At 50.8% G+C, this 57671-nt stretch carries 48 protein-coding genes and 1 pseudogene (2 of these 49 running past the window's edge); 31 read left to right on the forward strand and 18 right to left on the reverse strand.

The genetic code is table 11. The features are described 5' to 3' along the window. Positions 1-364, reverse strand: partial view of a transcription-repair coupling factor gene (mfd, locus tag ACY2RQ_RS13260; RefSeq protein WP_490113467.1) — the beginning only. The gene continues 3098 nt to the left of window position 1, outside the view; the window shows 364 of its 3462 coding nt (coding positions 1-364); it begins with the start codon at positions 362-364; the stop codon falls past the left edge of the window. Positions 365-656: 292 nt separating this feature from the next. On the opposite strand from mfd, the gene ACY2RQ_RS13265 reads away from it, so the two are divergent. Next, positions 657-1898, forward strand: a complete 1242-nt coding sequence (locus ACY2RQ_RS13265) for a hypothetical protein (protein ID WP_490113468.1) — start codon at positions 657-659, stop codon at positions 1896-1898. 245 nt (positions 1899-2143) lie between these two features. Continuing rightward, complete coding sequence (locus tag ACY2RQ_RS13270) at positions 2144-3529, forward strand: glyceraldehyde-3-phosphate dehydrogenase (RefSeq protein WP_490113514.1); 1386 nt, start codon at positions 2144-2146, stop codon at positions 3527-3529. A 25-nt stretch (positions 3530-3554) separates the two neighbouring features. On the opposite strand, the gene ACY2RQ_RS13275 is transcribed toward ACY2RQ_RS13270, so the two are convergent. Next, positions 3555-5465, reverse strand: a complete 1911-nt coding sequence (locus tag ACY2RQ_RS13275; RefSeq protein ID WP_490113469.1) for a hypothetical protein — start codon at positions 5463-5465, stop codon at positions 3555-3557. A gap of 298 nt (positions 5466-5763) precedes the next feature. Between ACY2RQ_RS13275 and ACY2RQ_RS13280 the strand changes: the two genes are divergently transcribed. From ACY2RQ_RS13280 to sthA, 11 genes are all read left to right on the forward strand, one after another. Next, positions 5764-7095 (forward strand): Na(+)-translocating NADH-quinone reductase subunit A, encoded by a 1332-nt coding sequence (locus ACY2RQ_RS13280; protein ID WP_490113470.1) that lies wholly within the window; start codon positions 5764-5766, stop codon positions 7093-7095. Between the two features lie 5 nt (positions 7096-7100). After that, entirely contained in the window at positions 7101-8294 is a 1194-nt protein-coding gene (locus ACY2RQ_RS13285) for an NADH:ubiquinone reductase (Na(+)-transporting) subunit B (protein ID WP_490113471.1), read from the forward strand. Then, positions 8287-9078, forward strand: a complete 792-nt coding sequence (locus tag ACY2RQ_RS13290) for a Na(+)-translocating NADH-quinone reductase subunit C (RefSeq protein WP_490113472.1) — start codon at positions 8287-8289, stop codon at positions 9076-9078. The genes ACY2RQ_RS13285 and ACY2RQ_RS13290 overlap by 8 nt, the downstream gene beginning before the upstream one ends. A 3-nt stretch (positions 9079-9081) precedes the next feature. Continuing rightward, positions 9082-9750, forward strand: coding sequence for an NADH:ubiquinone reductase (Na(+)-transporting) subunit D (locus ACY2RQ_RS13295; protein ID WP_490113473.1), 669 nt, complete (start codon positions 9082-9084; stop codon positions 9748-9750). After that, complete coding sequence (gene nqrE, locus ACY2RQ_RS13300) at positions 9750-10349, forward strand: NADH:ubiquinone reductase (Na(+)-transporting) subunit E (RefSeq protein WP_490113474.1); 600 nt, start codon at positions 9750-9752, stop codon at positions 10347-10349. Before ACY2RQ_RS13295 ends, nqrE begins: the two co-directional genes overlap by 1 nt. 12 nt (positions 10350-10361) lie before the next feature. Continuing rightward, a complete protein-coding gene (gene nqrF / locus ACY2RQ_RS13305; protein WP_490113475.1) occupies positions 10362-11594 on the forward strand; it encodes an NADH:ubiquinone reductase (Na(+)-transporting) subunit F in 1233 nt (410 codons plus the stop codon). 200 nt (positions 11595-11794) lie between these two features. Next, a complete protein-coding gene (locus tag ACY2RQ_RS13310; RefSeq protein ID WP_490113476.1) occupies positions 11795-12673 on the forward strand; it encodes a hypothetical protein in 879 nt (292 codons plus the stop codon). A gap of 78 nt (positions 12674-12751) precedes the next feature. After that, on the forward strand, positions 12752-13381 hold the full coding sequence (locus ACY2RQ_RS13315) for a hypothetical protein (protein ID WP_490113477.1): 630 nt from the start codon (positions 12752-12754) through the stop codon (positions 13379-13381). A 91-nt stretch (positions 13382-13472) separates the two neighbouring features. Next, positions 13473-14591 carry an FAD:protein FMN transferase gene (locus ACY2RQ_RS13320; RefSeq protein WP_490113478.1) on the forward strand — a complete coding sequence of 373 codons (1119 nt, stop codon included), beginning with the start codon at positions 13473-13475 and terminating at the stop codon, positions 14589-14591. Between the two features lie 9 nt (positions 14592-14600). Then, complete coding sequence (gene nqrM / locus ACY2RQ_RS13325) at positions 14601-14828, forward strand: (Na+)-NQR maturation NqrM (protein WP_490113479.1); 228 nt, start codon at positions 14601-14603, stop codon at positions 14826-14828. A gap of 94 nt (positions 14829-14922) precedes the next feature. Beyond that, positions 14923-16317 (forward strand): Si-specific NAD(P)(+) transhydrogenase, encoded by a 1395-nt coding sequence (sthA, locus tag ACY2RQ_RS13330; protein ID WP_490113480.1) that lies wholly within the window; start codon positions 14923-14925, stop codon positions 16315-16317. 291 nt (positions 16318-16608) lie between these two features. On the opposite strand, the gene ACY2RQ_RS13335 is transcribed toward sthA, so the two are convergent. After that, complete coding sequence (locus ACY2RQ_RS13335; protein WP_490113481.1) at positions 16609-20019, reverse strand: pentapeptide repeat-containing protein; 3411 nt, start codon at positions 20017-20019, stop codon at positions 16609-16611. 334 nt (positions 20020-20353) lie between these two features. On the opposite strand from ACY2RQ_RS13335, the pseudogene ACY2RQ_RS13340 reads away from it, so the two are divergent. Beyond that, positions 20354-20620, forward strand: a pseudogene (locus tag ACY2RQ_RS13340) (Si-specific NAD(P)(+) transhydrogenase); the annotation flags it as partial. A gap of 36 nt (positions 20621-20656) precedes the next feature. On the opposite strand, the gene ACY2RQ_RS13345 reads toward ACY2RQ_RS13340, so the two are convergent. Next, on the reverse strand, positions 20657-21514 hold the full coding sequence (locus tag ACY2RQ_RS13345; RefSeq protein WP_490113482.1) for a hypothetical protein: 858 nt from the start codon (positions 21512-21514) through the stop codon (positions 20657-20659). A gap of 127 nt (positions 21515-21641) precedes the next feature. Here ACY2RQ_RS13345 and ACY2RQ_RS13350 point away from each other — a divergent pair, with 127 nt between their 5' ends. Continuing rightward, positions 21642-22985: a sodium-dependent transporter gene (locus tag ACY2RQ_RS13350; RefSeq protein ID WP_490113483.1), complete on the forward strand. Its 1344-nt coding sequence runs from the start codon at positions 21642-21644 to the stop codon at positions 22983-22985. Here ACY2RQ_RS13350 and ACY2RQ_RS13355 read toward each other — a convergent pair. The 3 genes from ACY2RQ_RS13355 to ACY2RQ_RS13365 form a co-directional block, all read right to left on the reverse strand. Then, the gene (locus ACY2RQ_RS13355; protein WP_490113484.1) at positions 22931-24316 is read right to left on the reverse strand and encodes an MATE family efflux transporter; all 1386 of its coding nucleotides are present in this window, start codon (positions 24314-24316) and stop codon (positions 22931-22933) included. The two genes, ACY2RQ_RS13350 and ACY2RQ_RS13355, sit on opposite strands and share 55 nt — an antisense overlap. A 196-nt stretch (positions 24317-24512) precedes the next feature. Beyond that, positions 24513-28205, reverse strand: coding sequence for a methionine synthase (gene metH / locus ACY2RQ_RS13360; protein WP_490113485.1), 3693 nt, complete (start codon positions 28203-28205; stop codon positions 24513-24515). Between the two features lie 206 nt (positions 28206-28411). After that, positions 28412-29620, reverse strand: a complete 1209-nt coding sequence (locus tag ACY2RQ_RS13365; RefSeq protein WP_490113486.1) for a multidrug effflux MFS transporter — start codon at positions 29618-29620, stop codon at positions 28412-28414. 266 nt (positions 29621-29886) lie between these two features. Here ACY2RQ_RS13365 and nfuA point away from each other — a divergent pair, with 266 nt between their 5' ends. Continuing rightward, on the forward strand, positions 29887-30486 hold the full coding sequence (gene nfuA / locus ACY2RQ_RS13370; protein WP_490113487.1) for a Fe-S biogenesis protein NfuA: 600 nt from the start codon (positions 29887-29889) through the stop codon (positions 30484-30486). Positions 30487-30827: 341 nt separating this feature from the next. Continuing rightward, a complete protein-coding gene (locus ACY2RQ_RS13375) occupies positions 30828-31466 on the forward strand; it encodes a peroxiredoxin family protein (protein ID WP_490113488.1) in 639 nt (212 codons plus the stop codon). Between the two features lie 158 nt (positions 31467-31624). On the opposite strand, the gene greB is transcribed toward ACY2RQ_RS13375, so the two are convergent. Beyond that, positions 31625-32134, reverse strand: a complete 510-nt coding sequence (gene greB / locus ACY2RQ_RS13380; RefSeq protein ID WP_490113489.1) for a transcription elongation factor GreB — start codon at positions 32132-32134, stop codon at positions 31625-31627. Between the two features lie 107 nt (positions 32135-32241). Here greB and ACY2RQ_RS13385 point away from each other — a divergent pair, with 107 nt between their 5' ends. Next, positions 32242-32559, forward strand: a complete 318-nt coding sequence (locus ACY2RQ_RS13385) for a hypothetical protein (protein ID WP_490113490.1) — start codon at positions 32242-32244, stop codon at positions 32557-32559. A 71-nt stretch (positions 32560-32630) separates the two neighbouring features. Here the strand turns inward: ACY2RQ_RS13385 and ACY2RQ_RS13390 are convergent, their stop codons facing one another. After that, complete coding sequence (locus tag ACY2RQ_RS13390; RefSeq protein ID WP_490113491.1) at positions 32631-33704, reverse strand: 3-deoxy-7-phosphoheptulonate synthase; 1074 nt, start codon at positions 33702-33704, stop codon at positions 32631-32633. A 205-nt stretch (positions 33705-33909) separates the two neighbouring features. Next, entirely contained in the window at positions 33910-34686 is a 777-nt protein-coding gene (locus tag ACY2RQ_RS13395; RefSeq protein WP_490113492.1) for a sulfite exporter TauE/SafE family protein, read from the reverse strand. A 171-nt stretch (positions 34687-34857) separates the two neighbouring features. On the opposite strand from ACY2RQ_RS13395, the gene cysB reads away from it, so the two are divergent. Continuing rightward, positions 34858-35832: an HTH-type transcriptional regulator CysB gene (gene cysB, locus ACY2RQ_RS13400; RefSeq protein WP_490113493.1), complete on the forward strand. Its 975-nt coding sequence runs from the start codon at positions 34858-34860 to the stop codon at positions 35830-35832. A gap of 103 nt (positions 35833-35935) precedes the next feature. Here the strand turns inward: cysB and ACY2RQ_RS13405 are convergent, their stop codons facing one another. Further along, positions 35936-36196, reverse strand: coding sequence for a hypothetical protein (locus tag ACY2RQ_RS13405; protein ID WP_490113494.1), 261 nt, complete (start codon positions 36194-36196; stop codon positions 35936-35938). A gap of 232 nt (positions 36197-36428) precedes the next feature. Between ACY2RQ_RS13405 and thrH the strand changes: the two genes are divergently transcribed. After that, the gene (gene thrH / locus ACY2RQ_RS13410; protein WP_490113495.1) at positions 36429-37046 is read left to right on the forward strand and encodes a bifunctional phosphoserine phosphatase/homoserine phosphotransferase ThrH; all 618 of its coding nucleotides are present in this window, start codon (positions 36429-36431) and stop codon (positions 37044-37046) included. A 75-nt stretch (positions 37047-37121) separates the two neighbouring features. On the opposite strand, the gene ACY2RQ_RS13415 is transcribed toward thrH, so the two are convergent. Beyond that, the gene (locus tag ACY2RQ_RS13415) at positions 37122-38048 is read right to left on the reverse strand and encodes a YiiX/YebB-like N1pC/P60 family cysteine hydrolase (protein ID WP_490113496.1); all 927 of its coding nucleotides are present in this window, start codon (positions 38046-38048) and stop codon (positions 37122-37124) included. Positions 38049-38220: 172 nt separating this feature from the next. Between ACY2RQ_RS13415 and ACY2RQ_RS13420 the strand changes: the two genes are divergently transcribed. Next, positions 38221-38814: a DUF1285 domain-containing protein gene (locus tag ACY2RQ_RS13420; RefSeq protein WP_490113497.1), complete on the forward strand. Its 594-nt coding sequence runs from the start codon at positions 38221-38223 to the stop codon at positions 38812-38814. Between the two features lie 99 nt (positions 38815-38913). On the opposite strand, the gene ACY2RQ_RS13425 is transcribed toward ACY2RQ_RS13420, so the two are convergent. Continuing rightward, a complete protein-coding gene (locus tag ACY2RQ_RS13425) occupies positions 38914-40566 on the reverse strand; it encodes an electron transfer flavoprotein-ubiquinone oxidoreductase (RefSeq protein ID WP_490113498.1) in 1653 nt (550 codons plus the stop codon). Between the two features lie 359 nt (positions 40567-40925). Between ACY2RQ_RS13425 and ACY2RQ_RS13430 the strand changes: the two genes are divergently transcribed. The 4 genes from ACY2RQ_RS13430 (at position 40926) to ACY2RQ_RS13445 (ending at position 45065) form a co-directional block, all read left to right on the forward strand. Further along, complete coding sequence (locus ACY2RQ_RS13430; protein ID WP_490113499.1) at positions 40926-41675, forward strand: electron transfer flavoprotein subunit beta/FixA family protein; 750 nt, start codon at positions 40926-40928, stop codon at positions 41673-41675. Then, a complete protein-coding gene (locus ACY2RQ_RS13435; RefSeq protein WP_490113500.1) occupies positions 41675-42604 on the forward strand; it encodes an electron transfer flavoprotein subunit alpha/FixB family protein in 930 nt (309 codons plus the stop codon). The genes ACY2RQ_RS13430 and ACY2RQ_RS13435 overlap by 1 nt, the downstream gene beginning before the upstream one ends. Before the next feature lie 280 nt (positions 42605-42884). Beyond that, positions 42885-43721: a metal-dependent hydrolase gene (locus ACY2RQ_RS13440; protein WP_490113501.1), complete on the forward strand. Its 837-nt coding sequence runs from the start codon at positions 42885-42887 to the stop codon at positions 43719-43721. 84 nt (positions 43722-43805) lie between these two features. Beyond that, positions 43806-45065 carry a sulfotransferase family protein gene (locus ACY2RQ_RS13445; protein ID WP_490113502.1) on the forward strand — a complete coding sequence of 420 codons (1260 nt, stop codon included), beginning with the start codon at positions 43806-43808 and terminating at the stop codon, positions 45063-45065. A 26-nt stretch (positions 45066-45091) separates the two neighbouring features. Here the strand turns inward: ACY2RQ_RS13445 and ACY2RQ_RS13450 are convergent, their stop codons facing one another. The 3 genes from ACY2RQ_RS13450 to ACY2RQ_RS13460 all read right to left on the reverse strand — a co-directional run bounded on the left by ACY2RQ_RS13450 (position 45092) and on the right by ACY2RQ_RS13460 (position 50307). Continuing rightward, positions 45092-45970, reverse strand: coding sequence for a hypothetical protein (locus tag ACY2RQ_RS13450; RefSeq protein ID WP_490113503.1), 879 nt, complete (start codon positions 45968-45970; stop codon positions 45092-45094). A 149-nt stretch (positions 45971-46119) separates the two neighbouring features. Next, on the reverse strand, positions 46120-49206 hold the full coding sequence (locus tag ACY2RQ_RS13455; protein WP_490113504.1) for a MexW/MexI family multidrug efflux RND transporter permease subunit: 3087 nt from the start codon (positions 49204-49206) through the stop codon (positions 46120-46122). A gap of 6 nt (positions 49207-49212) precedes the next feature. Next, positions 49213-50307, reverse strand: a complete 1095-nt coding sequence (locus ACY2RQ_RS13460) for an efflux RND transporter periplasmic adaptor subunit (protein ID WP_490113505.1) — start codon at positions 50305-50307, stop codon at positions 49213-49215. 261 nt (positions 50308-50568) lie between these two features. Between ACY2RQ_RS13460 and ACY2RQ_RS13465 the strand changes: the two genes are divergently transcribed. Next, positions 50569-51363 (forward strand): MOSC domain-containing protein, encoded by a 795-nt coding sequence (locus tag ACY2RQ_RS13465; RefSeq protein WP_490113506.1) that lies wholly within the window; start codon positions 50569-50571, stop codon positions 51361-51363. A 115-nt stretch (positions 51364-51478) separates the two neighbouring features. Next, entirely contained in the window at positions 51479-52939 is a 1461-nt protein-coding gene (locus ACY2RQ_RS13470; protein ID WP_490113507.1) for an aminoacyl-histidine dipeptidase, read from the forward strand. 34 nt (positions 52940-52973) lie between these two features. On the opposite strand, the gene ACY2RQ_RS13475 is transcribed toward ACY2RQ_RS13470, so the two are convergent. After that, the gene (locus ACY2RQ_RS13475) at positions 52974-53339 is read right to left on the reverse strand and encodes an avidin/streptavidin family protein (RefSeq protein WP_490113508.1); all 366 of its coding nucleotides are present in this window, start codon (positions 53337-53339) and stop codon (positions 52974-52976) included. A gap of 263 nt (positions 53340-53602) precedes the next feature. Here ACY2RQ_RS13475 and ACY2RQ_RS13480 point away from each other — a divergent pair, with 263 nt between their 5' ends. Continuing rightward, the gene (locus tag ACY2RQ_RS13480; protein WP_490113509.1) at positions 53603-53761 is read left to right on the forward strand and encodes a hypothetical protein; all 159 of its coding nucleotides are present in this window, start codon (positions 53603-53605) and stop codon (positions 53759-53761) included. A 164-nt stretch (positions 53762-53925) separates the two neighbouring features. Further along, positions 53926-54318 (forward strand): hypothetical protein, encoded by a 393-nt coding sequence (locus ACY2RQ_RS13485; RefSeq protein WP_490113510.1) that lies wholly within the window; start codon positions 53926-53928, stop codon positions 54316-54318. 226 nt (positions 54319-54544) lie between these two features. On the opposite strand, the gene ACY2RQ_RS13490 is transcribed toward ACY2RQ_RS13485, so the two are convergent. Further along, positions 54545-54700 (reverse strand): hypothetical protein, encoded by a 156-nt coding sequence (locus ACY2RQ_RS13490; protein WP_490113511.1) that lies wholly within the window; start codon positions 54698-54700, stop codon positions 54545-54547. 351 nt (positions 54701-55051) lie between these two features. On the opposite strand from ACY2RQ_RS13490, the gene ACY2RQ_RS13495 reads away from it, so the two are divergent. Continuing rightward, entirely contained in the window at positions 55052-56182 is a 1131-nt protein-coding gene (locus ACY2RQ_RS13495; protein ID WP_490113512.1) for an efflux RND transporter periplasmic adaptor subunit, read from the forward strand. A 9-nt stretch (positions 56183-56191) separates the two neighbouring features. Beyond that, a protein-coding gene (locus ACY2RQ_RS13500) for an efflux RND transporter permease subunit (RefSeq protein ID WP_490113513.1) crosses the window boundary here: on the forward strand, positions 56192-57671 show its beginning. Its footprint extends 1589 nt past the window's final position; only the first 1480 of its 3069 coding nucleotides appear in the window; it begins with the start codon at positions 56192-56194; its stop codon lies off the right edge, out of view.

Raw genomic sequence — 57671 nt, forward strand, 5'->3', positions numbered from 1 at the left:
TGACTCTGTGCAGAAGAGTTGTGACCGGAACGATTATCACGCCCCGGGTGACTGATGGCAGGCGGTTCAGGGTATTAAGACGTCTGGAGATAATATCCCGGTGGGGGGAGAAATTGTCATAGGGGAGGGTTTCCCAGTCGGGAAAGTGAAGCAGTTCCAGGGTGTTGCGATCACCTCCCAGAAAAAAGCCAAGTTCCCGCTGCAGTCGTTCCGCACTCTCGGTGTCGGCGGTGATAATCAGAGAGAGGCCCGGGTAACGACGGGCAGCGTTGGCGATTGCACAGGCTCCGGCCGCGCCGATAGCCTGACCCCAGTGCCGTCGGTCACCCGGACGTTCCGGCAGCGGAAAATCATTCAGGGTCATGAACTTCCTGTTGTCTGATAAGTAAAAGCTGCAATTTTAAGGGGCTGTCGGGGAATACACCACCCCTGACCGTAGGCAGATTGTGAAAGCAGGTTATAAAAGACTGTTGCTGAAGGAGGGTTATACTTGTCCTCTTTCCGTTATGACCCGTCGTGGAGAATTTTCCGTGCGTATCTCTTCTGACCTTTGCTTGATCTCATGTCGCAGTATGTTGCGTGCTGTTGTTTTTGCTTGGAGTTGTGTTGCCGGAGTCTTGCAGGCCCAGATTCTGGAGGGGGCTCCGAAACCAGTGATGCCAGCCTTTCGGGCAATTTACGATGAGTTGGAGGGAGTGTTTACCCTGCTGGATATGAGTCAGGAACAGCAGCATGCCATGATCATGCAGCTGAAGCAGCATCAGCTGGCTCTTAATCTGGCTATTCATGAACGATCTTTTACAGACCCCAGACTATGGAAGTTGATTCAGCGATGCATGAGCGCAGGAGTTATCGTTAATCCCTGGCCTCTGTTATCAATGGAGAATGGATACTGGCCCAACAGCACAAATGTGGAGAAGTACCGCAAGCTGGTGGAGCAGGTGGTCAAGATATGGGAGCATGACCACGGGTTACCGGTGACCACCCTGATTGTGGATATGGAAACATCCCATGCAACCTCCCGAAAGCTGAGTGATCTGTTAACCCAGGGGCACCCTCTGAAGGAAATCCGCCTGCTGCGAAGCCTCGTAAACAGCCAGCAATTTGAGAGTGCTGCCCAAAGCTTCCGGCAGCTTATTGATGAGTTGCATCAGCCCCGGGGAAATGGTCGGGGCTGGAAGGTGCAGCTTACAACCATGCCGTTGCTTCTGGATGGAACCCTTCGTTTGCAGGAGGCATTTCAGTGCGTGGTGGATGATCTGCCATGGGATGTCGTCTCCTTTCAGGTATACCGAACAGCATTTAATAATAGTGGCACCTTGAAGCATTTTGGGCGGCTAAGTAATGATGTTGTCTATCGGTTTGCCCGCCGGGCAAAGCGGCAGTTTGGTGACAGGGCAGCTGTTGACCTTGGAATCAATACATTGGGCGTTGCCCCGTTACCACTGACAGCATACTCTCCTCAGATGTTTGCTGAAGATCTTTCCGCGGCCTTAGCCGCCGGAATTCCTCCCACCCATATCAGCCTTTACGCTATTGAAGGTGTTTACGGGGCTTTCAGCGCCCAGTGGCAGCCTGAGTCATCGCATTACAGTCCCTGGTTCCAGCCTGTGACACCGGCGAAACCGGCATTTAACTTGCCCTCTTTATTAGTTGAGATCGGAGGTACGCTGCTTGATCTTGCTCTGATTGGTGCCGGACACGCTTTTGTTGAGCGGGATCTGGCTGACCATGCTGATGATTTGCGAAGTTCAGGTCTCCAGGCTCCGGTGAGGGAGGGGTCAATGCTCTGGATGGTACAGTCTGCACTGGAAGAAGCTTTTGGGTACGGTGTGTACCAACGGGCAGACGCGTTAAGGCGCGTCAGTGTTCTTAAAGGGGCAAAAACTCAGCTGTAAACGCTCCTCTTCCAACAAAAAATAACAGCAATGAACATCTCGTATTGCGAAAGTCAGAAGCAATCAGGATAATGGCCGCGAAAACAATGGGGGCCGGCAGGAGGCCCGGTGATAATGGAGATCACTTGATCTGGCCCCATGAGTGAAACATAAGTCTAAGTACTAGAGCAGGAAAACTGTCCGTGACCGATATCACCAGAAACACCCGTAATGAATGGGTTGAGCGCGAAGCTCTGGCCGAGGCAATGATTCCTCAGGTTGGCAAGCTGTACCGTGAAAATCATGTGGTCACTTCCGTTTATGGCCGTCCACTGATTAACCGTTCTGTTATCGACATTATCAAGGCCCACCGCTTTGTCCGTCAGATGGAAGGCACTGAACTGTCCGTTCAGGATACCTATCCGGTGCTGGAGCTGCTGGGTACCCTGAACCTGGGTGAAGCCCGTATCGATATTGGCAAGCTGGCCATGAAATTCCGTCGTCAGGGCAAAATTGCCGAGCTGAGTGATTTCCTGAAACAGGAAATGACTGACATTATCGATGGTCGCAATGGTGATAATGACGAAGGCCAGGATGTGGTTCTGTACGGTTTTGGCCGTATTGGTCGTCTGATGGCTCGCCTGCTGATTGAGCGTGCCGGTGGTGGTGAAGGTCTGAACCTGCGGGCCATTGTCGTACGTAACAGCGGTGCCGATAATGATCTGCAGAAGCGTGCCAGCCTGCTGCGCCGTGACTCTGTACACGGTTCTTTCAAGGGCACCATCACCATTGATGAAGAGAACAACTGCCTGATCGCCAACGGTGTGCGTATCCAGGTGATCTATGCGTCTTCCCCTGATTCCGTGGATTACACCGCTTACGGTATCAAGAACGCTATTGTTGTTGATAACACCGGTAAATGGCGTGATGAAGAAGGTTTGGGCTTGCACCTGAAGTCCGACGGTGTTTCCCGTGTGCTGCTGACCGCGCCGGGCAAGGGCGATATCAAGAACATTGTTTACGGTGTGAACAGCTCCGATATCAGCACCGATGATCGTATTCTTTCCGCAGCCTCCTGTACCACCAATGCCATTACTCCGGTGTTGAAGGCGGTGCTGGATAAGTATGGTATTGAAAACGGTCATGTGGAAACTGTTCACGCTTACACCAATGACCAGAACCTGATCGATAACTATCACAAGGGTAACCGCCGTGGACGCAGTGCCGCCCTGAACATGGTTCTGACCGAGACCGGCGCAGCCAAGGCTGTGTCCAAGGCTCTGCCTGAGCTGAAGGGTAAGCTGACCGGTAACGCTATTCGGGTTCCGACACCTAACGTGTCTATGGCGATCCTGAACCTGAACCTGAAGTCTGAAGCCGATGCTGAGAGCCTGAACGATTACCTGCGCTGGGCGTCCCTGTACTCCGATCTGCAGAAGCAGATCGATTACGTGAATTCCCAGGAAGTGGTTTCCAGCGATTTTGTTGGTTCCCGTTACACTGGTATTGTTGACGCGGAAGCCACCATCGTTGATGGCAAGCGTGCTGTTCTCTACGTTTGGTATGACAATGAGTTTGGTTACAGTTGTCAGGTAAGCCGTATCCTGCACCAGATGGCTGGTGTTGGCAGCCGGATTTACCCTCAGAATTAAATTCTTAGAAGAAAATAGAGGATAATCAGGTGTCCTGGTTATCCTTTGGAGTATCCGTAGCCTGGGTGAGGTTGTTTTCATTCTCATCCGGGTTTTCTTTTTGTATTCCTTTGCTATTTGCCTCTGCTTTATCGTCCACGGAGTTATAGGGCTGTGGGTGGGTTTTTCCCCACAGCCAGTTAAACCATGATGTCAGGTTGCTGATAGATGAGCTGCTTTCCTGCAGTGCGGCAGAGGAACTGTCATAGGAATACTCTGAAGCAATGGTACGCTCGCCGTTGTAGCGGGGGTAAAACCAGGCCGCGCCTCTGCTGGCGGCAGAAATCAGGCCGCTGTGAGGCTTGTCATGGCGGACGGTGCCTTTAATAAACAGCAGGTAATCAACCCAGTCGGATGCTTCTGAGGTAACATAGGCCAGCCCGTCCTGTACCTGCTTCATGCTGGGGAAGCTGTTCCAGTAAACGGCGGTGGTCGCAAGGCCGGCAATGGCCATACCGGTAAGACCCATCCAGTAGGGTTCATTGTCTTTGGTCAGGTTGCCTGGAGTCAGGAAGGCCGGCCGGGTTTTATAGAGCAGGTGCTGGTTAAGCAGGAAGGTGGCTCCGGTAATAAATGATGAGGCCCAGTCCTGGGTCAGGCAGACGGAAAGAATCAGGGGCATGATGTTGTTGGCCGTCATTGCTGAGGAATAGGGCCACTCCTGCCGTGGAATGCCAAAGCTGTTCATAAACGCCGCGCCAAGGGCAGCCATAATCAGCCCCCGCTTGTTCTGCTGGTGGTGCAGGCTGTAAATGCCGTCAATCAGTGCCTGGAAATATTCCTGGCGCTGATAGTTTCTGTAGGAGCTGGCAACCAGTCCGGCGGTATAACCGTTGAATGTCGTAAATTTGCTGAGAATACCTGCAGATGCCTGGGCCGCCAGTGCCAGAGTGACGGCATAACTGCTGCTGGCCAGGGCCATGGTCAGCTTGGGGCCGCCGGGATCGGTATAAAAACGGTGGAAGAGCTGGGCGGCAATAGGCACGACAAGAGCCAGGTTGGAGAAAGGGCGGGCTTTATGGTTCATGCCCAGAAGGTATTCGCTGATGGCAATAATATGGGGCATAACCAGACCTTCCTGGCCGGCATCTGTTTCATTGGAAGCGAATTCCTCAAGGGGTTTGAAAATATAGGTGTAATAGAAATAGAGAGCGGTGACCGCTTTTACCAGATACGCCGTGCTCTGGGGAGAGAGTTCTGTATTCTGCAGTTCCGCTGCCATATCCGCTGCTTCCGCCTGAGGGGAGCGGGACAGTTGTTCTATCAGATAGTTACGCAGCAGGCTCCGCTGGACCTGGGTCAGTTGTGTTGACAGAAAGTAGTGAAACGCCTCGTGCATATTGCGCTTTTCCATATCCAAGTATTCAGCCAGGGCTGGGCTGGGCTGGAAGTTTCTGCGCAGGCTCTGGTCCAGCTGAGGGTTATAGACCATTTGTGGGCCGTCCGGTGTCTGTACAACCTGAAAGCCCATGGTTTCCAGCGATTGCACCGGGGGAAGGTTTTCAGGCATGCCTTCCACTGTCTGTGGTTCGGCAGGTTCCTGTTCTGGCTCTTTTGTCTGTTGCTCCTGCGAAGATTCGCTGGCTTTAAATTCTGTTTCTGCCGTTGCCTGTGATTCTGCTGGTGACTCTGTAACGGGTTGGGTTGAATCAGGGGTTACAGTCGTTTCTTTTTTAACGTCACTGTTTGCAGTGGTGCTGTTTTCAATTCCGGTGCCGTCAATGTTGATGTTCTTTGTTTCAGGAAACTGATCTGGAGAAATATTAACGGGATGACTTACCCCGTAATCCGGTTCGGTGGTATCGGCCGGGAGTGGCATTGCGCACATGACAACCATGGCAATTGTCAGCCTGATGAACAGGGGAGGGTGTTTTGGCAGTCGTTTTTTCTGTTTCAAAGCTGTCTATCCGTTTGTGTCCTATGGATAATGCTCTAAACCCTTAATTCCATATGGAATAATGCCACCGTGGTCATTATAATCGCCGTCAGGAAATTTCAGGGAATGTATTAGTCCCGTATGTCGGGTGTATTTTTTATAGTGATAGTCAGCCTGAGACTGTCCCGTTTCCTGAATTCTGCCAGCATCCCACGGGAGGCCGATCACAGGTCAGGCGGAAAAAGTAGAACAAGAGTTCTGCCTTTGCCAGTGGTCGCCTTTTGTGAAATTCCTGCATGTACCAGGTTGGGCAATACGTATGATCAACATTAAACAGGGCCTGGATCTGCCGATCTCCGGATCACCGCAGCAAGGTCTCGGCAAAGCTCCGGATGTTCGTTCCGTAGCTATTGTCGGTCCTGACTATATTGGCATGAAGCCAACTATGGCGGTGTCGGTGGGGGATAAGGTCCGGGTAGGTGACCTGTTATTTACCGACAAGAAAACCGCCGGTGTTCGTTACACCGCACCGGCTGCCGGCACAGTTTCGGCCATTCACCGGGGTGAAAAGCGAGTACTTCAATCTGTTGTTATCGATGTGGAAGGTGATGATGCCGTAACCTTCGACGTTGAATTATCTGGCTCTCTTTCTTCTTTGAGCCGTGACAAGGTTGCTGATATCTTGCTGGAATCCGGGCTGTGGACCGCGCTGAGGACCCGTCCCTACAGCAAGGTTCCGGTGCCGGGCTCAACGCCGCGTTCTATTTTTGTAACCGCAATCGATACCAACCCTCTGGCGGTCAATCCTGAAGTGGTAATCGCTGAGTACAGCGAAGCCTTTGAGCAGGGGCTGGAAGTCCTGAGCAGGTTGACTGATGGCGCGGTTTATCTCTGTAAGGCGCCCGGTGCCAAGGTGCCTGCCGGTTCTGCCCAGGTTGAAGAGTTTGCCGGACCTCATCCCGCCGGTCTGGCGGGTACCCATATCCACTTCCTTGATCCGGTCGGTGCTGAGCGTACTGTCTGGACCATTGGCTATCAGGATGTCATCGCTGTGGGCAAACTGTTTACCACTGGTAAGCTGTGGACTGAACGAGTGGTTTCTGTGGCTGGCCCTCAGGTGCAGGAACCCCGTCTGGTGCGTACCCGTCTGGGTGCCAGCCTGGATGAGCTGCTGGCTGGTGGCCTGAAAGAGGGTGAGAACCGGGTTGTTTCCGGCTCTATACTGGGTGGCCGCACCGCTTCCGGCGCTTTTGCTTTCCTGGGCCGTTATCACACCCAGGTGACTGTGCTGGAAGAAGGTCGTGACCGTCCTCTGCTGCACTACTTCACTCCGGGGGTGAATCGTCATTCTGTGATGCCGATTTATTTTTCTTCCCTGATGAAGAAGATCTTCCCATTCACAACCACGACCAACGGCAGTGAACGTGCCATGGTGCCTGTGGGTTCCTATGAGAGGATCATGCCCCTGGATATTCTGCCCACCCAGCTGCTGCGCAGCCTGATTGTGGGCGATATCGAAGTGGCTGGTCAGCTGGGTGCCCTGGAGCTGGATGAGGAAGACCTGGCCCTGTGTACCTATGTCTGCCCGGGCAAGTATGAATATGGCCCGATTCTGCGGGATAACCTGACCAGAATTGAGCAAGAGGGATAATCCGCGTGCTGAGAAAACTTTTAGACAGCCTGGCCCCTCATTTCGAGAAGGGCGGCAAATACGAAAAATTCTATCCCCTCTATGAGGCGATAGATACAGGACTGTACAGTCCTCCCAACGTAACCCACACCAGCTCCCATGTACGTGATGGAATCGACCTGAAACGTATTATGATAACAGTCTGGGTTTGTACTTTCCCCGCCATACTTTTCGGTATGTGGAATGTCGGCTTTCAGGCCAACTCCGCGATTGCTGGTGGTCTGGCGGCTCCCACGGACTGGCGCAGCTGGTTTTTTATCGGCCACGACCCGGCGAACCTGCTTCATAACATGTTTTATGGCGCGGCATACTTCCTGCCGGTGTATGCGGTGACCTTTGCCGTGGGTGGTTTCTGGGAAGTCCTGTTTGCCACCATACGCAAGCATGAGATCAATGAAGGTTTCTTTGTCACCTCCATTCTCTTTGCCCTGATTGTTCCGCCCTCCATTCCTTTATGGCAGGTGGCCCTGGGTATCAGCTTCGGTGTTGTTGTCGGTAAGGAAGTGTTCGGTGGAACCGGCAAGAACTTCTTGAATCCGGCTCTGACCGGCCGTGCCTTCCTGTTCTTCGCCTACCCTGCCCAGATGTCCGGTGATGCTGTGTGGACTGCGGTTGACGGCTTCTCCGGCGCGACGGCCTTGAGCATTGCCGCGACGGGTGGTGTTGAGGCGCTGATGGCTAACGGTGTTACCTGGTTTGATGCCTTCTACGGCAATATTCAGGGCTCCATTGGTGAAACCTCAACCCTGGCCATTCTGCTGGGTGGTGCGGTGATGCTGGTTATGGGTATCGCCTCCTGGCGTATCGTGGCTGGTACCATTCTGGGTATGATTGCCATGATCCTGGTCTTTAACGCCGTAGGTTCCGACACCAACCCGCTGTTTGCGGTGCCCTGGTACTGGCACTTTGTTATGGGTGGCTTTGCCTTTGGTCTGATCTTTATGACGACTGACCCTGTGTCCGCCTCCATGACCCATACCGGTCGCTGGTTCTTCGGTATTCTGATCGGTGTAATGGCCGCCCTGATCCGGGTAATCAACCCTGCGTATCCGGAAGGCATGATGCTGGCCATTCTGTTCGGTAACCTGTTTGCGCCTCTGATTGACCATTTTGTTGTCCAGGCCAATATCAAGCGCCGGGAGGCCCGTCTCAATGGCTAATAACGATACGATTAAAAAGACGCTGATAGTGACCGTGGGCCTGTCCCTTGTCTGTTCAGTGCTGGTATCCGGGGCAGCGGTTTTCCTGAAGCCCCGCCAGGAAGAGAACAAGCTGCTGGATGTTCAGCAGAATATTCTGGCTATTTCCGGCCTGGTGGCAGATCCCAAAGCCCTGAGCCGGGATGAAATTGCCGATAAGTTCAAAGAGGTCACTCCGAAGCTGGTGGATATTCGCACTGGTAAGTTCGATACCTCCGGTATTGATCCTGTGACCTATGACCAGCGTGCCGCTGCCAAAGATCCGACTGAGTCTTCCGCGCTGCCCGCGGCCGAAGACACGGCCCTGATCAAGCGTCAGGCAAAACTGGCCAAAGTGTATGAAGTTCAGGAAAACGGCAAGCTGAAAACCCTGATCCTGCCGGTTCACGGTTATGGCCTCTGGTCCACCCTTTATGGCTATATGGCCCTGGACGCGGATCTGAAAACCGTAGTTGGCTTTGGTTTCTACGAGCACGCCGAGACCCCTGGTCTGGGTGGCGAAGTGGATAATCCCAAGTGGAAAGCCAGCTGGAAAGGCAAAGAAGTTTTTGATAATAGCGGTAAGGTTGATATTGCTGTGATCAAGGGTTCTGTAAATCCTGAGTCCCTGAAAGCCAAACACGAAATCGACGGCCTGTCCGGCGCGACCCTGACCAGCCGTGGCGTGAACAACCTTGTACAGTTCTGGCTGGGCAAGGATGGCTTCGGTCCCTTCCTCGCCAACCTGAAGAAGGGGGAGGCATAATCCATGAGTGTTATTAATACCAAAGAAGTCCTGATCTCACCGATCTTCAACAATAACCCTATTGCCCTGCAGATTCTGGGCATTTGTTCTGCCCTGGCGGTCACCACCGGAATGCAGACAGCTGTGGTTATGACGATAGCGGTGACCCTGGTAACAGCGTTTTCCAACCTGTTTGTCTCCATGATCCGTAACCATATTCCGGGCAGCATCCGGATTATTGTGCAGATGACCATTATTGCCTCCCTGGTAATTGTGGTGGATCAGGTGCTGAAAGCTTATGCCTTTAGCACCAGCAAGCAGTTGTCGGTATTCGTTGGTCTGATTATTACCAACTGTATCGTTATGGGCCGTGCGGAAGCCTATGCCATGAAGAACCCACCATTGCCGTCGTTTATTGACGGTATTGGTAACGGTCTGGGTTACGGTGTGATCCTGCTGGTGGTTGCGTTCTTCCGTGAACTGCTGGGGGCGGGTAAGCTGTTTGGTGTTGTGGTTCTGCCCACCGTGAACAGTGGTGGCTGGTACAACCCCAACGGCCTGATGCTGCTGGCCCCCAGTGCCTTCTTCCTGATTGGTCTGCTGATCTGGGCCCTGCGGGTCTGGAAATCTGATCAGGTTGAGACACCTGACTACAAAATGGCTGCCCACACTACGGTCAAGGAGGCTCACTGATGTTTGAGCACTATCTGAGCCTTTTTGTTAAGGCGGTATTCGTTGAGAACATGGCCCTGGCGTTCTTCTTGGGCATGTGTACCTTCCTGGCGGTGTCCAAAAAAATCCAGACCGCCTTTGGTCTGGGTGTCGCGGTTATCGTTGTCCAGGTGTTAACGGTTCCCCTGAACCAGCTGATCTTCAAGCACGTTCTGGTGGAAGGTGCGCTGGTGGAAGGTGTTGACCTGACTTTCCTGGGTTACATCACCTACATCGGTGTTATCGCTGCGGTGGTACAGATCCTGGAGATGTTCCTGGATAAATATGTCCCGGCCCTTTATAACGCCCTGGGTGTATTCCTGCCCCTGATTACCGTGAACTGTGCGATCCTCGGTGCGTCCCTGTTTATGGTGGAACGGGATTACAGCTTTGGCGAAAGTGTTGTTTATGGCGCGGGCGCGGGCGCGGGCTGGATGCTGGCCATTGTTGCCCTGGCGGGTATTCGTGAGAAGCTCAAGTATAGCGATGTGCCTCCGGGGCTGCGCGGGCTGGGCATTACCTTTATCACCGTTGGACTGATGTCACTTGGCTTTATGTCCTTCTCCGGTGTCCAGTTGTAAAGGAGCAGTATTATGGATAATTCTCAAATCATAATGCTGGGTGTGGCCATGTTTACGGTCATCGTCCTGGCACTGGTTATGGTGATTCTGGCGGCTCGCTCCAAGCTGGTGAGCACCGGTGATGTCACTATCGGCATTAACGATGACCCCGACAAGAGCGTAACTGTTCCTGCCGGTGGCAAGCTGCTGCAGACCCTGGCGGGTAATGGCGTATTTCTGCCTTCCGCCTGTGGTGGTGGCGGTACCTGCGCCCAGTGTAAGTGTAAGGTTCTGGATGGTGGTGGTTCTCCGCTGCCAACGGAAGAACCACACTTTACCCGTGGTGAACTGCGTGAAGGCTGGCGTCTGTCCTGCCAGGTGGCAGTGAAGCAGGATATGGAAGTCGAAGTTGAAGAAGAACTGTTCGGCGTGAAAAAGTGGGAATGTGAGGTTGTCTCCAACGATAACGTTGCCACCTTTATCAAGGAACTGGTTCTGAAACTGCCGGAAGGGGAAGACGTTAACTTCCGCGCAGGTGGTTATGTCCAACTGGAAACACCTGTTCACGAGGTGGACTACAAGGACTTCGATATTGATGAGGAGTATCGGGGTGACTGGGACAAGTTCAACCTGTGGCAGTACAAGTCCAAGGTAACCGAGCCGGTTATTCGCGCTTACTCCATGGCGAATTACCCGGAAGAGAAGGGCATCCTCAAATTCAATATCCGGATCGCTTCACCGCCTCCGGGCATGGATGTACCTCCGGGCCAGATGTCCTCTTTCGTATTCAGCCTGAAGCCCGGTGACAAGATCGGTGTTTATGGTCCCTTCGGTGAGTTCTTCGCCAAGGATACCGAGGCTGAAATGGTCTTTGTCGGTGGTGGTGCCGGTATGGCGCCGATGCGTTCCCATATCTTTGACCAGCTCAAGCGCCTGAACTCCAAGCGCAAGATGTCCTTCTGGTATGGTGCCCGCTCCCTGCGTGAGGCGTTCTATACCGAAGAGTATGACAGGCTGGCGGAAGACAACCCCAACTTTGAGTGGCATCTGGCGCTGTCCGATCCCCAGCCCGAAGATAACTGGAATGGCAAGACCGGCTTTATCCATAACGTGCTTCTGGAGAACTACCTGAAGGACCATCCGGCCCCTGAAGACTGTGAGTTCTACATGTGTGGACCGCCCATGATGAACGCCGCTGTTATCAAGATGCTGGAAGATCTGGGGGTTGAGCCCGAGAATATCCTGCTGGATGACTTCGGTGGCTAGGAGTCCGGCGCTTAACAGCTTGATGGTTAAATAAAGAGTTGGTGGCTGATAATCGTCAGATTGCCAGAAAATCGAAAAAGGGTCGGCTTTGCCGGCCCTTTTTTATGGCAGCTTCTCCCGTGGAATCGGGTCTCAGGCCCATAAACTGCTAAAAATAAGAGGTATATAAGCAAATCCGTAAATAATCAGGGAGGAGTATTATGGGATTTGGCATTCATCCGCAGCAGGCCCTGAAGGCATTTAACCGTAGCCTTGAGCAGAAAGAAGGCTTTGGTACCGCTTTAAAAGAAGCCTTTGTCGCGTTTTTTCGGGGTTACAGAATTCGCCTGACAATACCCGATGAAACCCTGGTTTCAGGCAGGAATTCATTCTCGGATTCTCTGAGTCTGCCTTCCGATGAACGCAAGGTCGCCAAAGCTGAAGTGGATAAAACTCTGGTTAATATCGAGAATCCGCTCTATTTCTCAGCCGTTTCGGATCTTTCAGAGAACCTGGAGGAGTCTTCTTCAGAAAGTCAGGTAGATTTCTCCGTGGGCGTTGCTGCAGAAGAGCTCAAATCAATCATCCCTTCCAGAAACGCTCCTGAGTTAGAGAAACTGAAACAAATACCAGTATTTGAAAAAGCCCTTGAGGACAAAATTACAGAATTCGGGTTTACAGGATGGCAGGTTAAACAGCTGGCTGACAGTCTGAAAGCTAACACTAAGTCGTTACCTTCGTTTTCGGACATCCTTACCCAGAAAGTGAATGAAAACATTTATGGTGCAGTAACAGAGAGATTGCTGGAGAGTCTTTATCTAAAGTCTGGTAACAGCTGCGCAGTGTTCAGTGGCCAAGTGAACGGTATTCTGTCTTCCAAAGAAAGTACTGCGGAAGCTATTCGAAATTTGAAGCTGCCTCCAGCCCTTGGGAGGCTTGAGGAGATAGACGGTGATGATCCAGGGGTTGAAGAAATACAGCGCAGGCTGAAATCCCTTTGTGAGTCTGATTTATCCCAGATTAATACAGAAGAATCTCTTCGGGCCGGATTGTTTAATAACCTGTTTGCCGCAGTGGAAGCACAGTTTGGTGATAACTGAAAATTTTACTGATATTGATGAAAAGGCCTGCGTGGCATCTTTCTCAAGGTCAACAGAGCATCATCAAGGAGGGTGATCATGGGTATTAAATTCGCAACGCAGGTTTATTCTCAACTGAGGAACGTTGAACATCAAAGCCTTGGAAAGTCACTCTGGGAGGCGTTTAAGGCAATCTGGTCTTCCAGGCAGGTCTCTTTGCTGCCCAATGACTCTATGCGCTTTATACCTCAGGCTGGTTTTGAGGATGGGGAAGTGATTGGTGTGACACCATGGTCAGAACGGCGGATTGCTTCAGCGAATGAGCAGACCACAAGGCATATAGCCAGTGAAAGGGATGAGGTTGGTTATCATCCTGATGCAGACAGACCCTACGGCAGAGGGCAGCTGTCTGGTATTACGGACAGGGATACAATGGTGGCCACAGTTGCGGATGCTTATCTTGAAGATATGTATCATTCCAGTGGAGAAGATTCTGGTTTGTTCCAGGATTTTGTCCGTCGCTCCCTGACAGATGATAACTATCTTCTTGAGGATATTGCCGGTACATCAACCGAGCTACTGGCTGAATACGGAGAAGTTGTTGATGCGAATTTTCTTGGTGAAGTGCGCAGCAGAATTCGTGTACTGGCCGGAGCTGCCGGGAAGACTTTGAATGACGGTGAGATTCAGAATTTATTTACGGCGTTGAGCTTGAAACTCGATCAGTAACTTTTGCAACTGACCTGTGGATTTCATGACACAGTCAGCCCACATCTATACAATAAACCCGCTAATTCTACCGTTATAGCGGGTTTTTCCTTTGAGTAGACGTACCCTTCCGGCCATTGTTGTTTTTATCGCACTGGCATTGTTTTTCCGGTTTTCCGACTTTTCATCTTCCCTTCATATTGCTGAATCCGGTGGACCGACTATGGGCACCACCTGGTCTGCCAAGTATGTGATTGACCAGCAGTCTGACACAGATGTTTCCAGGGCTATTACCGACGCCCTGGAATCTGTTAATCAGAGAATGTCCACCTATATCCCAGGTTCGGAGCTTATGCAGCTGAACAAGGCTCCTGTAGGCGAAGCTGTTCGGGTAAGTCCGGAACTTTTCAGGCTGGTGAAACAGTCTATTGCCATCTCAGATATGTCCGATGGGGCTTACGATGTGACCGCTGGCAGTCTGGTCAATCTCTGGGGGTTTGGCAGTGGTAAACCGGACACAGCATCTGGGCTGGCGGAAAGCGTGCCGGACAAGCATGTCCCGGACCAGTCGGAGCCTGCGTTCGTCGAATGGCTGAAGAAGGGGCGGGTAAATTCAGTACCAGATAAAGAAACAATCCTCCTGACATTGGCAAAAACAGGATATAAGACCCTGATTATTGATGATAAAAACCGTACAATAAAGAAGACGGAGCCAGTCTTTATTGACCTTTCATCCATTGCCAAAGGGCGGGCTGTTGATGTTGCGGCTAATACCCTGGAATCCCTTGGGATTGAAAGCTACATGCTTGAAGTTGGCGGGGAGATTCGCCTGAAAGGGGTGAAGCCTGACGGTGAATCCTGGAAGGTAGCCATCCGTGAGCCTGTTCTGGAAAACCGGATAAATTCTGTGGTTACTATGGATGACAGGGGCATTGCTACATCAGGGGATTACCTGAATTATTATGAAGTGGGTGGCCAGCATTTTTCCCATTTGATTGATGCCCGGACGGGTTACCCTGAGCGTCATCGCCTGGCTTCCGTAGCCGTAATTGATGATGACACTGGCCTGGCTGACGCTTACGCCACCATGTTTATGATTCTTGGTGAAAAGACCGGGCCTGAGATAGCGGAGACCCGGGGCATAGATGCATACTTTATCTATCATACGGATGATGGTTTTGCGTCCCGTACAACAGGCAACTTTGCATCCTATTTTGTCCAGCCCAAGTGAGAGGGAGATATGACAGTAATTCTGATGACCTTCGGGCTGCTTCTGCTGATTATCGCCGGCATGTCCGTAGGGGCGGTATTTGCTAACAAGCCGATCAAGGGTTCCTGTGGCGGTCTGGGCAATCTTGGCTTAAAAGAGAGTTGTCCGATCTGTGGCGGAGATGAAGTTAAGGCTCTGCCCGAAGAGGCTGACGCGCTGTTTTATGATGCGGCCGCTGGGGATAAGTCCGAAAGATAGTATTCTGCCGGACACAATCTGGCAAGCCGGGAACAACCAGAGGCTTGCTGATATCGAACAATAAACCGGTGATCCCGGTTTTCAGGGAGTTTACATGGGAGTGACAAATTACGATCTGATCATTCTGGGCAGTGGGCCGGCCGGTGAAGGCGCGGCCATGAACGCAGTCAAGCTTGGTCAGCGTGTGGCGGTTGTTGAAGAGAAGAAGGTTGTTGGTGGCAACTGTACCCACCTTGGAACAATTCCTTCCAAGGCACTCAGGCATGCGGTTCAGCAGATTTATACCTTTAACAACAATCCGATGTTCCGGGAAATTGGCGAGCCCCGCTGGTTCAGTTTCCCCAATGTACTGAAGAATGCCAATGGTGTGATCAGCGAACAGGTAAAATCCCGTACCCAGTATTATTCCCGCAACCGTATTGCCATGTATTTCGGTTCCGGCAGCTTTGTGGATGAGAACACCATTGAAGTGGTTGAACGCAATGGCAATGTTGAACGCATTGCCGGCAAGCGTATCCTGATTGCCACCGGTTCCCGTCCTTACCGACCGGCCGATGTGGACTTTAGTCATCCCCGTATTTACGACAGTGATACCATTCTTGAACTTAACCATACCCCGCGTCGTATTATTGTTTACGGAGCCGGTGTTATTGGTTGTGAATATGCCTCTATTTTTTCAAGCCTTGGCGTGCTTGTTGACCTGGTGGATACCCGGGATCGGTTGCTGTCGTTCCTTGATAAGGAAATCTCCGATGCCCTCAGTTATCACCTGCGCAATAACAATGTGATTATTCGCCATAACGAGGAATATCAACGGATTGAAGGCACGGATAATGGTGTTTCCCTGCACCTGAAGTCTGGCAAGGTTATTCGTGCCAATGCGTTGTTATGGGCCAATGGCAGAACCGGTAATACCGCATCACTGGGGCTGGAAAATATCGGTCTTGAAGCGGATAACAGAGGTCAGCTGAAGGTTGATGAAAACTATCAGACCAGCGTTGAGAATATCTTTGCCGCCGGGGATGTTATCGGCTGGCCAAGTCTGGCCAGCGCGTCCTACGACCAGGGTCGTTTTTCTGTAACCAACCTGCACGCTGACTCTCCGGTCTGCAAACTGAGCTCTGTACCCACAGGTATTTATACTATTCCGGAGATCAGCTCTCTCGGGCGTACGGAAGAAGAACTGACTGCCGCAGCCATTCCCTATGAAGTGGGTAAGGCCTTTTTCTCCCGTCTGGCTCGAGCCCAGATAACCGGTGAAACCGCTGGTATGCTGAAAATTCTGTTCCACCGGGATACTCTGGAGATTCTGGGTATTCACTGCTTTGGTGACCAGTCTTCGGAGATTGTCCATATCGGGCAGGCGATTATGGAGCAGCCGGAAGGTCGAAATATCCTTCAGTATTTTCTGGATACGACTTTTAACTACCCCACTATGGCGGAAGCTTACCGGGTTGCAGCCCTGGACGGTTATAACCGCATGGGTTAATCCAGTTAATTGATAGGGTTAAAAGGGCATCAACACATGTTGGTGCCTTATTTTTCTTTGTTGCTGCACTCTTACCGGCGGTTGCTCCTTGTCTGAGAAACCTGCATAGCTGCTTGGGTCATTTCGCTGTTTTGTGCTTGAGTTTGTACGGTTACTTGGGGGGGCTGCTTGAGGGTGAGTGGCCTTCTATCTGGCCTATCTGGCACTGGGTCCGGGATGTCTGGTTAGAGAGCGAATGCTGAAAAACGTTCATAATCGCATTCTGTCTTTCTCAAAGTAGCAGGTGGCGGACTAAAGACAGAGCTGAATGTTTTTGGGAATGTTCCGGACGTTGGTCATGGAACAGCCCTGAAAGTGGGTGTTGTCAAAGTTGCAGGCCAGGTTGGCTTCGTCGTAGATGCAGTGGGTGATAGTTGATGAGTGCTGAATACTTCCCTCCATATTCGCGCCAGTATAGTTATTTGACCTTTGTCGGGTACAGTGTATAGGGCACCTTACCAGGCTGGCGTGGCTGAAATTACAGTTCTTAATGGTCATATTGTAGAAAATACAGCCATCGAGAACAGTGTGGGAGAAATTGAGGCCCTCCAGGCTGCCGTACCCCTTTCTCAAACTGTCCGTTTCAACAAAAACAGATGTTCTATGGAAGTGACACCCTGCAAATGAGTTGATCTCACCACAGGACAGGTTTGGGTTTTGCAGAAGAAAACGCCGAATATCGTCAGGGCTTTTCAGCGCTTTGATCAGGTTTTTCAGGGGTTGTGAGGCAACCGGGTTATGTGGGGTGTCTTCTGCAAAAAATGCCTGGATTTTAAGGAGTGTTTGAGAGTCCATGGCTGCCAGCCATTGAGAATCATGGCAGTGGGATAAAAGATTATAAGAGGGTAAATAGCCAAGGCGTATAGCAGCCTGAAATTCTTCCAGAGTTAACGGTATAAAATCAAGCAAGCCAGTATGGGCAATATGTTTCAATGGTGAGTCCTGGGAGGCCGGTCCAGGTGTATGTAAAAAATCGATAGCTGCTTTTATGGACGGTTGAAGTTTATGGCGGCTGGACAACGGGTAGTGAATGAAGCAGGCTGATTTTATTTGCTGCCAGTTAAGCTGTGTCTGTGAAAGATCGCAGTTTTCCAGGATCACTCCACAGAGTGTGGGAAGGAGACAGCCACTCAGGTTACAGTCTTTGAGCTGCGAGCCTGCAATCTGTGCTTTGCTGAGGTCAGTCTTCCGGAAATCAATCCCTTCAAGTGTTCTGTGACTCAGAGGACTTATGTTTGTTTCAATAAAATGATCAGTAAAGGGGGTAATTGTTAGAACATGATCGCCCTGAATGAGTTCTATTCTCTCTCCATCCGGGGTGAAGTGGGCAGACAGAGCGCTTGATTGACCCCGTGAATAAGATTTGATGTCAGGTGTCTTATCTCCCTTCAGGCGAACAAGATGAATGTGCTGAGGCGTTTCGGCAATAAGCAGGCCACTGCTCTTGGAGTACTTCACTGTACAGGAATCGTACCTACTGCAGGTTTTGCCTTTGTATATATAAAGTGTTTTGCCAGTATGAAAAACCGAGGCTTCTGGGGTGCCTGTTGGATACAGGTGCCAGTTAAAAGAGTTGAGGTGGTCAGGCAGCAGGATAGCCTGATCCTGTTCAGCCCGGACAAGCTGATAGCGAAAATAATTATACTCTCTGGCACATAAATGATGGTCTTCGAGCTTGGCGAAGTTATAGGGATGAGCTTCTTTCAGAGAAAGTGGAACGCTATAGAGGCCTGCCAGGAGATGAGCGTTGTACTCTGCCCGGGCTTTTAGCAGGCGCTCTTTCATCTCTTCTTCGGTTTTTGCGGCCCAGAAATCATTTTCTGCCAGAACCCTGTTGAACTTTTCTGCCAGACTTCCTGGTGTCTGCTGGTAGAATTCTTCCCTGGTAAAGTCCACAACGTATTCCGGAAAAGGAAGGTAGAGACAGCCATTCGGAGATTTATGGAGATCCGTCAGGCGCAGATGGCTTCTGTCGAGAGCAATAGCCTGATGAAAATGTTGATCCAGATATCGGGCTGGGCTTAAAGGGCGCGTTTCTCCAGTGTCCATAGACGTATCAGCACTGATTTTGCTGTCATCGGTTACTTGAGTATGCAGTTTTACCACTGGCTCCCATGCTGCATTAAGGTAGACCTCGGCAATTGTGCCATGGGTATACATTGTCAGCCCCGTGATCAGGGAACCGGTGAGCTGCCATGATGATGGGAGGGATCGTTGTGTCAGGGTATAAAGCTTGTTGGCGGCTTTTAAGTATTTGATCCCCAGTTCTTCCGTTTGTACTTCCCAGAAACCAAGAAGGCTGAGTAACTGCATATAATGGGCTGCCTGTTGTACCTGTGCCTTGTGCAGTTGCTGGTACCGACTGGGAAGGTCACGGTAGTTTCTGCTCAATGAATTATCCTTGACGGGAAAGAGACCATTGACCGCTTTCTGAAGCGTATCAAAGGATGCGTCTCTCCAGCTCAGGCTTTCTTCATGGGATAAGCGGAACAACAGCATCTCAAGGGCTTCCGGCGGAAAATCAAGGAGACTGTTTTTTACGTATTCATCCGATTCAAAATAATTGGCCAGCACTTTTGCCGGCAGAAAATCTTTGGTGTCAATATGGGAATAGGCGGCATGGAGCATATCGTGTTCAAAGAAATCGTTACACAGCCCCCAGGCACCATCAAACAGTATCTCTGTTTCCAGAGTTTCATCAATAGTTTCATCAATAGCTTCCCTTTGTTCATCTCTATCTGTTTCCGGACATATCACTCCCAGTGGCGGTAAATTCAAACACCAGGTGCGATTGAAGTACCAGGGGGTGAGTGCATCTATGCAGGGTATACAGAAAGCTTTGAGATATGTCAGAGGGCTCAGAATCGTATTACTCGCGTTACGAAACCTCAGGTGATGGCTGTGCCAGACTGTGGCCAGTTCCTCTTCAAACTGATCGGACTTGCTGAGAAAAAGGGACCAGCAGATTCTATCCAGTGCAGCCAGGGTGGCTCCTTCCTTGTAATAGGATCGATGTCCTGCCCGGTTAGGAGCCTTGTCCCGGTTGTAGAACGAGATAAAGTGAGTGGCTTTGTAGGTCAGGGCAAGGGTTTCAAACCAGGGGAAGCCGCGGCTTTTCAGTTCTTCCAGGTTTGAGACCAGTTTTTGGTAGAGGCGTTTTTCTTCTTCTGAAACTCTATGGTCGGTCAGAACACGCCTGTTTATAAAACCCTGTATTCGCTGGTAGACCTTTGTCATACCCGGCATGGGGGCTTGTCGATGTTCTGGCTGTGTATGGATATCGTGCAGGAAGTGTTGCCATATCCTGTCCCCGTGGATTTTCATATCCTCGACGAACCACTCATTGTCCGGTGAGACCCAGTCGCAGAGGGTGCGTCCAGAAGGAGAGGTATCCATTGCCTCAACACTTGTAGCCACAGGGGTGGGAGAAACGGAGAGAGGTTTTCGGGCCTCCTCACTGGTATCCGAGCCGTGAGAATTTAATCGGGTAATTTTCCTTTGGTCGCTTTCTGACAGGGGAGCGGTTACCGGTAAATTACGTTTGCGGGGGAGTGACGGTGAAACATCTGCAACAACTTTGGGGTGGTCTTCTTGCTTATTAGACTGATCAATATAATGCTGGTGCGATGAACCGGTGTGGTTTCCAGATGCATGGAGCAACATTTTTATAAAGACATCCTTGTTTATAAATACAGATATAACCTCTTGGACTTGGGAAACAGAAAAAAGAGCACAGGCTGTTAGCAGATGTAACCGGCCTGTTAAGGGAGGAATAGGGAGGGTGGTCTATTCCTTGCCCATCCAGTCTGGTGCCGTGGCCCCGAGAATGGCCAGTGGTATCAGCGGCCACAAGGGAAGGGGCGGTTTCGCCTTTTTCCAGGGCCGCAGCTCTCAGAACAGAAGTGATATCGGGATATTGAAATTTCTTCGCCCAGTCTAAAGCTGTTTGGTTGCGATCATCTGTTGCATGCACGTTTGCACTTGCCTGAAGGAGGGCTTTTTCTCCCGTCTGGCTCGAGCCCAGATAACCGGTGAAACCGCTGGTATGCTGAAAATTCTGTTCCACCGGGATACTCTGGAGATTCTGAGTATTCACTGCTTTGGTGACCAGTCTTCGGAGATTGTCCATATCGGGCAGGCGATTATGGAGCAGCCGGAAGGTCGAAATATCCTTCAGTATTTTCTGGATACGACTTTTAACTACCCCACTATGGCGGAAGCTTACCGGGTTGCAGCCCTGGACGGTTATAACCGGATGGGGTGATTCAGCTCTACAGAGGCATTCACGGACGTGGGTGCTTTACTTATTTCCACTCCCTCGTGCCTTGGTGAGAGAAGGGGGGAGTCCCGAGAATTCAGGATACTCTGTAGGGGGCTGATCAACTACGAAAGCATGTTGCGATCGTTCTCCAGCACCGAATAACGTTGAAAAAGTTGCTGAGCTTGAAGACGAGCTATAGCCTCTGTGGAACTTTTCTGATGGCTCGGAATTGCCTGCTGCCGCTTTAGGAGGTTTCCAGGATATAAGGAGGGTCTCTTTGTATGGTGATTTTACTTCCACACCTATGGCTTGTGATGCGCCCGTATCTTGTGATTTCTGAAGGCGAATTGTGATCTGAAGTGTGTCCATTTTATGGGCGATTTCTGGAATTGTCATAAGAACCTGGGCGTTATCTGAATTTTCTTCAGGTAGAAGGTATTCAAATGATTCCATGGATAAATATTGTGCTTCTTCTTCCAGTTTGCTTAAAAAGAATGGCCAAATAATCATTAGGCTTTGGAAAATAGGAAGCTTCAGATCTGCTTCATGAACATAGGAATTTATCAGAGATGAAATAAATAGTTCTGATGGAATTCCTGATTCTGCTTCAGTAGTTCTGATAACCTGGTTATCAAAGAGGTCATCGTGGGTTGTAATTAGAGAGAGTGCCTTTTCTGCCGGATTAATGTGGAAGTACCCTGAACTCCAAGGGTAGATGTGATGATTTCCTGCTGAAGACGAAAATCTTTTCATTCTTATATCCAGGTAATCAGGAATTTCTCCAAAGGGTGTTTTATAGGCATAAACCTGGGATACGGCTGAGACCAGGATTAAGAAGACAATCCGGATATTTGAAGTAAAGTGATTTCCTGAAAGTTTCCTGAACAGTCGGGCCATATTCCGTCTCTCATTCTGAAAAAAATGGAGTATAGACGGACTGTCAATTTTGGAAATATCGAATTCCCCTGCCACTCTATAAGGCATGCTGACTCACCAGCAGGTTAAATAAGAGGGGGGAAGAGATATGTCAGCTCACCAGAAAATGACAACCCATACTGGTTTTATTCTGGCCGTGGCGGGGGCCGCTGTCGGCCTGGGCAATATCTGGCGTTTCCCGTATATGGCAGGAGAACACGGCGGCAGTGCTTTTCTGTTGTTCTATCTGCTGTTTGTCTTTTTGCTGGGGGTTCCGGCCATGGCCGCGGAAATACTGGTGGGCAGGGCAGGAAGAACTGTTCCTTCCGGGAGTTTAAAGAACCTGGCGGCAGTGAACCGGGTATCGGCATCCTGGGGGAAAGTTGCCTGGCTGGGTATGCTGGCGGCCCTGATGGTGATTTCCTTCTATTCTGTTGTTTCGGGGTGGGGCGGGTATTACCTGATCGCATCAATCCGAGGGGATCTTACTGGCCTGGATACTGAGAGTCTGGAAAATTTCTTTAATAACTTTCTGGCCGACCCTGTTTTGATGATTTTTTTTCATTCCCTCTTTGTTGTTATGACCCTTAGTGTTAATGGCCGTCCGGTCGCCAGAGGGTTGGAGCGGCTTAATATCCTGCTAATGCCGCTTCTTTATGGACTGTTAATTGTTCTGGTGATTTATGGGGCGGGATTAACCGGTTTTGGCCGGGCACTTTCTTATTTATTCAGCCCTTCATGGGAGCAGATTAATCCCCGGGTACTGGTGGAAGCCATGGGCCATGCCTTTTTCACCCTGGCGGTTGGTGCCTGTTGTCTAATGGCCTATGGAGCTTATATGCCTAAAGAGCAGTCCATTCTCAGGGCAGTTTCTGTTGTTGTAACTCTGGATTTGCTGGTCTCCCTGCTTATGGGGGTGGCTACATTCTCCGTGGTTTTCAGTGATGGGCTTGACCCCTCCAGCGGACCAGGACTGATTTTTATTACTCTTCCTAAAGCCTTGAATGATATGCCTTTTGGGTTTCTGATTCTTCCGGTCTTTTTTGTGCTGTTTATGATCGCCACCTGGACTTCGGCTATTAACCTTGCGGAGCCGTTGGTGGCAACAGCCGCCAGTAAGTTAGCCTTTGGGCGAGGACAGGCTTCGGTATTGGTTGGCAGTGTCATCTGGCTGCTTGGCCTGATACCGGCTCTTTCTTTTAACCTGTGGAAGGACGTTGGTTACGGTAACCGTTCCCTGTTTGATCTATGGACCGGGCTGGCAACCAATATACTTCTGCCACTGACCGCTTTGCTGGTTCTGGTGTTTGTTGGCTGGGTGATGACCAGGCAGCAGGTGATGACTGAGCTGGCGGTTAACCGGGAAATAGCCCAGCGTTACTGGCAGATTGTCTTCCGCTATATTTCACCGGGAATGCTGTTGCTGGTATTTGCCTTTGGCCTGACATCGTGATTATCGCCGGACCAGTGTTTCTTCTGCCAGATAACCCCACAGGCAATGGACGCCAGCAGTCTCTGTAGTACCTGGATACACCAGATAGCAGTTAGTCCCAAATCAAGGTAAATACCGGTAAGCCAGGTCAGGGGCAGGGTAATAATCCAGACCGTGGTAAAGCGAATGTGCATAACCTTGCGGTTACATCCGGTTCCCAATAGAGCCTGGGTCAGAACGAGAGATACACTCTCCAGAATAATTCCCAGTCCAACCAGACGCAGAGGAATAATGCCTTTCTGTATCAGGGCGTCATTGCTGCCAAGGAAAAGGGTCAACACCAGCTCCGGACATAACAGCAACGGAAGACTCAAAAGGGTCAATAGCCCGGTTGCGGTAAACGCCACTTCCCATCCCCAAAGCCAGGCTTTCTGGTTATCTTCTGCGCCTATCGCCTGGTTGACCAGCGTGGTCGCCGCCATACCCAGGCCAACACCCGGCAGTATCAACAGGAGAGAGATATTCACCAGTACATGGGTGATGGCCATGGCATCGTTGCCTATGCCGGCAACCAGCCAGAAGAAAGCGCTCATCCCCAGGGCAAACAGGGTCTGCTGGGCGGAATCAGGCCAGGCCTGTTGATAGAACAACAGCATCTTCTGCTGGTCAGGGCGCTTATTGGGTAGCTGTTTCCTGCGGGCATAACCGAAGATTGTCATGGTATTGATGATGGCCCCGAGGTACATGGCCAGCAGGGTTCCGGCTGCTGCTCCGGCAAGTCCCAGAGGAGGAATGCCAGCAAAGCCGAAGATCAGGCAGTAGCTGGACAGGGCATTAATCAGGTGTATCGACACAAGGATACGGAGAAACGTCCAGGGAGAATGGCAGCCGTTCCAGAACCCCCGATAGCTCAGCAGCAGCATAGCGGCGGGCAGACTGAGAATACGGATGCGAAAATAATTTTCTGCCAGCACTGTTACCGAGTTATCGGTACGGAATCCTTCAATAATACTGGGAGCCAGAAAATAGAGCAGGGCGGTGAGGGGGACACCCACAATCAGCGTGGCCCTGACCCCTGTACCAACAGGTTCCAGCAGGCGTTTTTTTTCACCACTGCCAAAATGCCGGGCAACCCTAGACTGGACAGCCACCGACAGGCCACTGATCAGGGCAAAGCAGACAAACAGGGCATAGTTCGCGGTACCAATTGCTGCCAGGGTATCGTTTCCCAGTCGCCCGACCATGGCGGTATCCACAAGGTTAATCAGGCTTTGGGACAGCATGCCTCCGGTAATGGGCAACCCCAGATAGAGAATGGTGCGCAGGCGCTCTAAGGGTGGGAACTGGGGCAAGACAACCTCAAACAAGAATACCGGTAGAAATCATAACAGAACTTATTGTAACACCGCTTGAACGGGAGCCGGCGCATGATGGGCGGGGAGTTACAAAAAATTTTACTGCAGAAGCAGGAGGGTTTATAGAGTCGGTTAGCTGGGGTTGTCGAAAGGGAAACCAGATTTATCTGGCTTCCCTTAACATTAAACAGGCTTATGAGGGATCATAGTCGAGGTTGGGCATCAGCCATTTTTCGGTTTCTTTCACGCTCCAGCCCTTGCGTTCGGCATAATTTTCAACCTGGTCCCGCTGTATTTTCCCTACAGCAAAGTATTTGGAATCAGGATGGGAGAAGTACCAGCCGCTGACAGCAGCGGTGGGCCACATGGCGTAATGTTCCGTCAGGCTAACACCAATTTCCTGCTCGGCATTCAGCAGTTGGAACAGGATGCCTTTCTCGGTATGGTCCGGGCAGGCAGGGTAACCAGGGGCAGGGCGAATACCTGTGTATCGCTCTTTGATCCGCTCCTGGTTGGAGAGGTGTTCATCGGCGCTGTAGCCCCAGAACTCCTTACGTACCTGCTCATGCATATATTCCGCAAGGGCTTCCGCCAGACGGTCAGCAAGCGCCTTCACCATAATACTCTGGTAGTCATCGTGGGCGGCTTCAAAGCTCTTGGCCAGTTCTTCTGCGCCGATACCGGCAGTGACCACAAAGCCACCCACATAGTCATCAATGCCTGAGACTTTCGGTGCGACAAAGTCAGACAGACAGTAGTTGGGCTGACCATTCACCTTTTTGGTCTGCTGGCGCAGGTGATGCAGGCTGGCGAGTTCAGAACCGTCTTCATTGAAGAGCTGAATATCATCCCGGTTGACCTGACTGGCGGGCCAGAAGCCGATCACAGCTTTTGCCTGAACCTCATTTTTCTCGATAAACCGCTGCAGCATAGTCTGTGCATCGTTGTAGAGTTTGGTGGCCTCAATGCCGACGACGTTGTCTTCCAGTATCTTTGGATACTTTCCGTGAAGGTCCCAGGAGATAAAGAAAGGTGTCCAGTCGATATAATCAATCAGATCTTTCAAACTGATCTGGTCAAAGACTTTTGTACCGGTAAAGGCCGGCTTTGGAGGCTGGTAACCTTCCCAGTCAACAGGAGTGATATGGTTATCCAGTTCAGCAAAAGGCATTCGCTGTGCATTGGGGCGACGCTTGCCATGGCGTTCCCGTACTTTCTCGTACTCTGCCTTCACTTCTGCCACAAACGGCGCTTTCAGTTCATTACTGATCAGACTGGTAGCGACGCTGACACTGCGTGAAGCATCGGCTACATAAACCACCTGGTCATTCTGGTACTGCTGCTCGATTTTGACTGCGGTGTGGGCTTTGGACGTTGTGGCTCCGCCAATCATCAGGGGAATATGGAAATCCTGACGCTGCATCTCCCGGGCCATGTGGACCATTTCATCGAGAGAGGGGGTAATCAGGCCGGAGAGGCCGATTATATCCACCTTTTCTTTAATGGCGGCCTGCAGAATCTTTTCTGCGGGCACCATAACCCCAAGGTCGATTACTTCGTAGTTGTTGCACTGCAGCACTACTCCCACAATATTCTTTCCGATATCGTGGACATCGCCTTTCACCGTGGCCATAAGGATCTTACCCTTGGCCTGGGCTTTGCCGCCCTTCGCAGCTTCAATAAACGGCACCAGATGGGCAACGGCCTGTTTCATCACCCGGGCGCTCTTGACCACCTGGGGCAGAAACATTTTGCCTTCCCCAAACAGGTCGCCAACCACGTTCATGCCGTCCATCAACGGGCCTTCAATCACTTCGATGGGGCGGGCGGCTTCTAAACGGGCTTCTTCAGCATCTTCAACTATATAGGTGGTAATACCTTTGACCAGAGCATGTTCGATACGCTTGGTCACGGGTTGTTCGCGCCAGGCCAGGTCTTCCTTGTTTTCCTGGCTGGAGCCGTCGCCGCGATATTTTTCAGCGATGGCCAGCAGATTGTCTGTCCCTTCCGGCGTGCGGTTAAGAATGACATCCTCAACGACATTACGCAGCTCTTCGGGAATATCTTCGTAAATGGCCAGCTGCCCAGCATTGACGATACCCATGCTCAGGCCGGATTTAATGGCGTGGTAGAGGAATACGGAGTGAATCGCTTCCCGCACCGGATTATTACCCCGGAAGGAGAAGGAGACATTACTCACTCCGCCGGAAATCATGGCATGGGGCAGGTTGGCCCGAATCCAGCAACAGGACTCGATAAAATCCACGGCGTAGTTGTTATGTTCTTCAATACCGGTGGCGACGGCAAAGATATTGGGGTCGAAAATAATATCTTCCGGCGGGAAGCCAATTTCGTTTACCAGGATATCGTAGGAACGTTTACAGATTTCGTTCTTGCGGGCTTCGGTATCGGCCTGGCCGGTCTCATCAAAGGCCATCACTACAACTGCGGCACCATAACGGCGACACAGTTTGGCATGGTGACGGAACTGCTCTTCACCTTCTTTAAGGGAGATGGAGTTCACAATGCCTTTACCTTGCAGACACTTCAGTCCCGCTTCGATCACGTCCCATTTGGAGGAGTCCACCATGATGGGCACACGGGCAATATCCGGCTCAGAGGCGATCAGGTTGATGAAGGTGACGATGGCCTGTTCGGCATCGAGCATGCCCTCATCCATATTGATATCAATAACCTGTGCGCCGTTTTCAACCTGGACTCTGGCTACGTCGATGGCGGTTTCGTAATCACCTTCCTTGATCAAACGTTTAAAGCGGGCGGAGCCTGTGACGTTACAGCGCTCGCCCACGTTTACGAACAGTGAGTCCGCAGTAATATTAAAGGGTTCCAGGCCACTCAGACGGCAGGCTACTTCCGGTTGTGACAACTTACGGGGCGGAAGACCTTCAACAGCTTTGGCAATGGCGCGAATATGATCGGGGGAAGTACCACAGCAGCCACCGATAATATTCACCAGGCCGGAGCGGGCAAACTCGCCGACGATCTCTGCCATCTCTTCAGGCGTTTCATCGTATTCACCGAACTCATTGGGCAGCCCCGCATTTGGATGGGCGCTGACAAAACTGGTGGAGATCCGGGACAGCTCTTCCACATAGGGCCGTAGCTCTTTAGCTCCCAGGGCACAGTTCAGGCCGATACTTATGGGCTCGGCATGGTTCAGGGAGTTCCAGAAGGCTTCGGTGGTCTGGCCGGAGAGTGTGCGTCCGGAGGCATCGGTGATCGTGCCGGAAATCATCACCGGCAGTTTTTCATTTCGCTCCTCAAAGACATCCTGTACGGCAAAAACCGCAGCCTTGGCATTCAGGGTATCGAAGATGGTTTCAATCAGGATAAAGTCAACGCCGCCGTCAATCAGGGCGTGGGTGGCTTCCTGATAATTCTCAACCAGCTTGTCAAAGGTAATGTTTCGGTAGCCGGGGTCATTTACATCCGGTGAGATAGATGCGGTACGGCTGGTGGGGCCAAGAACACCGGCAACATAACGGGGGCGGCCTGTGGCTTCGGCTACCTGCTGGGCTGCCTTAACCGCCAGACGGGCGGATTCCCGGTTAATTTCCGGCACCAGGTCTTCCATACCATAATCGGCCATGGAAACCCGGGTGGCGTTAAAGGTATTTGTCTCAACAATATCCGCGCCCGCTTCAAAGTAAGCTTTGTGAATACCGGTGATAATATCCGGTTGGGTCAGGGCCAGAAGGTCGTTGTTGCCTTTCAGGTCCGAAGGCCAGTCCGCGAAGCGTTCTCCCCGGTAATCCGCTTCTTCGAGTTTATGGGACTGAATCATGGTGCCCATAGCGCCATCAAGGATCAGGATGCGTTGCTCAAGACTGCGGGTGATTTCTTTAAGACGCTGCTCGCGATTCATGCGGGGGGAAGTCCTGGTAGTTTCTGCTTCATCATTATTCGACTGCCAGGCGTGAAAGGCCGGTTAAGTGGGGCAGTCTGTTTCTGTTGAGGCAGTGTACCAGATTGAGGTGTGCGAAAGAAAAGAGGAGGGCGGTAAAACCCTCGTCAGTTTGCAGGAATAAGTTGTACAGCGGTGCTTTTGTAAGACCTTGGTCTGCCCGGACTTTAAGCCGCTTCTGGCATAGGCTCGCTTTGAGTACGGCCAAAACGGGAAAGAAGCAGAGCCAGCAGTACCATCACCATGGTAATTCCCGCCAGTGGCAGAGTGCTGGTCAACTCCATACTGCCGGCCAGGTAGCTGACACCGCTGGCAATAATCATTTCCAGGAAGAAGATCATACCCGCGCCGGTACCGACATGCTTGTCCAGATGGGACAGGGCTTTTGCCTGACAGGCGGGCAAAAACAGACCCAGACCGGCTTCGTATACAAAAATACCTGCAGACAGACCCTGCAGGGAGGTTCCTTCCGTGAGTATGGCGGAACCAAAGGCAATTCCCGCGCCGGCCAGCATCAGCCCCCAGGCGAGGAGAATTGTCCGGTTGTGGCCAAGTTTGTCATTAATACGGCCTGCCATGGCGCTGGTACCGATATAAGCGGCCATAACCAGACCAATAATAATGCCGTAATGGGCGGGAGAAATGCCAAATGCCTCAATCAGGACAAAGGGCGCGCCAACAACAAAAACGAAGGCACCGGCAAAGGCCAGGGAAGCGGTGACCGCCGGAACCATATAGTGTTTGTCTTTAAACAGCACAGCGAAGCCCTGGAACGATTCGCTGAACTTTGCCTTGGGGTTGCCATTATCTGAAGAGGGCAGTAGAGAGACGGCGGCCATGGTAAACAGGGCAATCACCAACATCAGAATAAAACTGGCGCTCCAGCCCCAGGCTTCCTGCAATAATCCACCAATAGCCGGAGCCACCATGGGGGCAACCACCAGGCTGGCACCGATCATCCCCAGGATGCGGACATCATTTTTCCCTTTATAAAGATCACGGGCGATAGAGCGGGACAGTGCAGTACCAAAGCATCCGGCCACCGCCTGAACCAGACGTGCGGCAATAAAGACTTCAATATGGCTGGTCAGAAGAATAACCAGTGTCGCCAGCAGGTAAACCGTATAACCGCCCAGCAGGGTTTTGCGGGCACCGAACCGATCGGAGATGGGGCCAACAACCAGCATGGAGATGGCAAAGCCAAGCATAAAGATGCTGACTGTCCACTGGGTCATATCCGCTGTGGAAGAAAAAATCTGAGCGATAGCGGGGAGTGACGGGGTAAACAGGTCAATGGACAGTGGGCCGATCACTGCACACAAAACCAGCACCAGAAACACCGGGCGGGACTGTTTAACTGGGTCCAGACGATACAAAGATGTACTCCTGAGAACTGTTTCATGGGGAGGTGTGAAAAAAGGGGGCGAATAATAAAGAGAAGGCGTTGGGGCGAGAACCAGTGATTTTACGCATTGCCTTAGAGCTGTGAATGGTGCAAGGCGGTAATATTCAGAAGATATTCAGGGATAGGTGACTTGTCACCGGGTTTTCAGATGCTGATACCTGAGTATGATACTAAGACTTTTCCCAGAAAGGGTAAGGGCGTAGAATCCTTTCCGGAACCAACACAGGAATAGCACTTTTGAGTACTCAGCAACCCGCTATTGATTTTACGGAAGGTGCCCAGACATACCTTGGGGAGCTGCTGGCCAAGCAGAATGTTGAGGGTATTGGTGTGCGTATGTTTGTTTCCAGCCCGGGAACGCCCCATGCGGAAACCTGCCTTGCCTATTGTAAGCCCGGTGAAGAGAAAGAGGGCGATGTTTCCATGGAACTGGAAGGCTTTATCGCCTGGATCGAGGAGAGCAGCGTACCCTATCTTGAGGACGCCACCGTTGATTACGCCGCAGACAAAATGGGTGGCCAGCTCACCATCAAGGCTCCCAACGCGAAAATGCCCAAGGTGAGCGATGACAGCCCCATCGACCAGAAGATCAGTTACTACCTGCAGACCGAAATCAATCCGGGTCTGGCGTCCCACGGTGGTACGGTAAACCTGGTGGAGATGGATGACGAAGGTTATGCCATTCTTCAGTTTGGCGGCGGCTGCCAGGGCTGTGCCAGCGTAGACCTGACCCTGAAAGATGGTGTGGAACGAACGCTGATGACCAGGATTCCTGAGCTGAAAGGTGTTCGGGATGTCACTGATCACACAAATCGTGAAAACGCCTATTACAAGTAAATGTTTTTCTGAGAAAGCCGGGTATACCCCGGCTTTTTTGTACCTGTATGAAATGAATTGGCGTTTCCGGGGCTGAAAATGTCATCAGGGTGAGTGATTTATACTGGAAACTCAGTATTCTTCCCTGACAATTAATAAAAATTCCAAGTGTTATGAATCTTATAAAGTCTATATTTATCAGCGTATATATTTCGCTGCTGACTGGTGCTGTTTTCTGGTCTCTTTTCCTGATTTATAAAGGGCAAGTTTTCAGCGGGGGCAGCCTGTTGTTGTCCTCTGTCCCTGGACTGTTATTTTTTATCGGATTGTTTCTATCCCCACGGGCCAGAACTTCAGCTTTCATGCCCGGTGTTGCTTTTCCTGCTGGAGCTGGTTTTCTTCTCTCGCTGTTCTCAAGCACTCCTCAAACCATCATTGCCAGCGGAGTTATGTTTTCAATGACCCTGGCTTATATCTTTTGGTATTCCCGTTTGGGAAGAGGGCGTTCCGGTGTACTGGAGAAAGGCGAGAAACTGCCAGATCTTCATTTTGAGAAAGAAGATGGTAAGGCCGTCAGCCTCAGTGATTATAAGGGGAAGAAAGCCCTGATAATGTTTTACCGGGGCAATTGGTGCCCCTTATGTATGGCTCAGATTCGTGAGATTGCTGAGGGCTACCGGGAACTTGAGAGCAGGGGAGTAAAGGTACTGATGATCTCTCCCCAGTCCCACAAGCAGACTAGGGAACTTGCCCGGTCTTTTGATGCTCCCCTTGAATTTCTGGTTGATAGCGGAAGCACTTCTGCAAAAGCCCTGGGGATTCTCCACAGGAGTGGATTGCCCGCAGGGTTGCAGGCTACTGGCTACGACTCTGATACTGTCTATCCAACGGTGGTGCTGGTGGATGAGCAGGGAGTAGTGATGGCATCTGACCAGACAGATAACTATCGGGTAAGGCCTGAACCGGACACCTTTTTGAAATGGATTGATGCTGCCAACTAATAAGTACGGTAGTAAGGCTTCAATTTCATATAATTTTATACAATCATATATAGATATGATTTAAATCTTCCAATCACTCTCTGAAACAAATTAATAAATGTAAATATGGGAAACACAAAGAAGACCTGTCAGAACCAGGACAGGTCTTTTTCTGAAGATTACTGATCAGGATCGCTATAGCTGACAGAAAAAATAAAATAAGAAATCGTCTGGCCTTCTAGAGTAAAGTCGAACTCTGTCTTACGCTCTTTTCCCATCAATGCTTTGGCCAGGGGAGCATCAATACTGATCCAACCTTTAGCCAGATCGATTTCATCGGGACCGACAAGGCGCAGATGTTTTTCAATGCCATCATCATCTTCCAAAGTGACCCAGGCGCCGAAATAGACTTTATCGGGATTATCCGGTGTATCAGAAATGACTTTCAGCTGATCCAGGCGCTTACGAAGGTAACGAACCCTGCGATCTATCTCCCGCAGTTGTTTTTTTCCGTAAATATATTCCGCATTTTCTGAACGGTCACCAAGGGCCGCCGCTTCCGATACCGCCTGAGTTACTGCAGGCCTTTTAACTTTCCAGAGCTCATCATGTTCTTCTTCAAGTTTTCTGTATCCCTCTGGAGTGATATAAAACGAAGAGGGTGGCATGGGTGGACGATATCGTGACATGGGAGGATAAATAACTTTGTTGCCAAGCATTAATCGTAATAGTAACCAAAAAAGAAATCATGTAGGCTACGCCGCCTTTCTATTGTTATGGTTCAGATTGGTCACACGTGAAGCGTTATAAGCAAAGTATCCTGTCAGACTACTTTGTTACGCGGGATAGTTCAGGTCCGCGTCATCATATTGTCGAGGCCAATTACGATATCGAAGAGCAGGGCAATCGCACCCTGTGCACTTTAGTTATTCATCGGGAGTGGGAATTTGAAATTCTTTCAAACGCTCATCTGGTCCAGGCCTGTCATATCTGCAAAGCGATTCTTGATCAGCGTATCAGTAATATGCCTGGCCTGCGTAAGCACCGCATGGAAGGTGGAGAACCTCGCCAGTTTGAACTCCCCATCTGCCAGCTTGGCCTTGATCTTAAGTAAGATTTTTCAGAAAACTTTTTTCTTCTGTAGGAAAGAACCAGCCGCACAGGGTGTCAGCTGGTTCTAAGGCTTTATCTTTCCCGTCCAGGTAAAACATTCCGCAGCTTTTCAGCCATATCACGAATACTGGTTTCTGTGGTGGCCCAGTCGATACAGGCGTCGGTAATGGAAACGCCGTATTTCAGCTGGCTCAGATCCGCAGGAATTTTCTGGTTGCCCCAGCCCAGATGGCTTTCTACCATCAGGCCGATAATAGAAGTGTTGCCTTCCACTATCTGGTTGGACACATTTTCCATCACCAGCGGTTGCAGTTCTGGATCCTTATTGGAATTGGCATGGCTGCAATCGATCATCAGATTAGTAGTCAGTCCGGCATCGGTCAGCTCTTTCTCGCACAAAGCAACGCTGACAGAGTCATAGTTTGGCTTGCCATTGCCTCCCCGCAGCACGACATGACCATAGGGATTGCCCTGGGTATGGGTTACGGCAACCTGACCCTGGTGGTTAATGCCCAGGAAGCGGTGGGGGCTGGATACAGATTCAAGGGCATTAATCGCTACAGTCAGGCCACCATCGGTACCATTCTTGAAACCGACGGGGGAAGAGAGGCCACTGGCCATTTCCCGGTGGGTCTGGGATTCTGTCGTCCGGGCACCGATAGCAGACCAGGTGATAAGATCCTGGAGATACTGGGGGCTGATGGGGTCAAGGGCTTCCGTGGCGGTAGGCAGGCCGATATCCACGATATCCAGAAGCAACTGCCGAGCGGTGTGCAGGCCTTTTTCCAGATGAAACGAATCGTTCATATCCGGGTCGTTGATAAGACCTTTCCAACCCGTTGTCGTTCGGGGCTTTTCAAAGTAAACCCGCATAACCAGATAGAGAGTGTCTGATACTTCATCAGCCAGGACTTTCAGCTTTTCCGCATACTCATGGGCGGCCTTGATATCGTGGATGGAGCAGGGTCCAACAACGACGAATAAGCGTTTGTCTTTGCCCTCAAGAATATCGCGAATAACTTCACGGCTGGTTTCAATGCGCTCTCGGGCTTCTTTCGTCAGGGGAATGGTGGTTTTCAATTCCTGGGGCGTTACCAGAACCGTTTGAGACGCAATGTTAAGGTCTTCTACCGGATGACTGCTCATCACTCAAAACTGCCTCTTATCATATTTCATTTGTTGTTGGGCACACTCTAAATCAAAACCTGTCAGGGTCATAATTATTTACCGTTTTTGGATGTTCAGAACGATTTCTCACAGGTTTACAGATTCCTTCCGCTCCCGTTAGTATTTGCCTAAACAGAAAATCAATAGAAACGGAATGCGGTTCCTGGATTCCAGAAAATCTGCATCAGGCCAGCGCGTAACGCAGGCCCATCACCAGCAGAATCAGGGCCAGGATTCTTTGCAGGAGGATTTCCGGAAGTTTCTGGCCCACTTTCGCGCCAACATGTATGGCTGGCAGTGAACCAATCAGCAGACAGCCCAGAAGCAGGAAGTCCACGTTGCCCAGAAACAGGTGCCCGACACCGGCAACAAACGTTAGCGGTACCGCATGGGCCAGGTCTGTACCAACAACACGGACCGAAGTCAGGGCAGGATAGAGAATCATCAGAATGGCAGTGCCAAACGCGCCGGCGCCAACGGAGGAGAGCGTGACCAGCGCCCCGAGAAAGAAACCCATAACAACGGTGACCGGCATGGATTTTTCCTGCATCCAGTGCACGACACCATCGCCCTCGCCGGAGGCCAGAATTTTTCCACGGAACAGCAACACGATTGCTGTCAGAATCAGCATAAAGCCAAGGCTGCTGGTAAGGATGCGGGTATAGGCATCACTGTCGTGAAAATAATTATTCAGCAGCCAGATTGTTACCAGGGAGGCGGGTATACTGCCAAGCGCCAGCAGGCCAACCAGGGACCAGCGGATGGTATGCTGGCGATGATGGGCTATAACACCTCCGGTTTTAGTGATGGAGGCATACATGAGGTCGGTACCGATCGCCGTGGCTGGGGGGAAACCGAACATCAGCAAAAGAGGTGTCATCAGTGACCCTCCACCGATTCCGGTCAGCCCGACAGCGAAGCCCACTCCGGCTCCGGCGATAATATATAGCAGGACATCCATATTTGAATTATTGTCTACAGTTATAAATGTTTGGCCACTTGGGAAGAATCACGATTAAAACCTCCGCGTTTCAGGCTGCTGGCAAATGTATCGGTCACTATCTATTCTTCAAAGTAATATTTGCTTATATTTTTATACTATTACCGAATATGGGTTAAGTGGAGGCAATAAATGAAGCTGCAACAGCTGCGATATATATGGGAAGTAGCCCACCATGACCTTAATGTATCGGCCACGGCGCAGAGTCTTTACACGTCCCAGCCCGGGATCAGTAAACAGATCCGGCTGCTGGAAGATGAACTGGGGGTGGAAGTTTTTGCCCGCAGCGGCAAACACCTCACCCGCATAACCCCCGCAGGGGAGAAGATTATTGAGACCGCAGGGGAAATCCTGCGCAAGGTGGATTCCATCAAGCAGGTGGCCCAGGAGTTCAGTAATGAAAAGAAGGGCACTCTGGCCATCGCCACCACCCATACCCAGGCTCGTTATGCGCTGCCCGGGGTGATCCAGGAATTTATCAACAAGTACCCGGATGTATCCCTGAATATGCACCAGGGGACCCCCAGCCAGATTGCCGAGATGGCAGCAGACGGAACTGTGGACTTTGCCATTGCCACAGAAGCTCTGGAGATGTTCAGCGACCTGATTATGATGCCCTGCTACAGCTGGAACCGCTGTATCCTTGTCCCCCGAAACCATCCCCTGACCCAGATTCCAAGGCTCAGTCTTCAGGATATTGGTCAGTATCCCATAGTGACTTATGTCTTCGGCTTTACCGGTCGTTCACGACTGGATGATGCCTTTATCAAGGAAGGTATCGCCCCCAAGGTGGTATTTACCGCAGCCGACGCCGACGTGATCAAAACCTATGTAAGACTGGGCCTGGGCATAGGCATAGTAGCTCGAATGTCCTACGACCCAGAACTGGATCAGGATCTGGTTCCCCTGGAAGCAGGACATCTGTTTGATCCCAGCGTGACCCATATCGGTTTCCGCAAGGGCACATTCCTGCGGGGCTACATGTATGAATTTATTGAGAAATTTGCTCCCCACCTGAACAAAGACCTTATTGATCAGGCTGTAGCTCACCATAGTAAGGCGGATATTGAGGAATTGTTTGAGAATATCAAACTGCCAGAACTCTGAAGCCCAGTAGTTTAAGGCTCCAGGCTGGAGCCAGACAGGGCGACGTGAACAGTCGCCCGATATCTGAAGAAATATTTTCTGAAATGTCTTTTTTAAAAGCGTCTCAGGCTTCCAACACTTCCTTAACCAGTTTGAAATAAATAGTGAACACTTGGGGTTCCTGACCTTCACGTTCGACCACAAAGAAGGGCGCTTTTTCAACGCCCAGCAGGGTGGACAGCTGCATACCTTCGCTGGTCGGGTCATCTTCCCTGGCTTCAATAATGTGATCTATGCGGTTGATATGGCCGGATGTTTCCAGCTTTTCCATAACCTGGCCACATTTCTGGCAGAGACTGCCGTTCGCCAGAATTTTTTTCACCATTGTTATCTTCATCGTATCTGTGCACGTCCAGCGACTGTTATTTTTGATGAACAGATTCTACCAACGGGCGTTTATGAAGGCATAGTAACTTCCTGCCATATAAATATAACGTGGTAAATTTTCCTGCTCTTGCAGGTTTACACCGTAAGCCTGCGGGGATAGAGTTGCCTCAAAATATACGTACAACACGACAATAAAACTATTTAATAAAACTTTTTAAGTGGGGATCGCAGTGGAAATCGCATGTCTCGACCTGGAAGGGGTTCTGATTCCGGAAATCTGGATACGTTTTGCCGAGCAGACGGGCCTTGAAGAACTCAAGGCCACCACCCGGGATATACCCGATTATGATGAGCTGATGACGATGCGCTTGTCTGTGCTTGATCGTCATGGTCTGGGTATTCAGGAAATCCAGGCGGTGATCGCTGAAATGGCTCCAATTCCCGGTGCCCGTGGTTTTGTGGACTGGCTGCGGGAAAATTTCCAGGTGGTTATTCTTTCCGACACTTTCTACGAGTTTGCCCAGCCCCTGATGCGTCAGTTGGGCTTCCCGACTTTGTTGTGCCATCGTTTGGAAATTAACGACAAAGGGCGAGTGACCAACTATAAAATCCGCCAGCCTGACCCCAAGCGTACTTCTGTAAAGGCTTTTCATAGTCTGAAGTACCGGGTTATTGCGGCAGGTGACTCTTACAATGACACGACCATGTTGTCTGAAGCAGAAGCGGGCATTCTGTTTAAGGCACCGGATAATGTGATTGCTGAGTTTCCTCAGTTCCCGGCTGTTCACTCTTATGAAGAGCTGAAGTTGGAATTCTGTAAGGCAAGTGTTCGGGATATTAATCCCTAGTGCTGGAAAGCCCTGGTTACCGAAGCATCGGTATAACCTATGCGAGTCTCCCCGGCATAGCCGGGGTTACCCGTATTAATAAAGATGTCCTTCCCGCAATTTACGCAGGCGCTCTAAGGTCTGCCCGTCAATATGGTCATGTTCAAACCTGTCGTTACGGTGCTTACCCATTTGCCAGGGAAGGTTCTGGTAGTAACCCCGGGCACCGGTTTCCGGTGAGGGGAATTTAATCACCTGGAACCAGGGGGAGTAATCAAAATCCCCCGGTGTACAGAACAGGGGGTTGCGCTGATAAAGCCGTTTGCCATTGTCCTTATCCGATAAAACCAGTGGGCGTACGGGGAAATTCACAAAACTGAAGGCTTCGGCAATCAGGGTGGCGCAGGTTGTTTTTGGAGCAGGTGCTGGTTCCCGAAAAAGCACGGAGCGCCAGCGTCGAAGTAACAATCCCATGGGCATCAGCAGGCGGCAGAGATCGATAATCTGCCTGACATCATACTCCTGCCCAAGCCTGGAGGCGGCAAAATTCAGTACCTGATCCCGATCCTTGGGGGCCAGTCCTTCCGGGCGGCAGATACGCAGGTGTTCACCTTTATACACCGCCAAGGGGCGAACCACCGTGCCTATGCCCAGTTCGCTTTCAAGAATCAGTTGAGGGTTTCTCTTTTTGCAGCTTTTACGGTCAAAGTTTTTCAGAATGGCCCCCTGCAGCCGGTCACTTTCAATATCTTCCAGCCTGCCAATATAAAGTGCCGCATGGGTCCAGCGGCTCATGGTTAAACGCTGAATAATACTGGCCACCCGGGAACGACCCTCCACAAGTACAACATCACCGGGCTTGAGTTCGTGGCGCAATTCATCAAAGTCGGTAATGGGGCCGGGTAGGGGAGGTTCATAAATCAGCCAGGCGCTGGCTTTTTCAAGAAGCCCTTGGCGGAACTGCTTAAAGCGGGTGATCAGGTTGGTCAGGATTCGTCCTTGAATCTTGTCTGCCCTTGCCATTCTCTTTTGCCTCACATTTCCGTGTTTAATAATGTCGGTTGGTTTTTGATTAACTTATAGTGAGTTGCAGGCGATGAAACGGGACGGCTAAGCCCATATACTTGTCCATCAGCCTGCAGTGACAAACTGACAGGGGGCTGTTGCGATTGTATGACAGAGTGGAGAAGGAAACATGACCGACGGGCAAGATCGTGCGGGTGGACTGCTGGGGCAGATTACTGGAGCCAGTGACGGAAAAAAATTACCACCGGTGCATAGCTGGAACCCTCCGTTCTGCGGCGATATTGATATGGTGATCAAACGGGATGGCTCCTGGCATTACCAGGGCAGCCCCATAGGTCGGGAGCGTATGGTGCGGCTGTTTTCCACGGTACTGCGCAAAGATGATGACGACTATTTTCTGGTTACCCCGGTAGAAAAGGTGGGCATTACCGTTGAGGATGTGCCTTTTATTGCTATTTCAGTGGAGGTGCTGGAGCAGAGTGGCAGGCCGGCTCTGAAATTTGTCACCAATGTGGGGGATGCCGTTATCGTCGATAATGAATATCCCCTGTGGGTTGAATTCGCGCCAGAAACGGGAGAGCCGGAACCCTACATCCGGGTGCGGGATCGTCTGGAAGCCCGGGTGCACCGGAATGTCTTCTATGAGCTGGTGAGTATGGCTTATGTGCGCAGCGTAGACGGAAAAGAATGGTACGGTGTAGAGAGTTGTGGGGAATTTTTTAAGATCTCTCCCCATATTGCAGAAGACGAATACGATCTGTGAGCAAACGCCTGGTTGTCCGGGCTGCATTTTTTCAAATCATAAAAAACACCCCGCAGACCGAGTGGTCTGCGGGGTGTTTTGTTTCAACGCTGAAACATTTTACATATTGGGATAGTTCGGGCCACCGGCACCTTCCGGAGTGACCCAGGTAATATTCTGGGCCGGATCCTTAATATCACAGGTCTTACAATGAACGCAGTTCTGGCTGTTGATCTGGAAGCGCTTTTTGCCATCGGCTTCTTCAACGACTTCATAAACGCCGGCCGGGCAGTAACGCTGGGCGGGTTCATCGAACTTGGGCAGATTGTCACGGATAGGCAGGTCAGGGTCGGTCAGCAGCAGATGGCAGGGCTGGTCTTCTTCGTGGTTGGTGTTGGACAGAAAGACTGAGCTCAGTTTGTCGAAGCTGATTTTTCCGTCAGGCTTGGGGTAATCGATCTTCGGGCATTCGGAAGCCAGCTTCATCTGGGCATAATCCGCAGCCGGGTCACGCAGGGTAAAGGGCAGTTTACCGTTGAAGATGTTCAGGTCGAACCAGGCGATTGCGCCGCCAACAAAGGCACCAAACTTATGCAGCAGGGGGCCGAAGTTACGCTGCTCGTGAAGTTCCTGGTACAGCCAGGAGTTTTCAAAGACAGTGGTGAATGAGGTCAGTTCCTGGCCGCCTTCATCACCAGCCTTGATGGCTTCAAATACAGATTCAGCAGCAATCATGCCGGATTTCATGGCTGTATGAGAACCCTTGATCTTGGCATTGTTCATGGTCCCAGCATCACAACCGATCAGCAGGCCGCCAGGCATGGTCATCTTGGGCAGGGACTGCAGACCGCCTTTGTTCAGCGCCCTGGCACCGTAAGATACACGTTTGCCGCCTTCCAGATACTGCTTATACAGAGGATTCTGCTTCAGGCGCTGGAATTCATCAAACGGGTTAACATGGGGATTGGAGTAGTTCAGGTCAGTGATCAGGCCAACAACAACCTGGTTGTTTTCCAAGTGATACAGGAAGCTGCCACCAGTGGAGCCGCTTTCTGTCAGAGGCCAGCCTGCTGTGTGCAGAACCAGTCCCTGCTTATGCTTTTCTGCGGGGATATCCCAAAGCTCTTTAATGCCGATGCCGTAGTGTGCAGGATCTTTGCCTTCGTCCAGCTGATAAGTATTGATCAGCTGTTTGCCGAGATGACCACGGCAGCCTTCCGCGAACATGGTGTACTTGGCGCGCAGTTCCATACCGGGCATGTAGCTGTCTTTTTTGGAGCCGTCTTCGGCAATACCCATATCGCCGGTGATGATGCCCTTAACCACACCATTTTCAAGCAGCGGTTCCTGGGCCGCAAAACCTGGGAAGATTTCTACACCAAGAGATTCAGCTTGCTCCGCCAGCCAGCGGCACAAATTACCAAGGCTGATAATATAGTTGCCTTCATTGTGCATGGTCTTATGGGTCATGAAATGGGGGAACTTCCTGCCACTCTCTGCGCCAGTCAGATAATGGATTTCATCAGCGGTGACAGGAGTGTTCAGGGGGGCACCTTTCTCTTTCCAGTCGGGGAAGAGTTCATTCAGGGCGCGGGGTTCGAATACTGCACCGGAAAGGATATGGGCACCAACTTCGGAACCTTTCTCTACCAGACAGACAGTCAGCTCCTGTTCCGCTTCCTGGGCCTGCTGCATCAGGCGACAGGCGGCGGACAGGCCAGCAGGACCACCACCAACTATTACTACATCAAATTCCATGGATTCGCGTTCCATGACTGACCTCCTGCTTTGACAATTCGGCAATCGAGCACGTAATCAGCTATTAAAATTAAACGCTCGTTTTAATTATTTTGTGAGCATTATACGGAGGGTACCGCAGATAGCCAACGGCATATACCTACATAAATTCCATATCTTTCGGGTGCTTAGCAGTAAAAGCTGTTAAGGGGGAACTGTGGACAATTGAAAGGCTATAGAGGTCATTGGAAGCCATATAAGTTAAACATACGTTTGAATACGTATTTGCCTGCTGATAGACTCGGTCTCGCAATGGGGGTGAGAGACTTACGATTCATGAAAGCTCTACTCACAGACTGCTTCAGCCCAACAACGAAAAGGAAGGCTGCAAAAGTATGAAGGTTCTTGTAGCTGTCAAGCGAGTCATCGACTACAACGTCAAGGTTCGCGTGAAATCTGACAACACTGATGTTGATCTGACCAACGTCAAAATGGCTATCAACCCATTCTGCGAAATCGCTGTGGAAGAAGCGGTTCGCCTGAAAGAGAAGGGTGTGGCTTCCGAAATCGTCGTCGTTTCCATGGGGCCCAAGGCCTGCCAGGAACAGATCCGTACCGCCCTGGCTCTGGGTGCTGACCGCGGTATTCAGGTAGATACTGACGAAAAACTGGATTCCCTGGCTGTTGCCAAACTGCTCAAAGCTGTTTACGAAGAAGAAAAGCCTGGACTGGTTATTCTCGGTAAGCAGGCTATCGATAGTGATAACAACCAGACCGGCCAGATGCTGGCGGCCCTCGCCGGCCTGCCTCAGGGTACTTTTGCGTCCGAAGTTGCTGTTGAAGACGGTAAAGTGAACGTAACCCGTGAAGTTGACGGCGGCCTGCAGACTGTTGCCCTGAACCTGCCGGCGGTTGTCACCACCGATCTGCGCCTGAACGAGCCCCGTTACGCCAAGCTGCCCGATATCATGAAGGCCAAGCGTAAGCCTCTGGCCGTGAAGAGCCCCGCGGATTACGGCGTTGATACCGCTTCCAGCATCACCCTGCTGAAGGTTGAAGCACCTGCTGAACGCTCCGCCGGTATCAAGGTTGGCAGCGTCGACGAGCTGGTAGAGAAACTGAAGAACGAGGCGAAGGTAATCTAATGAGCATTCTGGTAATCGCTGAACATAACAATGCCAGCCTGAATGCTGCAACGCTGGCTACTGTGACCGCTGCCAAGGCTGTTGGTGGTGACATCACTGTATTGGTTGCCGGCAGTGGCTGTGGCGCTGTTGCCGAGCAGGCTGCTCAGGTTAAAGGCGTAAGCAAGGTTCTGGTTGCTGACAACGCCTCTTTCGAAAATCAGCTGGCTGAAAACGTCAGCCTGCTGATCGCTGAAGTTGGCAAGGGTTACAGCCACATCCTGGCTTCCGCTACTACCGATGGCAAAAACATTATGCCCCGTGTAGCGGCCCTGCTGGACGTTGACCAGATCTCCGACATTATTGCTGTTGAGAGCGCTGATACTTTCAAGCGTCCTATCTATGCCGGTAACGCTATTGCCACTGTTCAGTCTTCCGCTTCCGTGAAGGTGATCACTGTTCGTGGTACTGCCTTTGACAAGGCAGCTGAAACCGGTGGTTCCGCTTCTGTAGAACAGCTGGCAGCCACTCAGGACGCTGGCACTTCTGCATTTGTTGGTGCTGAATTGGCTAAGTCTGACCGTCCCGAGCTGGCGGCTGCCGAGATTGTTATCTCCGGTGGTCGTGGCATGGGTAACGGTGAGAACTTCGAAATCCTGTACAAACTGGCTGACAAGCTGGGTGCCGCCGTTGGTGCATCCCGTGCGGCCGTTGACGCAGGTTTCGTACCCAACGACATGCAGGTTGGTCAGACCGGTAAGATCGTTGCTCCGTCCCTGTATGTAGCGGTGGGTATCTCCGGTGCTATCCAGCACCTGGCCGGTATGAAAGAGTCCAAAATCATTGTTGCTATCAACAAGGATGAAGAGGCTCCGATCTTCCAGGTTGCCGACTACGGCCTCGTAGCAGACCTGTTTGAAGCTGTACCGGAGCTGACTGATAAGGTTTAATTCTTGTTTTCAGTTGCATGATACAGTCGCACAAGGCCCTGTGCGCGAAAACCGTTCCGGTGAAAACCGGGACGGTTTTTTAATATTTCCTGAATTGTTGTCTGCATGCTGTGTCCTCAATGGCCGGCTGGATAATGATCAAGATGAACGTAATACATTTCCCTTGCATTGCCCTTTTTTTTAGCTAGTTTTGGGTTGCTCTACCGAGCTGAAAGCCAAAGCCACCTCGGCCAGAGTTGATTATTCAATTAGTCATTACTGGTATCCTGTCATGTGTAGAGTGAACCCTGTTATTTCTCCCAGAAAGATGGATTTCAGATTTGACAAGCTTGAAAAGTATTGGAACAGAGATGACCCTTTCCTGAGCTGTTTAGGGAACGGCCTGTCTGCTTCGTTTGTTCCGGCTGAAAGAATTCTCATCCAGGCTGCTGATAATTATCTGGATGCTTATCATCGCCAAAAAATTAAAAACTTTACCGCCCAGGAAAAGATCCACTCTTACCAGCACAGAAAGTACAATGAAGCCCTGTTGAAGCAGGGAAAGTCTCTGGGTATTGATGTGGTTTGCAGACATAACGAGAAAGTCATTTCCATCCTGGAGCGCTTCTTCTCTGATAAATCCCAACTGGCAATCGCCTGCGCAATTGAGCACTTCACAGCTTTAATGGCGGATTTCATATTAAGGAACCATGAGGTCTGGCTTGATAATATGCCAGGAAATATAAGAGGGCTATGGACATGGCACGCAATCGAAGAAATAGAACATAAGGCTGTTTGCTTTGATTGCTATCATAAGATTGGGGGAGGGTATATACGTCGTATATCAGTCATGCCAATTATAACGGGTGTGTTTTTATACCTTCTGTTATTCAATACCGGCTATCTTCTTTGGAAAGACAAGGTGTTATTTAATAAGAAAACAATAAAGTCTTTTTTTAACTATTTCTTAGGGAGAAAGGGAATGTTGACAGAAACGTTTATTGAATATTTTAAGTATTATTCATGGACGTTTCATCCATGGAACAAGAACAATTTCTCTTTAGTTTGCTTCCATTACAAAAGAAGTGTCGCTTATTTTGTAATAAAAGGCTCCCCCCCACAGCAGCAGGCAGATTGAGATGCCCTGGATCATGAATTGCCGCTGTGAACTTAATTCAGATAGCAATCCTTCCTATCAAACAAGCACGAAGGAGTCTGCTTTATGGCAGAAACCATGCATCACTGCTGCCGGTCTCTTCCATGGCCACTTCGCAGCTTGAACGTATTGGGACGCGTTATGCAGGGCAGTGGGTTCAGACCTGTCAATCTTGAACTTGATACGCTTTTGCATCAGGCGCAATCCCATACAGGGCTTACTGACTTTGGTGATCAGAAGTTCCTTGAAGCCCTTGATAGTTTACTTGCAGCCCTGGAAAGCGAAGCTGGCCTGACATTGTCAGGCAGAATAGCAGCTCGAACTGATATCCTGAAACTACTGGTGAACCGGCTGAGGCTGCAGGAGACTTTTAAACGCCATCCCGAGATCACAGATCAGCACATTCTTAATCCAATATTCATTGTTGGCGCGCCACGCACGGGGACATCCGTACTTCATGGACTTATGGCTCAGGATGCTGCCAACAGAGTTCCTGTAAGCTGGGAGGTCCAATATCCACTGCCGCCGCCGAAGAAGAAAAATTCCCATGGTGATCGCCGTATAGAAAAGTGTGAAAAGCAACTCAAGAAAATTGATCGCCTGGCACCCGAGATAAAAACAATTCACCCTATGGGCGCGGAGTTGCCCCAGGAATGTATTTTTTTCACAGCAATGGATTTTGCTTCCCCCTTCTTCGCAATGCGTTTTTATGTCCCCAGCTATCAGCAATGGCTGTTGACAGCTGATATGACCTGGGTCTATGAGAACCATCGGCGCTTTTTGCAGTTGCTGCAATGGCAAACCCGCTGCGCACGCTGGGTGCTGAAAAGCCCTGGGCATTTGTGGTTTCTGCCTGCCTTGATGAAAGTTTATCCGGACGCAAGGATCATTCAAACCCACAGGGATCCGCTCAGAGTCATGGCGTCGTTAACCAGCCTGACCACATCCCTGCATCGTCTTGTCAGTGACCATGTGGACAGTCATCAGCTCGCCCATCGCCTCAGTGAAAATCTCGAAGAAGGATTAGACCGTTCAATTCTGGCAAGGGAGAGTAAGTTGATAGTGCCTCCCAATGTTTTTGACCTCCACTACTCTGAATTTATTCAGGATAAGGTAGCTATGGTCAGGAAAATCTATGGGTGTTTTGGCGAACAATTGAGTAACCAGGCTGAACAGGCTATGGGGGCATTTCTTGCTGATAACCCAGCAGATAAGCATGGTATACATCAATATACGTTTGCGGATACTGGTCTCGATTTTTACAGTGAACGACAACGTTATGCCCGTTATCAGAATTACTTTGATATATGTTCAGAAGAGATCTGATTCCCATTGAATACGCCCCTGCCAGCCTACATGTCCAGGAAATGATGCAAGAGCAGTGCTGCAACTCCGGTTCGCATAAAGGCAAAGGGGCCGGTTTCCAGAAAACGCATGATATTCCATACTAATTGAGTTCGTCCTGGAGCATACTGAATTTCGCCATCTTTACTCAGACCTACCCACTGTACTCCCTTATACCAGCCCCGAAGTATTATGATGAGCCACCATAATCCACCAATGGTCGTGTAACAGAAAATATACATTTTTGTCTCCGGGAGGAGCATGCATGTGTAAATTGTAAGGCTAATGAACGTCGCCCATTCTGCAAGCCGAAAGGGAAGCGAGTCTGTCAGGCTGCGCGTGGAGAGTTCCGTTCCATCCAACTCCCGTGAGCGTCGCTGTGTGCCGAGAGCGAGCAACAATGGCAGGGTTAGCTCGAAAACGATTAAAGCTGCCCCGTAGTTTGAGAGTCCTGGAGTGAGCCACCAAAGCACGGGCACGAAGAACAATAACCAAATACTTAACCCCTCGATGGCCACTTGCACCAGAAAACCCGGAAGCTTCCATGCATTGCGGATAAAATCGCTGGAATCCATTTTTCGCATGCCGTTGAGCTGGATACTGACTTCCATAAAAATGAGGTAGGTTCCCATAAACAGAACAAGCGACACTGTTTCTGTACTACCACGCACCAGATAGTCGGCGGCAATGTAAGCAAATGCGCGCAGAATGTGAAAAGTTTTCTCCCAGGGCTGGGAGTAGTCCACAACACGTACAACATAAGCATCTCCCAGCCAGCGTGTGAATACACCGCTGCTGCGAATGCGGAGTGTGACGACTGCAAGAACCCCGTAGTAAGCCGTTAGAATCAGAACAAGCAGACAGAATACGTACAGACCAGACGCCATGGGAAGTTCTCATTATAACCAGGCTCGGCTCGGCAAGCCGTCGAGTGTCAGAGTGTAGCCCATGGTTTTCAGGGAGTGTCTTCTTTATTGGAAGATAAACCGAAACCCGTGTTCAAATTACGGGTTTCGGCTGGTCATTAAGGGAGAGATCAATGGGTAGTGGAGACCGCTGTCTGCCTCTGTTGCTGATGATTGCGGGCAATGTAGGTATACATCACCGGAATCACAAACAGGGTAAAAAGGGTACCAATGGTCATGCCTGTGGTAATTACCACGCCAATATTCAACCGGCTGATAGCCCCCGCGCCGCTGGCGAACAACAGGGGCATAACCCCGAGAACCGTCGCACCGGTGGTCATCAGTATGGGCCGCAGACGCAGTGAGGAGGCTTCAATCACAGCCTCTTTCATGGACGCCCCCTGTTCCTGCAGTTTGTTGGCAAACTCCACAATCAGAATACCGTGCTTGGTAATCAGGCCGATCAGGGTGACCAGACCAATCTGAGTATAAATATTCATGGAGATATTCAGGCCAAAGCCAAACTGAAGCATCGTTCCCAATACCAGTGGGATCAGTGCGCCACAAATAGACATGGGCACGGTCAGCATCACCACCAGCGGGTCACGGAAACTTTCAAACTGGGCGGACAGCACCAGGAAAATCACCAGCAGGGAGATAGCAAAGGTCAACACCAGAGCCTGGCCTTCCTGCATAAACTGGCGGGAGGTACCTTCGTAATCTGTACCAAATCCTTCCGGTGCCAGCTCTTTGGTTTTGGCATTCAGGAACTCAAGGGCTTCCCCAAGGCTTACACCAGGCAGCAGCATGCCCTGGATTTTGGTGGAGTTCAGCTGTTGGAACTGGGCCATCTGGTTGGGGCGGGTATCACTCTCCAGTCTGATAATAGCGGACAGGGGTATCAGGTCACCGGAAGCGGCCCGAACATAATACCGGCCAAGCCACTTTCTACTGATACGGAATTCCCGGTTGGCCTGGGGAATCACTTTATAGCTGCGGCCTTCGATATTCAGTCGGTTCAGTTCACCATTACCCAGCATGGTGGTCAGGGTGTCACTGATATCCTTCATGGATATACCGAGACGAGCGGCCTTGTTGCGGTCGATCAACAGTTCTGTTTCCGGCTTGTTAAACAGCAGTTCGCTCTCCACAAACATAAACATACCTGATGCCCGGGCGCTCTGGACCAGTTCATCGGCGACCCTGGCCAGGGTACGGTAATCGCTGGTGGTATTCAGAATAAACTGCACCGGCAGGCCACCACCGGAACCCGGCAGAGAGGGTTTAATAAATGAGAAGGTCTTGATACCGGTAATCTGGCTCAGGTAGTTTTGCTGCAGGTCTTTCTGTATTTCAGATACAGAGCGTTCCCGCTGGCTCCAGGGCTTCACCACCATACCGGTAAATGAGCTGTTGGGTCCGCCTTCACCATTGATCATAAAGACCTTATGACTTTCCGGGAATGTCTGTATGGCCTCCACAATTTCCGGCGTATATTTGTTCATATAGTCGATGCTGGCGTATTGGGGGGACTTGGACACGATAAATACCAGTCCGTTGTCTTCCGTTGGTGCCAGCTCTCCCTTAGTCATCATAAACATGGGGGGAATGGTGGCCATAACCAGCAGGGCAAACACCAGGGTTACAACCCGGTAGTCCATGGCGTTACTGAGGCGACGACGGTAACGATCTTTCAAACTGTCGAACTTTTTATCCAACCATTTGGCAAAGCCTTTCTGTTCACCGGGCTGCAGCAGCCTGGAGCACATCATCGGGGAGAGGGTCAGGGCGATAATACCCGAAACGATCACAGCCCCTGCCAGGGTAAAGGCGAATTCCCGGAACAACGCCCCTGTTAACCCTTCCATAAAACCGATGGGAGCATACACCGCAGCCAGAGTAATAGTCATGGCAATCACCGGCAGGGCAATTTCCCGGGCACCGGCCAGGGCCGCATCAAAGGGTGTTTTCCCTTCTTCTATATGGCGGTGAATGTTTTCCACCACCACAATAGCGTCGTCTACCACCAGTCCGATAGCCAGTACCATGGCCAGCAGGGTCAACAGGTTAATGGAGTAACCCATGGCTTGCATAAAGAACAGCACCCCGACCATGGACAGGGGAATGGCGATAACCGGAATAAGTACCACCCGGAAGGAACCCAAGAACAGGAAGACTACCAGAACAACAATCAGTGTGGCTTCCAGCAGGGTCTGCACCACTTCATCAATAGATTCCTGGATAAACACTGTGGCGTCAAAAACAATCTGGCCGGTCATGCTGGGGGGCAATTGCTCGACAATACCGGGCATGGCTGCCCGCACCCGCTTGATCACATCCAGGGGGTTGGCGGAAGGCGTGGAAGATACGCCAATATAGGTGGAAGGTTTGCCGTTAAAAGATACAAAGGTATCAAAGCTGGAAGAGGACAGCTCTACATCGGCCACATCCTCAAGGCGTATAACCGTGTCACCCTCTGTTTTCACCGGAATCTGGCGAAAATCCTCCGCCGTACTCAGGCCGGTATCGGCATTGATGCTGGTGGCTACCAGCTCACCCCGGGTCTGGCCGGCTGCGGACTGGACGTTATTGCTCAGCAAGGCCTGGTTGATATCAGTAGTGGTAATAGAAAAGGCCGCCATGCGCACAGGGTCAAGCCAGATACGCATAGCAAAGGATTTGGCACCCAGAATATCAGCGGAACCAACCCCCTCGATAGTAGCCAGCTGGGGCTGGACAACACGTGTCAGGTAGTCGGTCACTTGTTCGCCGGTCATCACCGGGCTGAGGAAACCAATATACACCAGCGAGGAACCCTGGTTATTCCCTTTGGTAATCACCGGGTCACGGGTGTCTTTGGGAAGCTGGCTGCGGACTTCATTGACCTTGGCCATAATCTCCGTCAGGGCCTTGTCTGCGCTGTAGCCCAGCCGCAGGGTGGCGGTAACCGTGGATGCGCTCTGGTTGCTGGAAGACTTCAGATAATCAATCCCTTCCGCGCTGGCGATAGCCTGTTGGATGGGGGTGGTGATAAAACCCTGGATTAACTCGGCGTTGGCGCCGGGGTAAGAGGTTTTTACGGTAATCGTGGCATCCTCCATTACGGGGAATTCCCGTATGGGAAGCTTGTTCAGGGCCTGCAGGCCTACAAGCACGATCAGCAGGCTAACCACCGTGGCCAGTACCGGACGGCGTATAAACAGATCAGTAAAACCCATTATATGTTACTCCCCGGCACCGGCAGACGTAGAATCTTTGATTGTGACCCGGGCACCCTGGCGGAGTTTCATCTGTCCTGCGGTGATAATCTTGTCGCCAGGGTTCAGGCCATCCAGTATTTCAATAAATTTTCCGTGGACCTCTCCGGTACTTACCGCCTTGCGTTCAACGGTCAGGGCATTCGGGCTGTCACCGGTGACCCGGTAAACGGAATCGCCATAGAGGGAATAAGTGATAGCTGTGCGGGGCAGGGTGATGACGTTAACCGGATTCCGGGCAATAACCCGCATATCTGCAAACATACCGGGTACCAGTTTGTGGTCGGGGTTTTCGATCAGGGCCCGCACCTGGATATTTCTGGTTTTACTGTCGATCCTGGCGTTAATGGCATCGATCAGGGCGGTGAACTTCTCATCAGGGTAGGCCTGAACAGTAAATTCAACGGTCTGGCCTATATACAGTGACGGGTAATCCTGTTCCGGCAGGAAGAAATCAATATAAAGGAGGTCGATATTCTGCAGGGTGGTAATCACAGCGCCTTCTTTTAAATAGCTGCCCGGGTCAGCCTTGCGAATACCGACAATGCCATTAAACGGCGCAGTAATATTTTTCTTCAGCAGGGTCGCACGGGTTTGTTCAACGGCGGCTGTGGCATCTTCGTAATTGGCGGCGGACTGGTCAAACTGAGTCTGGGAGACCGCCTTGCGGGCGATCAGGGATTTATTCCGCTCCCAGGTCAGCCGGGCCAGTTTCTGGCGGGCCAGCTGGCTTTTCAGGTTAGCCTGTTCAATATCTGCGTTAAGGCGGGCAAGGGTTTCTTCTTTTTTAATCTGTTGCCCTGACTGAAACCGGATATCTTTGATAACACCGGGAACTTCGGTTTTAATCTCAACTCCCTGATATGCGCGCAGGGAACCAATAGCGGGAATAAACGGTTTCCAGCTGGCCACGACTGCTGTTGTGGTTTCAACGACTATGGGAGGGGGCGTGAAGTTTGCCATGCCCTCGGTCATCATTTTTTTCTCGAATATCTTGTATCCGAACAGGCTGCCGAAAACGAGCACCACAAAAGCCAACATTAACAGCATACGTTTTAACATTAAAATTATTCCTTGCCGGTATTCTTTTTAAAGGCAGTTAAAGGGATGATTATACCCAGATAACTTTCGTGAAAATACTTGTATATTTGCGCTGTTTTTGAGCAAAAAACGGGCTTTGCAAGCCTCGTGACGGCCAGGGGAAATACATTGGTGGTGAGTTGATTTATGGCTCGCGCTTTTATTGAACGGTTACGGATACTTTGATTAACTTCTGTTTTTTGTTTTGATTACAACTCTCCCAGAAACACAGATAATAAATTCATGAGCACAGTAGTATCCGAGTTGGCCCTGTATCCGGTGAAATCCTGTCGCCAACAGGTGGTTGAGCATTGGTCAGTGGACGACTTTGGTTTTGCCGGTGACCGGCGGTGGATGATTGTTGACCAGGAGACCGGACGGTTTATCAGCCAGAGAACCCATCCCCAGCTGGTCAATATGGTGTGTCACATGCATTCGGATGGCATAACCCTTACGGCTCCAGATTGGCCGGAGTTGCAGGTTATCTTTCCTGGGAATACCGAAAGGGAAGTGACTGTCTGGAAGGACACCTGCAAGTCTCAGGATATGGGGGATGAAGCGGGTCAATGGGTCAGTCAGCTGGTGGGAAATCCATGTCGCCTGGTGTATATGCCCGATAACAGCTTCCGTCAGATTAATACTGACTATGCCGAGGTTGGCAGACGTACCAGCTTTACCGATGGTTTTCCTTTTTTGCTGATTTCTGAAGCATCTTTAGAGGATTTGAATAGCAGGCTGGCGGAGCCGGTACCCATGAAACGTTTTCGCCCCAATATTGTTGTGTCCGGCTGTGGGCCTTATGCGGAAGAAGGCTGGAAACGTATCCGCATAGGGGCGCTGGAATTTTCCCTGGTAAAACCCTGTACCCGCTGTGTCATGACTACGGTGAATACTCATACCGCTGAAAAAGGTCGGGAACCTCTGGCAACACTGTCCCGCTACCGGAAAACTGAGAGTGGTATTATTTTCGGAATGAACATGATTCACCATGGGCACGGTAAGATAAAGCGGGGCATGACTGTGGAAGTTCTCGGATAATCGCAGCAACAGCAGAAATAGTTTCTGTAGCTGTTCGCATGTGGAATATCCCTATGTTGATAGTTGATCTCTCCCATGTATAAGTACTGTAAACGATGTAGAAGGATTGATCACTGTGTCTGAATTTCAGCAATTGCAGCCTGCCGCGCTATGGAAACACTTTCAGGATATATGCACTATTCCCCATCCTTCCGGCCATGAAGACGCTTTAAGAAAGCATGTTCTGGCTTTTGCCACCGAACAGGGACTGGAAGCAGAAACCGATGACGTTGGCAATGTTATGATTCGCAAGCCCGCAACTCCCGGTATGGAAAACCGTGAAGGGATTGTTCTCCAGGGCCACCTGGATATGGTGCCCCAGAAAAATGAAGAGACTGACCACGACTTCACTAAAGACCCTATTCAGCCCTGGATTGATGGTGAATGGCTGAAGGCGAAGGGTACCACCCTTGGCGCGGACAATGGCATTGGTGTTGCCGCGTCCCTGGCGATTCTGGAAAGCAAAGACCTGGCCCACGGCCCTGTGGAAGCCCTGTTCACTATTGATGAAGAACGTAGCATGGTGGGCGCAGAAAGTTTGAAGGAAGGTTGGCTGCAGGGCAATATCCTGCTGAACCTGGATACGGAAGACGAAGGTGAACTGTATGTTGGCTGCGCCGGTGGCGTGGATGTGCTGGCGGAAGCCAGTTGTGATATGGAAACGGCACCAACAGGACTGAGCTGGTATCGTCTGGCCGTAAAAGGTCTGAAGGGCGGACACTCCGGTTGTGATATTCATCTGCAGCGTGGCAATGCCAACCGAATTCTGGTGCAGCTGCTTAAGTCCCTGCAGTCTGTGGGCGTACGTGTTGCGGAAATCCAGGGTGGCAGTCTGTCCAATGCCATTCCCCGTGAAGCGTTCGCTTTGGTGGCCGTGCCCCCTGATAAAGAAGCCGGACTGGGCCAGCTGGTAGACAAACAGCTTCAGGTGTCCCGCAAAGAGCTGGCGGAAACGGATGCCGGTGTCATTATCACCGCTGCGGAAAATAGTGCGGCAGAGCAGGTGATGACCCAGGCCGCCCAACAGCATTGGCTGGACCTGTTCCAGGTGGTACCTGATGGTGTTGAGCGAATGAGTGAAAGTGTTGCCGGGGTTGTGGAAACCTCCAACAATTTCGCCATCATGCGTGTTGTGGAAGGCAAAATCTTTACCCACTGCTTTGCCCGCTCACTGTCCGATGACGCTACCTCTGAAATGGGTGAACGTCTGTGTGGACTGTTCCGCCTGGCTGGTGCTGATGTCCGCCAGGTAGGTCAGTTCCCCGGTTGGAAGCCCAGGATGGATGCTCCTATTCTTGCTTCCATGAAAAGCACTTACCAAGACCTGTTTGGCCGCGAGCCAGAGGTGAAAGTGATTCATGCAGGCCTGGAGTGCGGTATTCTCGGTGGTAAATACCCCAACTGGGATATGCTCTCCATTGGCCCAACCATCTGTTTCCCCCACTCTCCCGATGAGAAGGTTCATATTGAGAGCGTCAGTAAGTTCTGGACACTGCTAAGTGAAACCCTGAGCCGTGTGCCGGTAAAAGGCTGGTAAAGGACTGAATTGTTTAACCGGGAAAGTGCAGCCGTCAGTGAGGCTTTTCCCGGGTATAAAAGTCCGTCGTTAAAATCTGGGAGTTCCAGGTATCCTTCCCGCGGTACTGGATCAGGGCCTGGGTTTTCAGCACTGTATGTCCTTTCTTTTCCTCTGTCAGTATGCCGGTCATAGCAATGACTGTGGGTGATTCGCACCCGGTCATATTTACGCTGATGCTTAAGGCATTGCTGTTCACTGAGCCTGTAAGTGGTGCTGGATAGTGGATGCACGCAGGTGTTATGCCAACGGCGGTGGTAAAGTACCCGGTCAGCCCTCCCTGGGCATCCTGTATGAGATGCAGGGTTGAACCTCTCTGGTTTTTCCAGAGTCCTGCAAAATGGCTTTGATGTTGCTCCATATCTGTAGCAGCCCTGCACAGGTCTGTTATTCCCAGAGCAAGGGTTGCAAGAAGCAGAGTACGGACAGGGTACTGTAAAAAGAAATAATACTGGAAACAGTACATTGTTTACCCCCTAGGCAGAAATACGGGAAATATAGAAGGACATCAGGGTTTCAGCAACAGGGTTCCAGCCTCTAAGAGTAAGAGGCTGGGTAGGCTGGCGATAACAAGAATAATAATTGTGACTTTGCATGGTGGCCACGTGCTGACCGGAAAAGGCCATGACACAGGCCAGGGCTGTTATTTTCAGCGGCGGAAATGGATTGCCAGGGAGAGATCGTCAGGTAATCGCCACTATTTATCAGACCAGGCCGGATATGCAGGTCAGTTGTAAGGAAACGTCCATTGGCGAATTGGCTGTAAATGTCGTCTATTATTAATGGAACATTAACAACAAAAGGCACATTTAGGCTGTTTTTTTTGCAAAAGGGCTGACTTATTTTTTTTACAGTGTATAATCCCGCGGCTTCACTCTCATCAAAATATCACTCCAAAATTGAATCCCGCACAGAAAGATATCGTCCAAGAGGTAGAGGTAAATCCAATGGGAACGCTCAGCATGGGCGGACGTTTCTTCAAATCTGAAGAGCTCGAGCTGATTGAGCAACGTCGGCTGGAGGCGCTTCTGGAAATCACCACGAAGCACAATGAAGAACTTCAAAGCCTGAAGGGCCAGCTGGAACAGGCCGCAGGTAAGTCTGCGAAAGCCAATAACCAGATTAAAGAGCTCGAGAAAGACTTAAAGAGTTTCCGTGAGCAGAACCCCAAGCGAATGAAAGACCAGATTAAGCGTCTTCAGGAGCAGAACCGGGCTATGACTGCGGAAAATAAAGCTGCCAAAGCCAAGCAGAAGCAGATTCAGCAACAGCTTGATTCTACGAAGCTGGAGCTGGAAAAGCTCAGAGCTGAAGAGAAAAAAGAAGCCGAGCCAGCATAAGCAATCATTCCTGCTGGCGCCGGGAATACCTGCAGTTTAGCCTGTTATTAAACTCAGGTTTCCGGATGCACAATGGCAGAACATGAATGGTTATCGGTGCGACTCTGTTTGTATGGTTTGTATGGCGGGTCCGAGTATTCAGGGAATCGGCAATCTCTGGATTCTTTTGCGAGTGAAAATTCGCTGAAGGCCCGGCATATAGCTTTTAATTGTTTTTTTCCATAAATCAGGGCGAATAAGTCCAGTGGCTTATGCGCTTGCCTGCCTTTTTTTCGCGCTCGCCGTACTTTGGTGCTGCTTTCGGCATCGTTATTCTTTTCTTATCTATCTGCTTATTCTTGCAGCTTTTCTGGGCTGTGCCGTGCTGTTGCTTGTTCAGCATCAGTATTCCTACCTGTTTCTGTATCTGGGAATATTTGTTCTCTGGCGAAAGCGCTTGACCTGGTTATGGCGAACGGCATTTCGGGAATGGAAGACTTATCGTAAAAAGCGGCAAAAGGATAACTGGTGTTATAAGCCTTTACCGCTGTTGCCCGGTGCTCACCGGTTTGCCAGTCAGGACTAGCCAGGGATGTGTTGTTGTCCCGCTCTGCTGGAAAAGGCCGGATACATGGGCCGAAGTGAACCATAAAGGCGACATTGTATAAACCTCCGGCTTTGCCGTACAAATATTAAAAAATATACGACTACACTTGCCTCTTTCACGCTGAGAGTCATTGGCAGGGGCAAGAGCATGCCGGAACAAACGACACACCGCCCATGGCGCTGGTACCTGTTTGCCATAGGTCTGGCACTGCTGTTATTTGGTACAGTAATTGCCTATAAACACTATACCGCCTATAAAACTACTATTTACCTGAGCCTTCAGAAACCACCCACTGTTCCGGTTACGGCCTATACCATTACCCGACAAAGCTGGCAGCCCACTATCAAGACCATAGGGTTTATTGAGCCGGTCCAGGGTGTCACCCTCTCCCTGGCAGAATCCGGCATTATTTCCACTATACATTTTCATTCCGGTGATACCGTTCAGCAGGGGCAGCCTCTGCTGGAGCTTGATTCCACCGTTGAGAAGGCCAACCTGGCATCCGCCCAGGCCAGAATGATTGCCACCCACAACAACCTGAAGCGCATGCGTACTCTGTTCAAAGAGGGCAGCATTCCCCAATCCGACCTCGATAACGCTATATCCGCTTATCAGGCCCTGCAGGCCGATATTGAAAGTCTGAAGTCAAGCATCGCCCGTCGTACAATTGTTGCCCCTTTCTCCGGGGTGCTGGGGCTGAAAACGGTTTATGTCGGGCAATATCTTCAGCCTGGAGAGAAAGTCACCGACCTGGAAGATTACTCAGCCATGCGTATGAATCTGACCATTCCACAGACCCGGTTTCCAGATATCAAGGTTGGCATGCCGGTCAGGATCAACACCGATACATATCCAGACAAAACCTTCGATGGCTCAGTGCAGGCGGTAAGCCCGGCCATTGATACTGACAGCGGAAACCTGCAGATTCAGGCTACTATTCCAAACCCGGAAGGGTTACTGCGTTCAGGAATGTATGCTTCGGCTGAACTGGTACAGCCCCTTATAAACGACGCTATCGTAATACCCCAGCCTGCGGTTAACTTCACTCTGTACGGGCAGATGGTGTATCGCATTCAGCAAAATAAAGAAAAACTGGAAGTCCACCAGATCAAGGTAGATGTAGCCGACAACAACGGTAAACAGGCACTGATCTCTAGCGGACTGAAAGCCGGTGACAAAATCGTTCTCACCGGTCAGATTCGCCTGGCCAATAATACGCCCGTGCGCATCATAGATCACACTTACCTCAAGCAGGATCACCCCATCCCGAAAAACTGAGGCATAACCATGACTTTTACCGACACGTTTATTCAGCGCCCGGTGATGGCTGTCTCGGTCAGCCTGTTGATTCTTATTCTTGGCCTGCAGGCTCTTAACAAACTGCAGGTGCGTGAATACCCACAGATGACCAATACAACGATTACCGTGACCACAAGTTACCATGGTGCCTCCAGTGATGTTATTCAGGGTTTTCTGACCCAACCCCTGCAGCAGGCTATCGCCGAAGCCAACAATATTGACTACCTGATCTCCACCAGCTCCCTTGGTACCAGTTCTATCCGGGCCATTATGAAAGTGGGAACCAATCCGGACTCTGCCCTGACCGAAATCATGGCCAAGGTGAACAGTGTCACCTCCCGGCTCCCCTCGGAAGCCAAGGCCCCACAAATAGAGAGTTCTACAGGGGGATCAACAGATGCCATGTATATCAGCTTTATCAGCAAACAGATGACCCGACCCCAAGTCACAGACTATTTAAAGCGCAACGTGGAAAATCGCCTGGTCACCATATCAGGCATAGCCTCTGTGGAAATCTTTGGTCCGGAAATGTCCATGCGACTCTGGCTGAACCCTGAGCGCATGGCCAAGTACGGTCTTTCCATCGAACAGGTAAACAGCGCTTTAACGGCTAACAACTACCGGGCCGCCGCCGGGCAGATCAAGGGTCTGTACAATATTTACAACATCAACATTAATACCGACCTGAAAACCCCCGAAGAATTCGAACAGTTGATCATTGCCCGAACAGAGGAAGGGTTTATCCGCCTGGGGGATATAGCCAGCGTTGAGTTTGCCGCCCTCACCGTGAACACAAATGCCAGCCTCGACGGTGAAAGCAATGTTGTTCTCGGCATAAAACCCACACCGACAGCCAATCCCCTGGAAGTGATCAGAACCGTTAAAACCTTGCTGCCGGATATTATTAAGAACCTGCCGGGAGACCTTGAGCTGCATATCGCCTACGACGTCTCAAACTATATTAAGACAGCAATTGATGAAGTTCTCCGTACCATATTTGAAGCCAGCCTCATTGTTGTTGTGGTGATCTTCCTGTTCCTTGCAAACTTCCGCGCCATGGTGATACCTGTCATCACCATTCCCTTTTCACTGATTGGCGTCTGCCTTGCCATGCAGATGCTTGGCTTTTCCATCAATCTGCTTACCCTGCTGGCCATGGTGCTGGCCATAGGACTGGTGGTGGATGACGCCATAGTGGTGGTTGAAAATGTGCAGAGGCATATTGAAGAAGGAACCCCCCCCTTTGAAGCCGCCATACTGGGCACACGGGAAATCGCATCACCTGTTATTATTATGACCATAACCCTGGCGGCGGTGTTCACACCTATCGCCCTGCTTGGCGGCGTAACCGGAGCATTGTTCAGGGAGTTTGCCCTGACCCTGGCCGGCTCCGTTATCGTGTCGGGCATTGTTGCCCTCACACTCTCCCCTATGATGTGCTCGAACATTCTTCTAGCAGAACATAAGA

The organism is Parendozoicomonas sp. 209JJ7-1 (assembly GCF_058147085.1).

Coding starts and splice junctions, on each gene's coding strand:
- ACY2RQ_RS13435 (WP_490113500.1), top strand. CDS start 41,675: ATGAGCATTCTGGTAATCGCTGAACATAACAATGCCAGCCTGAATGCT.
- ACY2RQ_RS13445 (WP_490113502.1), top strand. CDS start 43,806: ATGGCAGAAACCATGCATCACTGCTGCCGGTCTCTTCCATGGCCACTT.
- ACY2RQ_RS13405 (WP_490113494.1), bottom strand. CDS start 36,196: ATGGTGAAAAAAATTCTGGCGAACGGCAGTCTCTGCCAGAAATGTGGC.
- ACY2RQ_RS13290 (WP_490113472.1), top strand. CDS start 8,287: ATGGCTAATAACGATACGATTAAAAAGACGCTGATAGTGACCGTGGGC.
- ACY2RQ_RS13455 (WP_490113504.1), bottom strand. CDS start 49,206: ATGGGTTTTACTGATCTGTTTATACGCCGTCCGGTACTGGCCACGGTG.
- ACY2RQ_RS13495 (WP_490113512.1), top strand. CDS start 55,052: ATGCCGGAACAAACGACACACCGCCCATGGCGCTGGTACCTGTTTGCC.
- ACY2RQ_RS13310 (WP_490113476.1), top strand. CDS start 11,795: ATGGGATTTGGCATTCATCCGCAGCAGGCCCTGAAGGCATTTAACCGT.
- nqrF (WP_490113475.1), top strand. CDS start 10,362: ATGGATAATTCTCAAATCATAATGCTGGGTGTGGCCATGTTTACGGTC.
- ACY2RQ_RS13480 (WP_490113509.1), top strand. CDS start 53,603: ATGACACAGGCCAGGGCTGTTATTTTCAGCGGCGGAAATGGATTGCCA.
- ACY2RQ_RS13350 (WP_490113483.1), top strand. CDS start 21,642: ATGTCAGCTCACCAGAAAATGACAACCCATACTGGTTTTATTCTGGCC.
- ACY2RQ_RS13460 (WP_490113505.1), bottom strand. CDS start 50,307: ATGTTAAAACGTATGCTGTTAATGTTGGCTTTTGTGGTGCTCGTTTTC.
- sthA (WP_490113480.1), top strand. CDS start 14,923: ATGGGAGTGACAAATTACGATCTGATCATTCTGGGCAGTGGGCCGGCC.
- ACY2RQ_RS13390 (WP_490113491.1), bottom strand. CDS start 33,704: ATGAGCAGTCATCCGGTAGAAGACCTTAACATTGCGTCTCAAACGGTT.
- ACY2RQ_RS13430 (WP_490113499.1), top strand. CDS start 40,926: ATGAAGGTTCTTGTAGCTGTCAAGCGAGTCATCGACTACAACGTCAAG.
- ACY2RQ_RS13295 (WP_490113473.1), top strand. CDS start 9,082: ATGAGTGTTATTAATACCAAAGAAGTCCTGATCTCACCGATCTTCAAC.
- ACY2RQ_RS13315 (WP_490113477.1), top strand. CDS start 12,752: ATGGGTATTAAATTCGCAACGCAGGTTTATTCTCAACTGAGGAACGTT.
- ACY2RQ_RS13485 (WP_490113510.1), top strand. CDS start 53,926: ATGGGAACGCTCAGCATGGGCGGACGTTTCTTCAAATCTGAAGAGCTC.
- ACY2RQ_RS13395 (WP_490113492.1), bottom strand. CDS start 34,686: ATGGATGTCCTGCTATATATTATCGCCGGAGCCGGAGTGGGCTTCGCT.
- ACY2RQ_RS13465 (WP_490113506.1), top strand. CDS start 50,569: ATGAGCACAGTAGTATCCGAGTTGGCCCTGTATCCGGTGAAATCCTGT.
- ACY2RQ_RS13345 (WP_490113482.1), bottom strand. CDS start 21,514: ATGGCCCGACTGTTCAGGAAACTTTCAGGAAATCACTTTACTTCAAAT.
- greB (WP_490113489.1), bottom strand. CDS start 32,134: ATGTCACGATATCGTCCACCCATGCCACCCTCTTCGTTTTATATCACT.
- ACY2RQ_RS13420 (WP_490113497.1), top strand. CDS start 38,221: ATGACCGACGGGCAAGATCGTGCGGGTGGACTGCTGGGGCAGATTACT.
- nqrM (WP_490113479.1), top strand. CDS start 14,601: ATGACAGTAATTCTGATGACCTTCGGGCTGCTTCTGCTGATTATCGCC.
- ACY2RQ_RS13265 (WP_490113468.1), top strand. CDS start 657: ATGCCAGCCTTTCGGGCAATTTACGATGAGTTGGAGGGAGTGTTTACC.
- nqrE (WP_490113474.1), top strand. CDS start 9,750: ATGTTTGAGCACTATCTGAGCCTTTTTGTTAAGGCGGTATTCGTTGAG.
- cysB (WP_490113493.1), top strand. CDS start 34,858: ATGAAGCTGCAACAGCTGCGATATATATGGGAAGTAGCCCACCATGAC.
- ACY2RQ_RS13335 (WP_490113481.1), bottom strand. CDS start 20,019: ATGTTGCTCCATGCATCTGGAAACCACACCGGTTCATCGCACCAGCAT.
- ACY2RQ_RS13415 (WP_490113496.1), bottom strand. CDS start 38,048: ATGGCAAGGGCAGACAAGATTCAAGGACGAATCCTGACCAACCTGATC.
- ACY2RQ_RS13280 (WP_490113470.1), top strand. CDS start 5,764: ATGATCAACATTAAACAGGGCCTGGATCTGCCGATCTCCGGATCACCG.
- metH (WP_490113485.1), bottom strand. CDS start 28,205: ATGAATCGCGAGCAGCGTCTTAAAGAAATCACCCGCAGTCTTGAGCAA.
- ACY2RQ_RS13270 (WP_490113514.1), top strand. CDS start 2,144: ATGATTCCTCAGGTTGGCAAGCTGTACCGTGAAAATCATGTGGTCACT.
- ACY2RQ_RS13450 (WP_490113503.1), bottom strand. CDS start 45,970: ATGGCGTCTGGTCTGTACGTATTCTGTCTGCTTGTTCTGATTCTAACG.
- ACY2RQ_RS13490 (WP_490113511.1), bottom strand. CDS start 54,700: ATGCTGAACAAGCAACAGCACGGCACAGCCCAGAAAAGCTGCAAGAAT.
- ACY2RQ_RS13475 (WP_490113508.1), bottom strand. CDS start 53,339: ATGGAGCAACATCAAAGCCATTTTGCAGGACTCTGGAAAAACCAGAGA.
- ACY2RQ_RS13425 (WP_490113498.1), bottom strand. CDS start 40,566: ATGGAACGCGAATCCATGGAATTTGATGTAGTAATAGTTGGTGGTGGT.
- ACY2RQ_RS13375 (WP_490113488.1), top strand. CDS start 30,828: ATGCCCGGTGTTGCTTTTCCTGCTGGAGCTGGTTTTCTTCTCTCGCTG.